We start from the raw sequence: 54,532 nt of genomic DNA, 5'->3' as shown, positions 1-54,532 counted from the left end.
CGGTTCGTGAGAATGCCGACGAGCTTGCCCTTCCCGCTTGTCGCGCCGCGCTCGACAACCGGAATGCCGGAAATACCGTTTTGCGCCATCAAATACAGCGCGTCGGCGAGCGTCGCATCGGGGAAGATGGTAATCGGATCGACCACCATGCCGCTCTCGTAGCGCTTGACCTTGCGCACTTCGGCGGCCTGATCCGAGGGCGTGAGATTTTGGTGGATGACGCCGATGCCGCCGGCCTGGGCCATGGCGATGGCGAGCCGCGCCTCAGTCACCGTATCCATGGCGGCGGAGACGATCGGCAGGTTGAGCGTGATCTCGCGGGTGAGGCGCGTCGTGATGTCGACGGTCGAGGGCATCACGCGGGAGTGACCGGGCCGCAACAACACGTCGTCGAAAGTAAGCGCTTCGGTCAACGTGATGGGCAGACGGGCCATGGGCCAACTCCTTCATGGGCTGCGATGGGGCGGCGTAAACGAGCGCGCCGCCTGAGAGGGTTGGCGGGTGCTCATAGCATTTATCCTTGCAAAGGCAAATGGCGCCGCCGCGACACCAAACCATTCACTCGGGCAGCCAACCCTCGGAAAGAACCTCGGCCAGCGGCCATGAGCAGGCGGAAGGGAATTGAGCGCGCTCCAAACCGGTTTCCTTCTCGGCGAGCGAAAGGGCGTCGGACCAAGCGTCCGCCTGCCAGTCGGGGTCTCGAAGCGATTCCTTCAGGCTTGGCGTGCGCCTGAGCCGGCGCTCTATCGCAGCGCGCTGATCCCTTATCGTCAGCTCCCAGCTCCGGCTGCGGCGCTCCGGCTGAAAGCGCCATTTCAGCAAATGGGCCAAGAGAACCGCCATCCGGATGGCCAGCTCCCGCTGCTCGCTTTTGCCCACGTCCTCGATCTCGTCAGCGATATGTTGGGCGTCGAGAAGGTCGAATCGACCAGCGCGCAAGAGGCGCGCCTGCTCGCGCGCCCATGCGACGACATCGGCCTCATAGGCCGCGCTCGTGCGCTGTCCTGCCGCCTTCTCTAGGTCACTCGCCTGCGCCATGGCTGGGATATAGGATCGGCTCGGCGTCGAGTCCAAAGGCCAATCCCGCTAGCTCAGCGTTCGTTTCTGTCGCCGCGCGTAGTTGGCTGAGAAACGACCAGAAATTCTGCGACATCGGCGCCGGCGTTGACGACGCGATGCGGCGCGCCCGGGGCGATCTCAAGGCCCTGGCCAGCCGCGACCACGCAGACAGTCCCTGCGACCTCGATCGAGAGTTCCCCGCTCAAAACAAAGAAGAACTGCCGCGCCTTCTGGTGGAAATGCCGGGTCTCGGCGCTCCCGCGCGGCATGCGCTCGTGGATGACGCTCAGATCGGCGCGATCAACGAGGCGCCAGCCATCACAGCTCGCGCCCCAGACATAATGCTCGGCGTTTTCCTTGCTGACGACGGTCGTCACAGAAGGGCGTCCACCGTATGGGCGCGCTCCGTATCGAACTGCAGCTTCGCCAGCCGCGCATAAAGCCCGCCGGCGGCCGTGAGGGTTGCGTGGGTCCCCTCCTCCACGATGCGGCCCTGGTCCAGAACCACGATGCGGTCGGCTTCCAGCACGGTCGCCAGACGATGTGCGATGACGATGCTGGTCCGCCCGGCCATCACGTCGTGCAGCGCCTCCTGCACGGCGGCTTCATTCTCGGCGTCGAGTGCGGAGGTGGCTTCATCGAGTAGCAGCACCGGCGCGTCCGCCAGAATGGCGCGGGCGATGGCCAATCTTTGCCGCTGGCCGCCGGAAAGCGTCACGCCGCGTTCGCCCAGAAGCGTGTCGTAGCCCTGCGGCAGCGCCTCGATGAACTCATGCGCCTGGGCGCGCTTCGCCGCGGCCACGATCGCCTCGCGGGCAGCGCCCTCGCGGCCGTAAGCGATATTCTCCGCGACCGACAGCCCGAAGATCACCGGGTCTTGCGGAGCCAGCGCCATCGCCGCGCGCAAATCGAGTGGATCGAGGGCGCGCAGTTCCACGCCGTCGAGCGAGATCGCGCCCGCATCGGCGTCATAGAAACGCAGAAGCAGCGCGAAGAGCGTGGATTTCCCCGCGCCTGAGGGACCGACCAGCGCCACCCGCTCGCCGGGCTCGATGGTCAGCGACAAATCGTGCAGCGCCGAACGGTCGGGCGCGGTCGGATAAGCAAAGCTCACATTGCTGAAGGCAATGCGCCCCTGCCAGCGGGCCGGCGCCGGCGTGGGATGCGCGGGCGCGACAATCTTCGGCTTCACGGCGAGAATTTCAGCGATGCGCGAGGCGGCGCCAGCCGCCGCGCTCACCTCGCCCCAGACGGACGAAAGCTCGCCGAGCGAACTCGCGCCGAGCACGGCATAGAGCACAAATTGCGACAGCAGGCCCGATGTCATCCGCCCAGAGAGCACATCCTGCGCGCCGAGCCAAAGCACCGCGACAACGCTCGTGAACACAATGAGAATCACGCCCGCCGTCATGAAGGCGCGCAGCAGCGTCGCCGCCTGCGCGGCGTCATAGGCGGCCTCCACGGCGCGCTTGAAACGCGCCACGGTGGAAGCCTGCGCGCCATTGGCCTGCATGGCGCGGACGGCCGCCAAATTCTCGCCGGCGTAAGCCGCGGCATGGGCCAGCGTATCCTGTGCATGCTTCGAGCGACGGCGTACGCCGCGACCCGATGCGATGAGCGGCAGGACGATGATGGGGATCGCCGCAAGCGCGAGCCCCGCGAGTTTCGGGCTCGTCGCAAACATCATCACGACCGCGCCGATGAACATGAAGATGTTGCGCAACGCGATCGAGGCCGAGGAGCCGAAGGCCGATTTGAGCTGCGTCGTATCGGCGGTGAGGCGCGAAAGAAGCTCGCCGGTTTTCGCCGTGTCGTAGAAGGAAGCGTCGAGGGTCGCGAGATGCTTGAAGAGATCGGCGCGCAGATCGGCGACCACGCGCTCACCGAGCGTCATCACGAAATAATAGCGCGTGGCGGAAGCGAGCGCGAGCGTCGCGGCGACGGCGATCATGGCGCCGAAATAGGCGTTCACCGTTCCCGCGCTATCGGCCGAGAAGCCGTGATCGATCATGCCGCGCACCGCCGCCGGCAGCGTCAGCGTCGCGCCCGAGGCCAGAAGCAGAGCGGCGAAAGCGAAGGCGATCGTTTGCTTGTAGCGCAGCGCATAGGGCAGCAGCGGCCGCAAGGGCGCGAGCGTCGCGCCGAAACGGCGCTTCGATTCGCCCGCGGGAGGCGGAAGGGGAGCCGCATCTTCGATTCCGGTCATAAACGTGACCCTCTCCTGCGCCGGCCAAGCCGAAAATGCCGCGCAGCCTGCTCCTACGCCTCGAATCGCTGCGACGCAGCAAAAATATTTTACGGCCAAGCCTGAGACAAATCCTTGGAAAAGAATGTCTTTTCGATTTCTTTTCAGATATGTATGCCCTGCGACAGGATGTCGCAATTTGATGCATCCAACGCTGGACAGGCCCGAAACTTGTGCTACCTTTTCCCTGCGTCGAAATGACGCGCCCGCCAAACAACCGGGGGGCCACGCGCCACAAAAACAAAAAGACTTGGCGTGCAATGGGAACGAAAGAGGAGTGAAGGTTATGGCTGACAAAGAACTCGAGATCACCACCAACACTTACATCTTCGCTGGCGTCGGCGCCGTGATTCTCGGCGGCCTCGCGGCTGCTGCGCTCGGCGGCCTGCCGAACACCATCGCGGCTGGCGTCGTGGGCGCGCTCGCGGGCGGCTGCCTCGGCCTGTTCTTCTAACCGACGCCTTCGACGCGGCGCTGGTCTGGCCGCCAGCGCAGCGCCAAAACGTCGACAGCCAGCATTCGGGAGACGAATGCTGGCTGCGTTTTTTTGTAGATTGTTCTTTTTCGAGAGGCAGCCCGAAACCGGCTGCTCAAATTGCTGACAAAGTGGCGAACGCCCCTCGTGCTTCGAGACGCCTGCTGCGCAGGCTCCTCAGCATGAGGAGCTTCTGCAACTTAGTCGAACACTTAGGCCTCATCCTGAGGAGCGAGCGACGCTCGCGTCTCGAAGGGCGAGGCCGCCTCGGAGGTTTGTTAACAACTGGGCAGCCGAAACCGACTCCTGGCAGTCGCTCGACGACGCCCTGATCAGAGCGTCGCCGCCGTCGCCCCGCCCGGCCACATCTCCCGCGCCTTCGCGCGCAGAACATATTTCTGGACCTTGCCTGTCGAAGTCTTCGGCAACGCGCCGAAGACCACGTGGCGCGGGCATTTGAAATGCGCCAGATGCTTGCGCGACCAGGCGATGATCTCCTCCGCCGACGCCAGCTCGCCGTCCTTCAGCTCGATGAAGGCGCAAGGCGTCTCGCCCCACTTGTCGTCGGGCGCGGCGACCACCGCCGCCGCGGCCACTTTCGGATGTTTGAAGAGAACGTCCTCGACCTCGATCGACGAAATATTCTCGCCGCCGGAGATGATGATGTCCTTGGAGCGGTCCTTGAGCTGGATATAGCCGTCGTGATGGATCACGCCGAGATCGCCAGTGTGAAACCAGCCGCCATGGAAGGATTTCTCGGTCGCCGAAGCGTTCTTGAGATAGCCCTTCATCACGACATTGCCGCGAAACATCACCTCGCCCATTGTCGCGCCGTCGCGGGGCACGGGTTGCATGGTCTCGGGGTCGATCACGTCGAGATCGTCCAGGACGACATAGCGCACGCCCTGGCGCGCCTTCATATGCGCCTGCTCCTTGTCGTCGAGCGCGTCCCAGCTCTCCTGCCATTCATTGACGGCGGCCGGCCCATAGGTCTCGGTCAATCCATAGAGATGCGTCACCTCGAAACCGGCTTCCTTCATGGCCGCGAGCACGGCCTGAGGCGGCGGCGCGGCGGCGGTGAAGAATCGCACCGTCTCCCTCAGCGGCTTCTTTTCCGACTCTTTGGCGTTGAGCAGCGTCGACATGACGATCGGCGCGCCGCAGAGATGCGTGACGCCATGCTCGGCCATGAGCTCATACATATGTCCCGCCCGCACCTGCCGCAGGCAGACATGCGTGCCGGCTGCGACCGAGATCGACCAGGGGAAGCACCAGCCGTTGCAGTGGAACATCGGCAAGGTCCACAGATAGACCGGATGCCTGCCCATATCGCCGGTGAGGATGTTGCCGAGCGCCAAGAGATAGGCGCCGCGATGGTGGTAGACGACGCCCTTGGGATCGCCCGTCGTCCCCGAGGTGTAATTGAGCGAGATCGCGTCCCATTCGTCCTGCGGCGGCGCCCAGGCGAAGTCGGGGTCGCCGGAGAGCACGAAATCCTCATAGTCGATCGAGCCCAGCCGCTCGCCCGGCCCCGTATATTCGGGATCGTCGTAATCGATGATGAGAGGCTTGGATTTGCAGAGCGCCAGCGCCTCGCGGATCAGGCCCGAATATTCGCGATCGACGATCAGCGCCTTGGCTTCGGCGTGATCGAGGGTGAAGGCGAGGACCGAGGCGTCGAGCCTCGTGTTCAGCGTATTGAGGACGGCGCCCATCATCGGCGCGCCATAATGGCATTCGAGCATCGCCGGCGTATTGCCGAGCATGACGGAAACCGTGTCGTTGCGTCCGAGCCCGGCTTTGGCCAGCGCGCTCGCGAGGCGCCGGCTGCGCGAATAAAAGTCACGATAGCTGCGCCGCAAGTCGCCGTGAATGATCGCAACGCGGTTGGGGAAGACCGCCGCCGCGCGCGCGAGAAACGTCAGCGGCGTCAGCGGCTGGTAATTCGCCGGATTGCGGTCGAGATCGCGGTCATAGGCGGATGCGGTCATGAAGGACTCCGAAACGGGGCCGCGAAGGCCGGCCACGCAGTATGCAAGTTCTGGAGAAGGCGGCGAACCTTTTCGTCCATGCGTTTCCGCCTGCAAGACCGCCAGCCGGAAGGACCGCGAGCCTTCAGGCTCGCCTTGTGATGCGAGCCTGAAGGCTCGCGGTCCATTCGGCCTGTCGCGTTCCGACAAACGCACAGCAGGCGCGCCTGCCCCATGAGGATAGGTGCGCCCGCCAGGCAAATCAATTGCGCTCGCCGGTCTCGGCGTGACCGGTCACTCGCCGAAATCGAGGTCTTTCAGCTTGCCGAAGACGCGATCGGCGTCGAAATTATCTTCCTCTTCCTCCACCGGACGCGCGGCGGGCTTACCGAACACATCCTCGGTGGTCACCGGCTCGCGCACGCTGGTCGTCACGGCGGCCGGCACGAGAGTCTGGCCCTGATCCTCGACGACGGCGGGCCTGTCCTTGGCGGCGCGATTGACCTCGAAGTCGAGATCGATCTGCGAGCAAAGGCCGAGCGTGACCGGGTCCATCGGAGTCAACGAGGCTGAATTCCAATGCGTGCGTTCGCGGATCGCCTTCAGCGTCGCCTTGGTGGTGCCGACGAGGCGCATGATTTGCGCGTCCTTGAGTTCCGGATGGTTGCGCACGAGCCAGAGAATGGCGTTGGGGCGGTCCTGGCGGCGCGACAGCGGCGTATAGCGCGGACCGCGCGCCTTCTTGACCTCCGGCACGACGACCTTCGACACCGATAGCCTGAGGTGATGCTTGTTGTCGCGCTCGCCGCGCGCGATCTCGTCGCGCGTGAGCTGGCCCGAGGTGATGGGATCGTGGCCGCGAATGCCCGCTGCGACTTCGCCGTCGGCGATGCCCTTCACTTCCAGCGGGTGAAGCTTACAGAATTCGGCGATCTGATCGAAGGTCAGCGAGGTGTTTTCGACGAGCCAGACTGCCGTCGCCTTCGGCATCAAGGGGGCGTTGCTCATCTCGAAGAATCTCCTTGGGTCGGGACATGGCGGGAGCGTCCGGCGCCGCGCTTCTCCTGCGCTGGCGACCCATTAGGCTCGACCGTCCATGATGGGAATGAGGGCACATATACGCCGCCATGAGCAAAAGCGCAATGATTCAACCCGCCCACGCAGGGCTCCGAATTCCGGTCAACGAGCGGACGCGTTCCCGCGTCATGGCCGCGCTTGTCGCGGCCATCCACGCCGCGCCGACGCAGAAAGCTGCGAACATGAGCGGGAGCAACGCCGCTTCTTCTCCCCGCGTGTCGTCATGTCCCGGCGTGGATGCCCGCGACAAGCGCGGGCATGACGGTGGCGGCGTAAGGTTTGTTCACCTGGATCGGAGCCCTGCCCGCCCACGAGTGAACGCCGCTGCGCCCCCCGGACCTGCTAACGGGCCCTCCCCCGCGCATGGGCCGGCCGCAGACCGGAAAGATGCTCGGGCAGCAAGTCGCCCAAAGCCGCCCCGATCGCCGCGCCATATTTGTGGAAGAAGAGGCCGAAGGCGATGAGCAGCACGCCGATCCCCGACAGGGCGAAGGGGAAAAAGATCGAATTCTTGAAGACCTCGCTGGCCAAATAGCCAAGATACATCGTCACGCCAATGGCTCCGAAGACCGCATAGACGCGCCGCATCATGAAGAGGGAGAGAAATACGAGGCCCGCGTTGACGGCGCAATAAATCGCCTTGCCGAATTCGTCGCCAGCGTGCTGCGCCGTCAGGCCGCCCCAGAAAGCCAGAAGGCCGCCGAGATGCAGCCAAAAGGCGAAATCGCCGTTTCGCCAGCGCTTGAGATCGATGAGCCAGGCCACGGCGATGACGGCGAGGCCGAAATACATGCTCACCGACGCGCGCTGTTCCCAATCGAAGGTCTCAGTTCCCATGAGCCAGGGCGTCAGATCCATGGACATGAACCACAGGCAGAAGGCGATGACCATGGTGAGGAAGGGGAAGGGAAAGAAAGCCATCGCCGCGAGCGCCGAAACAATGGTCCCGACCTCCATCGGCAGCCAGCTCGATTTGATCCAGATATAGAAATCGCGATAGCCGCCGGGCGCGTCGACGGGGCTGTGGCCCCAGAGCGATTGCAGCGCGAAAATCGCGAGCGGCGCCATGCCCACCGCGCAGGTGACAAGCAACCCGCCAGGCGTGCGCAGATCGCGCCGCCACAGATAGGCGCCGGCGTAAAGAAAGCCCCCCGCATAAGCGAGCGCCGTCGTCAGCAGCGCCTTCTCGCCCCAAAGGCCGAAAGCGGTCGTCGAAAAAAGCCCCATGGCCGACAGCACGATCAGCGCGCCGGCATACCAGAGCACATGCACGAAATCGTAACGCGGCGGCTGGGAGGCCGGCGCGGGCGCGGCAATTCGCGCCGCGAAAAACGCCGCGAGTGTTTCGAACGTGGCGGCGTCGATGACGCCGGCGTCCCGCGCGGCGGCAATTTCGTCGATGATCGAGCGTGGCTTCATGATCTGACTCCTTCCATCGACCCGAATTCATAAGATTGCGTCGCAAAAAGCGCGATGCGCGGGCGCACGCCTCCGGGCGCGCCCGTCTGGTGGATCGTATATGAATCTTGCTCAGGCTTCGATTCCGCCGCCTCGAAGGCGCGCGAGGATACATGAAAGAAAGAAACGCGAATGAGGCGCTTGAAATGAATTCGCTCGGCCGTCTTGTCGTCCTCGTGCCGGATTACGATGAAGCAATCCAGTTCTATGTCGGCGTTCTCGGAATGCGGATCATCGCCGACATACCGGCGGGTGCGCTACGCTTCGTTCACCTGGGTTTTGCCGCCGAGCCGTCCATCGGCCTGTGGCTGCTGAAAGCCACGACAGCCGAGCAAAAGGCGCGCGTCGGAAATCAAACCGGCGGGCAACCTCTCGCGGTGATCTATACGGCGGACCTCCACGCCGAGAGCGATCGTCTGGCCGCCAAAGGCGTCCAATTCGTCTTACGCCCAACGGAGGAAGCCGATTCGATTTACGCGCAATTCCGCGACATTTACGGCAACATCTTCGTGCTGGTGCAGTTGAAAGCCTGACGGCGGCTCATTTGACAGCCGGGGGCGCATTGCCCATACCGCCTATGGGCGGGAGGCCCGACGGGACAAGGCCATGCAACAGAAAGCCAAAGGGCTCACCTATTCCGATGCGGGCGTCGACATCGATGCGGGAAACCGACTCGTCGATATGATCCGGCCGGCCGTGCGCGCGACGCGGCGCTCGGGCGCCGATGGCGAGATCGGCGGCTTCGGCGGCGTCTTCGATCTCAAGGCTGCAGGCTATGCCGACCCGCTGCTTGTCGCGGCCAATGACGGGGTGGGCACCAAGGTCAAGATCGCCATCGAATCCGGCCTGCATGGCACGATCGGCATCGACCTCGTCGCCATGTGCGTCAACGACCTCATTGTCCAGGGCGCCGAGCCGCTGTTCTTTCTCGACTATTACGCCACCGGCAAGCTCGACCCCGCGGTCGCCGCTTCCGTTGTGAAGGGAATTGCCGACGGCTGCGTCAAAGCGGGCTGCGCGCTGCTCGGCGGCGAGACGGCGGAAATGCCCGGCCTCTATTCGCGCAGCGACTATGATCTCGCCGGCTTCGCCGTGGGCGCCGTCGACCGCCGGCGCTTGCTGCCGCGCGAGGTCCATGTTGGCGACGTCGCCTTCGGCCTGCCCTCGTCGGGCGTGCATTCCAACGGCTTTTCGCTCGTGCGCCGCATCGTCAAGGACACGGGCCTCTCCTGGAACGCCACCGCGCCTTTCGCCCCCGAAATGACGCTGGCGCGGGCCCTGCTCGAGCCGACGCGTATTTATGTGAAGCCGCTGCTGGCCGCGCTGAAGCGCACGAACCACATTCGCGCGCTCGCCCATATCACCGGCGGCGGCTTCCCGGACAATTTGCCGCGCGTGCTGCCCAAGGGGCTGGGCGTATCGTTGGATCTGAGCGCCTTCGACGTGCCACGCGTGTTCAAATGGCTCGCCAAGACCGGCGATGTGGCGGAATCCGAGATGCTGCGCACCTTCAACTGCGGGATCGGCCTGGTGATCTTCGCCACGAAGGAAGGGGCGGATGAGGTCGAGACGATCTTGCGCGACATCGGCGAAAAGCCCGTGCGGATCGGCGCGGCGATCGACGCCGAGGGCGATGCGCGGGTCGTGATGAAGGGTCAGCTCGGGCTGTAAGAGCCCCCTCCCCCGCTCGCGCGGGAGGGCGAGTAGAACGCGGCCTTCATCCGGAGCGCTGATCGTGAGTATCCCCTCTCTCGCGTGCGGGAGAGGGTGGCCCTCGCGTTAGCGAGGGTCGGGTGAGGGCCCGCCCTCATCCGTCACCGCTTCGCGCGACACCTTCTCCCGCAAGCGGGAGAAGGAACTTAAACTACCAAGGTCGGAGACTATGACCCGCCTGCGCACCGCCATTCTCGTTTCCGGCCGCGGCTCCAATATGGACGCGCTGATCGCCGCCGCGCGCGCGCCGGATTTCCCAGCCGAGATCGCTCTCGTCCTCTCCAACCGCCCCGACGCTCCCGGCCTCGCAAAAGCCAAGGCCGCCGGCATCGCCGTCGCCGCGGTCGACCATAAGATCTACGCAGGCCGAGAGGAGTTCGAGCGCTCGCTAGAACTCGTTCTCGAAACCTACCGCGTCGACTTCATCTGCCTCGCCGGCTTCATGCGGCTCTTCACGCCCTGGTTCATCGGCCAATGGACAGGACGGATGCTCAACATCCACCCTGCTTTGCTGCCGTCCTACCGCGGCCTGCACACGCATGAGCGCGCGCTCGCTGACGGCGTGAAAATTCACGGCTGCACAGTGCATTTCGTCGTGCCGGAGATGGACGAGGGCCCGATCGTCGCCCAGGCCGCCGTGCCAGTGCTCGACGGCGACACGCCCGACACGCTCGGCGCGCGCGTGCTATCGCAGGAGCATGTCATTTATCCTTTGGCGTTGCGGCTCGTCGCGTCGGGCGCCGTGCGGATCGAGGGCAATCGCGTGTTGGGCGCGATGGCGGAAAGCCGGGAAAGGCTTGTCGCGCCGAAACCTTTTTAGGGAATCGAGATAGCGCCCGTCATTGCGAGGAGCGAAGCGACGAAGCAATCCAGGGCCGCAATCGCCGCTCTGGATTGCTTCGCTTCGCTCGCAATGACGGGAAGCGCTGGGTGTCTATGTCCTCCCGACGCGCGAAGCGATCGGGAATCCAGAACCATTCGCCCGAAAGTCTTAGCCGACGATCTCGTTGCCGGCGAAGAACTGGGCGATTTCGACGGCGGCCGTCTCGGGAGCGTCGGAGCCGTGCACCGAGTTCTCGCCGACCGACAGCGCATGCTCCTTGCGGATGGTGCCCGGCGCGGCGTTGGCCGGATTGGTGGCGCCCATCACTTCGCGATAGCGGGCGATGGCGTTCTCGCCCTCGAGCACCTGCACGACGACCGGCTCGGAGATCATGAAATCGACGAGCTCGCCGAAGAAGGGACGCTCCTTATGCACCGCATAGAAGGTCTCGGCCTGCTCGCGGGTCATGCGGATGCGCTTCTGCGCGACGATGCGCAGGCCCGCGCCCTCGATCAGGGCATTGATGGCGCCGGTGAGGTTGCGCTTGGTCGCGTCGGGCTTGAGAATGGAAAAGGTGCGTTCGATCGCCATGAGAGCGCATCGCCTCGTTGTTGGAGTGCTGAAAGGGTAAGCGCCGCGCTTATACCGGCGGCGCCGCGACGCGGCAAGCCTGACGCGGCGACGGCTCTCGGGCAGTAAGGGCTACCGATTGCGCTATGCCCCAGTGGAGGTATGCCGAAGGAGAACTCGTCGATGTCGGAAATCTTGAAGCAGGCAAAGAATGGTTGCCGCAGCGACATGGCCGAGGCCCTGCACGAGACGGCGAGCGGCCTTCACAGAATCGGCCTTTTGGACGCGAGAACGATGCGCGAATTCGACGTCGCGTGCCTCACCCCGGTGGAGCCGATGAGCGGGAAGGAAATCCTTGCCCTGCGCGAACGTGAGGGCGTCAGCCAAGGGATATTTGCGCGCGCCTTGAACGTCCGGCCGAAGCTCGTCAGCGAATGGGAGCGCGGCGAGAAAAAACCAAGCGGCCCGTCCCTCAAGCTGCTGTCGCTTGTCAAGGCTCATGGCCTGGTGGCGATTATTTAGCCGTTACCGATACGCCTCGGCGATCGCCATGAAATCCCGCGCCGTCAGGCTCGCCCCGCCAACCAGCGCGCCGTCGACATTCGGCACGCCCATCAGCTCCCGCGCATTCGCGGGCTTCACCGAGCCGCCGTAAAGTACGCGCACATCCTCGCTCTTACCGCCGCCGAGCCGCGCCTCGATCCGCTCCCGCGCGAAAGCGTGCATTTGCGCGACATCTTCCAGCGTCGGGGTGAGCCCCGTGCCGATCGCCCAGACCGGCTCATAGGCGACGACGATCGTTCCCGGCGCGTCTTCGGGAAGCGACGCCTCGATCTGCCGGCCCACGACCGACAGCGCTTCCCCCGCCTCCCGCTCGTGGCGCGTCTCGCCGACGCAGATGATGGGCTTCAACCCGGCGCGCAGCGCCGCCGTGGCCTTCACCCGCACGACATTGTCGGTCTCGCCGTGATCGGCCCGGCGTTCGCTGTGCCCAAGGATGACATAAGTAGCGCCGGCGTCCTTCAGCATCTCGGCGGAAATATCGCCGGTATGGGCGCCGCTTTCGGCGGCGTGGCAATCCTGCCCGCCGAGCCCGATCCCGTTGAGCAGGGCGACATCGAGCGCAAGCCCGATCAGCGTCGCGGGCGGGCAGATGATCAGCTCGACCTTTTTCTTCAGCGCGAGATCATACCCCGTCCCCATCGACGCGATTTCCGCAAGCGAGGCGATGAGCCCGTTCATTTTCCAGTTTCCGGCGACGAGCGGGCAGCGATCCATGCAGGAGAATCCTTCGAGCTTAAAAATGTTACGTAACAGAAGCTGACAGACTCGCAATATGGCGCATGTGGCGGCGCCATCGACTTGTCACAATAAATCGATATATCCAGAATCATGGAAACAGAAACCGCCCTCGCCTGCCTCGCCGCGCTCTCGCAGCAGACCCGGCTCGAGGCTTTTCGAGCTCTCGTTTGCGCCGAGCCCAAGGGCCTGCCGGCCGGCGAGCTGGCGCGCTTCCTCAGCGTGCCGCAAAATACGCTTTCGGCCCATCTCAACGTCCTCTCCCACGCAAAGCTGGTCACCAGCGCCCGCAACGGACGCAGCGTCGTCTATCGCGCCGATCTTTCGCAACTGAACGCGCTCAGTCGCTTCCTCGTCGAAGACTGCTGCGGCGGAGCCGGATGCGCGCCGGCTCAAATACTCTCCCTCTCGAAATGTGAATCCGGACAATGACAGAGAAGATCTACAACGTATTGTTCCTGTGCACGGGCAACAGCGCCCGCTCGATCATGGCCGAGAGCATACTGCGCCAGCTCGGCGCCGGCCGATTCAAGGCATTTTCCGCCGGCAGCCATCCGAAGGGCGAGGTCAACCCCTACGCCCTGCTGACGCTGGAGAAGATGGGCTTTCCGCATGACGGCTTTCGCTCCAAGAACTGGGACGAATTCGCAGTCCCCGGCGCGCCGCAGATGGATTTCGTCTTCACCGTCTGCGACAACGCCGCGGGCGAAGCCTGCCCGCTCTGGCCGGGCCAGCCGATGACCGCGCATTGGGGCATCGAAGACCCCGCCGCCGAGGACGGCGCGGACATAGAGAAGCAGCGCGCCTTCGCCCTCGCCTTTCGCTACCTCAAGAATCGCATCGAGCAGTTCTGCGCGATCCCTCTGCATCGTCTCGATCGCCTGGCGGTCGGCGCGCGCCTGCGCGAAATCGGCGAGACCGAGGGCGTGACCGCTCGAGAAGCGGAGCAAACGCCGTGACGATTTTCGAACGCTATCTGACGCTTTGGGTCGCCCTCTGCATCGTCGCGGGCGTCGGGCTCGGGCACTTTCTGCCGGGCTTCTTCCACGCGCTCGGCGCGCTCGAAATCGCGAAGGTCAATCTGCCTGTCGCGGCGCTCATCTGGTTGATGATCGTGCCGATGCTCATGAAGATCGACTTCGCCGCGCTGAAAGAAGTGGGGCGCCATTGGCGCGGCATCGGCGTGACGCTTTTCGTCAATTGGGCGGTGAAGCCCTTCTCGATGGCGCTGCTCGGCTGGCTCTTCATCGGCCATCTGTTTCGGCCCTATCTGCCCGCCGAGCAGATCGACTCCTACATCGCCGGGCTCATCCTGCTCGCGGCGGCGCCCTGCACGGCGATGGTCTTCGTCTGGTCGAGCCTCACCAAGGGCGAGCCGCATTTCACGCTAAGCCAAGTGGCGCTCAACGACGCCATTATGATCGTCGCCTTTGCGCCGATCGTCGGGCTGCTGCTCGGGCTCTCGTCGATCACCGTGCCTTGGGACACGCTGTTGCTCTCGGTGGCTCTTTACATCATCGTCCCGGTGATCGCGGCGCAGATTGCGCGCAGCCGCCTCATCGCCTCTGGCGGCGAGACGCGCCTCTCCCAGGCGCTTGCCAAGATTGGCCCGCTGTCGCTCGTCGCGCTGCTGGCGACGCTGGTCCTGCTGTTCGGCTTTCAGGGCGAACAGATCATCCGCCAGCCGGCGATCATCGGCTTGCTCGCGGTTCCGATCCTCATCCAGGTCTATTTCAATTCCGCGCTCGCCTATGCGCTCAATCGTCTTTTCGGAGAAGCGCATTGCGTTGCCGGCCCCTCGGCGCTCATCGGGGCCAGCAATTTCTTCGAGCTCGCCGTGGCGGCGGCGATCAGCCTCTTTGGTTTCGACTCCGGCGCCGCGCTGGCGACTGTCGTCGGCGTGCTGATCGAAGTGCCGGTGATGCTCAGCGTCTGCTCCATCGTAAACCGCAGCAAGGGCTGGTACGAGCGCGGCGCGATACGCGAGACCCAGGTCGCGCCGGCCGATTAGCCCTCGCTGCCGCTTATTCGGCGCAGAGACGGTAGCCGAGGCTGGCGAGCTGCGCGCCGCTGATCTTCAGCAGCGGCCCCGGCACCGCGCCGCGCGAATTGCGCACGTGATTGAGGAAGATGCGCCGCAGCGGCGGCTTATAGGCGGAGGCGAAAACCGCCGTCATCTGCGGATCGACGACGCCGCTGGTCGGCCCGCCGACCCATGGCGCATGGAAACCGAAGACAGCGCCCGGCGACACGCAGGAGCGCTTGGCGGCAAGATAAAGCGTGCAGGACGAATCGCATTCGACCGCCCCGATGCGCACCGGCTCCCCGCGCGCCTGCGCTTCCTGAACGCGCGCCACATAGGGCTCCACGCGTCCGCCGTAATCATGATCCACCACATCGAAAGCCTTTGCGGGGACAGAAAAGAGTACGAGCGTCATCATTCCTGCAAGACCGAAAGATCGCAGCATAGCTGTTCCTTTTGAGGCGCTTGGGCGTTGCGTTAATCGCCGCACATTTTTTCGTCGAGCTCCGTGGGCCAAGCGCTCGCCCCGGAGCCGTTGCCCGGGCGAATTCGGCCCCGTCAGCTTCAGCGTCTCAACCGTTACGCGAGCGCTTGCCTGCCGGCAAGTAGGCCGCTGTTTTTGAACGAAGTTTCAGAGAAAAAATTTGCGTGAGGGCCTTGAAGCGCGCGAATCGCGCTCTTTATCGGGCGAGACTTGGGCGACGCGGCGCCAAAAGGCGCGCAAGGATGGGGCGCAGACGCCGTCGCAGGGGAACGGCGTCTGCTGCGAGCGGAAAGCGCGCTATTGGAGCGCCGCGCCGATCGCCAAAGCCGCTCTCACGACCCCTGCGATCAGGATCACGCCAAGCGCATTGCGCAGAACAACGCGCAGCCGCGCCGACGGCGTGTTGCAGTAGAATTTGGGAGCCACTCCGCCCTCAGTCCTCGATTCCATCAGCAGCCGTAGGGCCCGCAGTCGGGCGACTGATAATAGTAGCCTCTCGAACGGCGGTAGCCGCCATAAGCTGGCGGCGGGGCGTCATAATAGTATTCGGGTGGCGGCGGGGGCGGCGGCGGCGCGGTCAAGGCCCCGGCGGCGGCGCCAGTCGCGCCGCCGATCAGGGAGCCGGCAAGCGCGCCACGGCCGCCGCCGGCCAACCCGCCGATTCCGGCGCCGGCCAGCGCCCCGATGGCGCCGCCGCCCACCGCCCGGCTCTCGGGCGTGTAGCAGCCCGCAAGCGGCGCAGCGACAGCAACGACGGCGACGAGGGCGAATGTCTTTTTCATTTTGAGTTCCAGGTCGGTTCCAAAAGGTCGGGCGAAAGGGCCGCCCGGAGAACCTCGGGCGACTGCGGCTCACGGGAGCCATCTCCAATTGTCCTGTGTGGAACCTTAACGCTGCATGTATGAGCGCCGGGGCGCGTGTCGTTCGCGCTTGTCATTGCCACGGCCCGCGCCCCTCCCTATAGTCCGCGCCAAAATGGGAGCAGAAAGCTCCCGAAAACACGAACGGGGAACCGGAATATGCTCGAGGGCCTGCGCGTCGCTTCGCAGAACTGGATCGGCCGCGCCATCATGGCGGTTGTGATGGGCGTTATCGTCATCAGTTTCGCGATCTGGGGCGTCGGCGACGTCTTTCGCGGCATGACCTCCCAGCGCCTCGCCAAGGTGGGCTCGGGCGAGGTCACGGTGGACCAGTTCCGCACCGCCTTTCAGAACGATCTGCGCCGCATCCAGCAGCGCCTGCGCCACGCCGTCACCGCCGAAGAGGCGCATAAGGCAGGCATGGACCTTCAGGTGCTCGAACGCCTCGTCACCGACGTCGCGCTCGACCAGAAAGCCCGTAACCTTGGCCTCGCCGCCAGCGACGACACCGTCCAGCGGCTGATCTCCAATGAGAAGGCCTTCCAGACCAACGGCAAATTCGACGCCGAGAAGTTCAAGGCCATCGCCCGCGACAATGGCTATACGGAGCGCAGCTTCGTCGCCGACCAGAAGGGCGCCTATCTGCGCAAGACGCTCACCGACCTCGTCATCAACGGCGTCGAGCCGCCCAGGCTGATGATCGAGGCGATCCATCGCTTCCGCAACGAGGCGCGCTCGGTCGATTATGTCATCCTGCCGGTCTCCGCCGCCGGCGAGGCGAAGGCGCCCAGCGACGAAGAGCTGAAGAAATATTTCGACGATCGCGAGCAGAGCTTCCGCGCCAAGGAATATCGCAAGATCACGACGCTGGAAGTGAGCCCGGCGACCGTCGCCAAGCCCGCCGATATTTCCGACGCGGACGCCCGCAAGCTCTATGACGACGTGAAAACCAAGCGCTTCGGCGCGCCGGAGAAGCGCGAGGTCCGTCAGCTCGTCTTCAAAACCGAGAAGGAAGCCGAGGAGGCGCTCGCCAAGCTCAAAGGCGGCATGGACGTCGACGCCCTCGCGGTCGAACTCAAGCGTAATCCGAAGGACGTGGACCTCGGCTTCGTCGAGCAGCGCGACTTCGGCGACGCCAAGGTGGGCGCGGCCGTCTTCGCTTTGCCCCAGCCTGGCGTGGCCGAGCCTGTGACCACCGCTTTCGGCACGGTCGTCTCGGTCGTGAAGAAGATTTCGCCGGCCGTCGTCACCAAGACCTATGAACAGGTTGCGGACCAGCTCAAGGCCGAGGTCGCCCAGCAGAGGGCCGCGCCGGAAGTGCGCCGTCTGCACGAGGCGGTGGAGGATCAGCGCGCCTCCGGCAAAACGCTCGCCGAAGCCGCCGCCGCCGTCGGCCTGAAGACCCGCACGATCGACGCCGTGGACGACGCCGGCAATGGCAAGGACGGCAAATCAGTCGACGCCCCGGCAGGCGCCGATCTGCTCAAGGCCGCCTTCGCCTCCGACGTCGGCGTCGACAACGAAACGGTCGGGACGCGTGACGGCGGCTATGTCTGGTTCGAGATCAATGCAATCGAGCCCGCTCGCCAGAAGACCTTCGACGAAGTGAAGAGCGCTGTCGCCGAAGCCATGCGCGCCGAGAGCGCCCAGAAGGCGCTCACCGCCAAGGCCGACGACATCGTCGCCAAGATCAAGGGCGGCCAGCCGATCGACGCCGTCGCCAAGGAGCTGAACCTCGACGTACAGCGCGCAACCGACGTGAAGCGCGCCCAGCGCCCGGACTTCAACACCAATACGATCGTGCAGTTCTTCGAGGTCGCGCCGGGCGGCGCCGGCTCGGTCTCCGTCGATGGCGGCCGGCTGATCTTCGTCGTCAAGGACGCGCAGACGCCGCCCTTCGATCCGAACTCGATCGAATCGAAGACGATCGCCGAGCAGTTGAAGCCCGCACTGCAAAACGACCTGCTCGAGCAATATGTCGGCGGCCTCGAAAAGGCGCTCAACGTCGAGATCAACGAAAAAGCCCTGCAGATGGCGACGGGCGCCGAAAAGGAATGACCGGCGCTACATTCGAGCCGGACGTCGAGGCCTTTGCCGCCGATTACGACGCGGGCCGGCCGCGGCTCGTCGTCACGCGCCTTGTCGGCGATCTGGAGACGCCCGTCTCCGCCTATCTGAAGCTGTCGGGTGCGCGCGACGGCGCGGCCTTCCTGCTGGAATCAGTGGAAGGCGGCGCGGCGCGGGGCCGCTATTCGATGATCGGCCTCGACCCGGATGTGATCTTCCGGGCCGTGGGCGACAAGGCCGAGATCAACCGCAACGCGCTCGGCAATAAGAACGCCTTCGTTCCCTGCGATGCGCCCCCTCTCATGGCGCTGCGCCAGCTCATCGCCGAATCCGCGATTCCCGCGGCCACGCAGCTTCCGCCCATGGCGGCGGGCGTCTTCGGCTATCTGGGCTATGACATGGTGCGCCAGATGGAACGTCTGGCGCCCGCCAAGGAAGACAAGATCGGCGTCCCCGACGCGCTGCTGCTGCGCCCGACGGTGATGGTCGTCTTCGATACGGTGAAGGACGAAATCTCAATCGTCACGCCGGTGCGCCCGCGCGAAGGCGTGACGGCGAAGGCGGCCTATGAAGCGGCGCTGACGCGTCTCGACAAGGTCGTCGCAACGCTGGAGGCGCCGCTCGACCACCGCGACGCTGGCTGCGATCCGCAGCTTTTGGCGCAGGAGTCCGTCTCCAATACGCCCAAGTCGCGCTTTCTCGAAATGGTCGAGCGCGCCAAGGAATATATCCGCGCCGGCGACATCTTTCAGGTCGTGCTGTCGCAGCGCTTCACGGCGCCTTTTGCCCTCCCCGCCTTCGCGCTCTATCGCGCCCTTCGCCGCGTCAATCCGGCGCCGTTCCTGTGTTTCCTCGACTTTGGCGATTTCCAGATCGTCTGCTCGAGCCCCGAGATTCTCGTGCGCGTCGCGGACGGCAAGGTGACGATCCGCCCCATCGCCGGCACGCGCTGGCGCGCCGAGACCAAAGTCGAGGACGAGCGCCTTGCCGCAGAGCTTCTCGCCGACGAGAAGGAGCGCGCGGAACATCTGATGCTGCTCGACCTCGGCCGCAACGACGTCGGCCGCGTGGCAAAGACGGGCACTGTGCGCGTGACCGATAGTTTCACGATCGAACGCTACAGCCACGTCATGCATATCGTCTCGAATGTCGAAGGCGAGCTGGATGACGCGCGCTTCGACTGCATCGACGCGCTCGCAGCGGGCTTTCCGGCCGGCACGGTCTCCGGCGCGCCCAAGGTGCGCGCCATGGAGATCATCGACGAGCTGGAAACCGACAAGCGCGGCATCTACGGCGGCTGCATCGGCTATTTCGGCTCGGGCGGGCAGATGGACACCTGCATCGTGCTGCGCACGGCGATCGTCAAGGACGGCAAGATGCATGTTCAGGCCGGCGCGGGCGTCGTCTACGACAGCGAGCCGGAATATGAAAACCGCGAATGCGTGAACAAGGCCAAGGCGCTGTTCCGCGCTGCGGAGGAAGCCGTGCGCTTCGCCTCCCGCGCGCGCCGCGGCCAATAGAAAGACAAGCGAGCGGGCCTCTTTCTAAAGGCCCGCTCAGCCGTTAAGGACCGTTGATGGCCGACCCCACCATTTACGACGACGGCGACGATCCTTACCGACCGATCCGCGTCGGCGATCCCGGCCCTGCGGGCGAAGCGGCGAAATGGGGCATGCTGCTATCGCGCTTCATGCGCATTGTGGCGCTCTTCTGGCTCCTGCAGGGACTGATGCATTGGCGCATCGTGCTGACCGCGCAGCAGTCGATCTTCGACGCCATGCCGCTGAACGCCGCCCTCTCGATCGTCTTCTTCGCAGTGCTCGACCTCGTCGCGGGCGTCGGCCTGTGGCTTGCGACCCCTTGGGGCGGCGTGCTCTGGCTTCTCATCGCCAGCGCGCAGATTTTCATGACGCTGAGCACGCCGGGCTTCTTCATCGGCGGCTATTGGCTCATCGGCGTCAACGCCATCCTCATTCTGATGTATTTCGCGCTGACCTTCGAGGCTGGCCGTGACGTCGAAGCCCAGCGTCTGCGCGAGCGGCGCCGGCGCAAAGCGCAAGCGCGCGCCTCGGCCGGGGAAAAACCTGCGCAAGAAAGCTGAGGCGCTTTCCGCTCAGCCTGTTTCGGGCGCGGGGCTGCGGCGCCCGTTAGCCGCCAAGGCCCAACCGCCGTGATGCACGCCAAGGAGAATGTGGTCGACAAGACCCTCGATAATGTTGAAAGCGTCCCACCCCGGATCAGTATGGCTCCGATAAATCGCGCTCCGGACCGCGCAAAATAAACGTCATTGCGAGCCGAAGGCGAAGAAATCCAGAGCCGCAACACGCGTGCTGGATTGCTTCGTCGCTTCGCTCCTCGCAATGACGACCGGAGTCGAAGGGGACGCGCTACCAAGCTGCTCCGAGAAAATGTTCGAGGATGAAAAAATGATCCTCGAACAGGCATGCGCGCATGTTCTGAAGCTCCGAGACGGGAACCCAGCGCGCCCGCGCCGCGTCGTCTGCGCCGCGCACGCTCGGCAATTCCCCGGCAGGAAAATCGAAATAGAAGGCGTGGGTGATCGTGCGGCCGCGCAGCGAGCGGTCGGGATGATCGAAAACCCTCTGCCCGCGCAGGCTGCCGCGCAGCACGGGCGCCGGAATTTTGAGCCGCGTCTCCTCGCGCAGCTCGCGAATGGCGGCGTCGCGCAGCGTTTCGTCCTCGTTTACGAAGCCGCCCGGCAAGGCCCATAGTCCCCGCCCCGGCTGCGCCTTGCGCTTGATGAGCAGCACATGGCCGGAATGCGCGACGACCGAATCCACGGTCACGAAGACAGGCGGATAAGGCGCATCGACCCAGGCGGCGCGATAGCTCTCCACATGGCGAAATTCGTCGAGCGTTTGCCGATAGGCGTCCGTCTTGCGGAAGGCGTCGATGATCTCGAAGACCGGCGCCGGCACATTGGCTTCGATCAGGCGCAGCGCGCCGGGCTCTTGCGAAAAGAGCCGACGCCGCAGCTCAGTCGTGGACAAGAGCGGGACAGACGCGGCGTCGACCAGCTCCCATTGCGGAAACGCCTTCAGATAATAACTGGACGCGTCTTTGCTGGAGCCGAAAAGCGCGATGCATTTGACGTCGCCAGCGACGCGCGCCACTTGCGCCTGCGCTTCCGCAAGCCAGGCGTTTTCATTGTAGAGATGGTCACGCAAAGGCAAAGCCGTCACACGGGCGGCGTCGGCGCCCAGCGCCGCCTCGATCATGACGACGCGCTCCGTGAAGCTCCAGGGGTTCTTTGCCGTGCGCGGCGCTTCCGCCGAGCCGACAAGCGCGACGACGCGGCTGGAGAGCGCGAGCGCGCGCTGCAAAATCGTAAGATGTCCGAGGTGAAATGGCTCGAAACGGCCGATGAAGACCGCAAGATCGTAGCGCATCATGAGGCTCCCTCATGGCATGAGAGCGGTCGGTCCTCCCGGCCGCATGGCGCGCCGCCAATATGGGAAAGTTAATCTCGCCGACCGTCTCTATCAAGAACGCGAGGGGTTTTCCTCGAACGCCGGTCGCTCTACGTTAAGATTCTCCATAAAACCTTATACAATCCACGAAATGTTTAAGACAGATTCAGCTTAAATCGACTGTTAGAATTTAGCCCCTGTTCACCGAAAGCCGCCTTTAGTCGGTAAACAAGGGATTCAGTCTGTTATTTAAACTCAAGTTCATTCGTATCGGTCTAATTTGAGTGCATCAAAGATCAACATGCTATCGAACGATGGAGGAGAAGATGAACGTCGCAACGAAGTCAGCACCCCAGCCGACCCGCGCGGAACGCATCGGCGAGGTCCGCCCGGTATATCTCGAGGCGCTCACGCTCGTCGAACGTCTTCACCGTCGCCTTCTCGACGTGATCAAGGATGAATTCGACCGCCGCGACCGCGGCGACGTCAATTCCGTTCAGGCCCTGTTGCTCTACAATATCGGCGACAAGGAGCTGACCGCCAGCGAGCTGCGCACGCGCGGCTATTATCTCGGCTCCAACGTCTCCTACAACGTCAAGAAGCTCGTCGAGATGGGCTATCTGCATCACGCCCGCTCGCGCCTCGACCGCCGTTCGGTGCGCATCAGCCTCACGCCCAAGGGCAAGGAAGTTCACGACATCGTTGCGCAGCTCTACGACAAGCACGCCACGACCATCGAACACATTGGCGGCGTCTCGGTCGACGAGTTCCGCAATCTCAACCAGTCGCTGACCCGGCTGGAGCGCTTCTGGACCGACCAGATTCGCTATCGCCTCTGATTTTTCTGCTCATCCTTCCATCGTCGACTTCGCCGGCGCGGCCCGCTCAGGGCTTCGCCGGCGCTTTTGGCTTTCTGGGGGGCAAAGCTCTGGCCTGCTCTGGCGAAAAGCCCCGGCGCGCCCTATGTTTCAGCGGATCGTTTACGCTTCGGGGGCGTTGATATGCGCTGGTCGATTACGCTCGGCACGTTCAAGGGAACGGCTGTGCGCGTTCACGTTACCCTGCTGCTTTTCCTGGCCTGGATCGGGATCGCCGCTTATCAGCGCGGCGGCGCGCATGCGGCCGGCGAAAGCGTGCTGTTCATCTCCGCCATCTTTCTTTGCGTGGTGCTGCACGAATTCGGGCATATTCTCACCGCCCGGAAGTTCGGCGTCGTCTCGCATGAAGTCACGTTGCTGCCCATCGGCGGCGTGGCCGATATGGAATCCATGCCGAAGCGGCCGTATCAGGAGCTTCTGGTCGCGATCGCCGGCCCCTTCGTCAATGTCGTCATCGCCGCACTTCTCTTCGCGATCTCCGGCGCCTTCAATCTCGGCCAGGCGGCCCATATCAGCGACCCGAATATCGGCGTTCTGGAGCGGTTGGCGGCGACCAATATTTTTCTCGCGATCTTCAATCTGATTCCGGCCTTTCCCATGGACGGCGGGCGGGTGCTGCGCGCGGCGCTCGCCATGTGGCTCGGCCAGGGTCAGGCGACCCGCATCGCCGCTCAGATCGGCCAGGGCTTCGCTTTTTTCCTGGGCTTTGCCGGGCTTTTCGGCCATCCGATGCTGATCTTCATCGCCATCTTCGTCTATATGGCGGCGGCGGGCGAGGCGCAGATGATGTCCCTCACGGAGGCCGCGCGGGGATTGCCGGCGGTCGACGCCATGGAGACAAGGATCGCCGCCATCGGACGCGGAACGACGGTGGGCGAAGCGATCGAGGTGCTCCTCGCCACCTCACAGGATGATTTTCCGATGGTGGATCAGGCCGGGCGGCTCGTCGGCCTGCTGTCGCGGGGGGAGATCGTCGAAGCCCTTCGGGCCGCCGATCCCGGCGCGCCGGTCGCGCCTTTCGCCCGGAAAGAAGTGGAGACCATCGGATCGGACGAGATGGTCGACGCGGCCATCCCCAAGCTCAACGCCGGCGACCCTGTAGGCGTCATCGACCCCGACGGGAGGCTCGTCGGCCTCCTCACCCGCCAGTCAATTGCAGAAATTATGATGATCCGAGACGCGCGGCCGGACTGGCGCTTCGGACGGCGCGGGTTGCAGCCTCAGTAAAAGCAGTCACACGAGATCCGCTCGATTGGTTCGGCGCCATCCCCGACGCTCGCGCCGTTTGGCACCCGTCATTGCGAGGAGGCCGAGCCGACGAAGCAATCCAGGGCCGCATCGCCGCCCTGGATTGCTTCGCTTCGCTCGCAATGACGGGCTCCGAGTAAAACCAGCGCTCTTGTGGCTCTGGATTCCCGATCGGACCTTTGGCTCGTCGGGAATGACAAGTCCCCACGCGAGCTATTCAACCGGAAATAGTATAAAGCCTCCGAGGCGGCCTCCTCCTTCGAGACGCGAGCTTCGCTCGCTCCTCAGGATGAGGGCCTAAGTGTTTGGCGCAGACAGCAGAAGCCCCTCATGCTGAGGAGCCTGCGCAGCAGGCGTCTCGAAGCATGAGGGGCGTCAGCCACTTTATCAAAAAAGCAACGGTCAGCTTTTACCCCCTCAGCGCTCCCGTCATGGCCGCGCTTGTCGCGGCCATCCACGCCGCGCCGACGCGGAAAAGCTGGGAACATGAGCGCAACGACGCAAGCTCCCCCGCGTGTCGTAACGTCTTGGCGTGGATGCCCGCGACAAGCGCGGGCATGACGCGGCTGAGTAGAGTTCGTTAAACCTGGATTCGGAGCCCTGTTTTTACCCCTGCGTCTCCGCCTTCTCCGCCTCCGCTTTCGCCAGCGCATTGAAGCGCTTCACGCTGAACGGGATGGCGGCCAAAAAGGCGACGCTGACCACGGCGAGCAGCTCCATCGGATAGATCGCCAGGAGCAGCGCCGTCACGCCCACGCCGAAGAGCACCGGTATGAGGAGGTCGCGGGGAATGCGGCCCATGCGCTTGCCCGAGAAATGCGGAATGCGGCTCGCCATCAGGAAGGCGATGGCCAGCACATAGAGAATGTAAAAGGGCACGAGCGCCTTGGACGCCGGCAGCTCCAGCGCCGAGAAATGCAGATAGAGCGGCAGCAGCACAGTGACCGCGCCGGCGGGGGCCGGCATGCCGACGAAGAATTCCGCGTGCCAGGCCGGCTTGGCCGGGTCGTCGATCATCACATTGAAGCGCGCGAGACGCAGCGCCCCGGCGATAGCGAAAGCGAGAACCGCAAACCAGCCGAGCCCTTTGATCTCGTGCAGGCTCCACAGATAGAGCAGCAGCCCCGGCGCTACGCCGAAATCCACGAAATCGGCGAGCGAATCCAGCTCGGCGCCGAAGCGCGACGTGCCCTTGAGCGCGCGCGCCAGCCGGCCGTCGAGACCGTCGAGCACCGCCGCCGCCATGACGGCCGTCACGGCTTTCACGAAATCCTCCTCGATCGCATAGCGGATCGCGGTGAGGCCCATGCAGAGCGCGAGCAGCGTCACGAGATTGGGCAGCACCACCCGGATCGGGATCCTGCGGAAGCGCAGGCGGCGCAGCTCGAGTGGCGAAAGCTCGAGGTTCTGAGGATCGTCGCTCATATTTTTCTGCCTCAGCCGGTCTTGAAGGTCAGCGCCGGCGCCTGCGCCGTCATGTCGGCGAGCACGGTCTCGCCGGCGACGGTCCGCGTGCCGATCGCCACCATGGCGCGGGCCGATGACGGCATATAGACATCGACGCGCGAGCCGAAGCGAATAAGGCCGAAACGGTCGCCGACGCCGAGATTTTCGCCTTCCTTGACGAAGCAGACGATGCGGCGCGCGACGAGGCCGGCGATCTGCACGACGCCGAAGCGGCCGCGCGGCGTCTCGATGATCAGGCCGTTGCGCTCATTATCCTCGCTCGCCTTGTCGAGATCGGCATTGACGAAAATGCCGGGCTTGTAGGCGATCTTGGCGATGCGGCCCGTGACCGGCATGCGATTCACATGGCAATCGAAGACGCTCATGAACACCGATATGCGCTGCAAAGGCTCGGCGCCCATGCCGAGTTCCGGCGGCGGCAGGAAGAAGCCGATGGAGCAGACGACGCCGTCGGCCGGCGACACGACAATCCCTTCGCGCAGCGGCGTGACCCGCGGCGGATCGCGAAAGAAATAGACGCACCAGGCGGTGGCGATGAAGCCGATCCAGCCGAGCGTCGGGGAAATCCAGTCGAGCACGAAAGCCACGACGGCAAAGCCCGCGATGAAGACATAGCCCTCTGGATGGATGGGAACGAGGACCTTGCGAACGGAGTCGATGACGGACATTTAGGGCTCCCGCAGCGCGATTCCTGAGCAGAGACGCGACGGGGCCTCTTTGCCATGTTGCGCCGCCAAAGTCACGGGCGAGCGTTCGGTTTCGGGGGATCGGTATAATAGCGAGGCGATGCAGTTAGCCTCCGAATACCTCCCCTTGGTGGGGCTCACGCCGCAACGGCTGTGATGGGGCTTTACCCACTCGACCCCGCTCTCGCGGCGCACCCTCCCCGTAAAGGGGAGGGATTCGCTGACGCCCAGCGATCACGTGACTGTCCGATCCGAAAGCCGTTGACCATAATTCGCCCTCGGCCCACCCACGCGACCTCTTGTGGGATAGGCTTGCGCGTTGCGATCCGCTATTCAGTTATTGAATCAACGGCGGGGCGCGGCGCCTCCCGCTTTGGGCAAAAGACATGACCGATATTCTCGACCGCATTGAAGCCTATAAGCGCACCGAAATCTCCGAGGCCAAGGTGCGCATGCCGCTCGCGACGCTGGAGCGCAATGTGCGCGACCATGATCCGCCGCGCGGCTTCGTGCACGCAATCGAGACGAAGCTGAACGAGCGCCGCATCGCGCTCATCGCCGAAATAAAGAAGGCGTCCCCTTCCAAAGGCCTCATCCGCGCCGACTTCGACCCGCCGAAACTCGCCAGGGCCTATGAGAAGGCCGGCGCCGCTTGCATGTCCGTCCTCACCGACGGGCCGTCCTTCCAGGGCAGGCTCGAGGATCTGGAGGCCGCGCGCAAGGCCGCGCATCTGCCGGCGATCCGCAAGGATTTTCTCTACGATCCCTATCAGGTGTTCGAGGCCCGCGCCTATGGCGCGGACTGCATCCTCATCATCATGGCGGCCGTCAGCGATGAAGAGGCGAAGGCGCTCAACACCGCCGCCCATGATCTGCGCATGGACGTTCTGGTCGAGGTGCACGATGAGCGCGAGCTCGATCGCGCCTTGGCGCTGGAGACCCGGTTGATCGGCATCAACAACCGCAATCTCCACGATTTCTCGGTGTCGCTCGAAACCAGCGAGCGCCTCGCTGAGAAAATTCCGCTCGACAAGATCATCGTCGCCGAGAGCGGCATCGAAACGCACGACGACTGCCTGCGTCTCGAAACGTCCCGCATCTTTACCTTCCTCGTCGGCGAAAGCCTGATGCGGCAGAACGATGTGGAGGCGGCGGCGCGGAAGTTGCTGAACGGCTAAGCCAACCCTTCTCGGACGCATGACCAAGCTCACCCATCTCTCCGCGACCGGCGACGCCCATATGGTCGACGTCTCCGCCAAGGCGGACACGAAACGCCTCGCGCGGGCGCGAGGGCGCGTGGTCATGGCGCCGGAGACATTGGCGCTCGCTGTTGCGGGGCAGGCCAAGAAGGGCGATGTCTTCGGCGTCGCGCGCATCGCCGGCATTATGGCGGCAAAAAAGGCGAGCGAGCTTATTCCGCTCTGCCATCCCCTGCCCCTCACCAGCGTCTTCGTGGAGATCACGCCCGACGAATCTCTTCCCGGCCTGCGCGTCGACGTCGCGGCAGGCGTCACCGGCAAGACCGGCGTCGAAATGGAGGCGCTGACCGCGGTCTCTGTCGCCTGCCTCACCATCTACGACATGCTGAAAGCCGTCGATCGCGCCATGCGCATCGAGGGGGTGGAGCTTGTTTCAAAAGAGGGCGGCAAGAGCGGCGATTGGCGGCGGGAATGACGGTCTGGCGTTGTGAGCCTCTCATACCTCCCCTTTACGGGGAGGTCGGCGGCCAAAGGCCGCCGGGTGGGGCTCACGCCGCAACGGCGGTGGTGGGGCCTTACCCCACCCGACCCCGCTTTCGCGGGGCCACCCTCCCCGTAAAGGGGAGGGATGAGTTCACGCCCAGCATTCACGCAAGGCCCGTCATTGCGAGCGAAGCGGCTCTGGATTGCTTCGCTCCTCGCAATGACGGCAGACAGCAGCGCTTCGTCGAGCAAAAGAGAATCCTATGGCCGATAACAAGCTCCTCTCCGTCGACGACGCTCTCGCGCGCGTTCTCTCCGACGCCGCCCTTCTCGGCGAGGAAGAAGCGCCGCTCGCCGCCGCGCGCGGCCGCACGCTCGCGCGCGACCTCGTCGCCAAGCGCACCCAGCCGCCGGTCGATGTCTCGGCCATGGATGGCTATGCGCTGCGGAGCGCCGACCTCGCCGCAGGACCGCTGAAGCTCGTCGGCGAAAGCGCCGCCGGGCATGGCTATGCCGCGGCATTGAACCCCGGCGAAACCGTTCGCATCTTCACGGGCGCGCCCGTGCCGGCCGGCGCCAACGCCATCCTCTTGCAGGAAGACGCCGACGTTGCTGAGGGCGCCATTCGCGCCAAATCGGGCGCAGCGCCGGGCCATCACATCCGTGTGGCGGGTCTCGACTTCCGCGCCGGAGCCGCCGGGCTCTTCGTCGGAACCCGTCTCGGTCCCGCGGAACTGGCGCTCGCCGCCGCCATGAATCACGCCGCTCTCCCCGTCGCCCGTCGGCCGCGCGTGGCGCTGCTCGCTTCAGGCGACGAACTCGTGCCGCCCGGCGCCGAGCCCGGCCCTTCGCAGATCATCGCCTGCAATAGTTTTGCCGTTGGCGCGATCGCCGAAGGCGCAGGCGCTGAGGTGAGTGATCTGGGCCTCTTCCGCGATGATCTCGCCGATCTGGAGCGCGGCATCGGCCTCGCCCGCGCGGCCAAGGCTGATATTCTCGTGACGCTCGGGGGCGCCTCGGTTGGCGATCACGATCTTCTGCGCCCGGCGCTCGCCCGCCAGGGAATGACGCTCGATTTCTGGAAGATCGCCATGCGCCCGGGGAAGCCGCTCATCTCCGGCCGTCTGGGCGAGGCGCATATTCTCGGCCTGCCGGGTAATCCGGTGGCCTCGATCGTCTGCGCTTTGGTGTTTCTGGCGCCTTTGGTCCGCGCGCTGCAGGGCGATCCCAAAGCCGGAGCCGACCAGACGGAATCCGCCATCGCCGGCGCGAACCTGCCCGCCAACAAGGGGCGGCGCGATTATATGCGCGCGCGGCTGTCCCGCGACGCCGAGGGGCGCCTCGTCGCCACGCCGCAGCCGATGCAGGATTCCTCTCTACTCACCGAGTTGGCGCAGTCGCAGGCGCTGCTCATCCGCGAACCGGGCGACGCCCCTTTGCCGGCGGGCGCCCCCTGCCGGATTTGGCGCCTGCCCGGCTAAGGCGCGCGTTTACGCGTTGGAGTGCTTGACCAGCGCTTCGAGCTTCGCCGCCGCCGCGCCCGTATCGAGCGCTTTCGCCGCCAGCGCCGCGCCTTCGCGAAGGTCGGCGGCGCGCTCGGCCACCACCAGGGCGACGGCCGTATTCAGCACAGCGATGTCGCGATAGGCGTTCCGCGCGCCGGCCAGCACCGCGCGCAACGCCTTGGCGTTATGGGCGGGATCGCCCCCCACGAGCTCCTGTGTCGTGGCGCGCGGCAGGCCCGCATCCTCGGGCGTGATATCGAAGGCGCGGATGGCGCCATCCTCCAGCGCGACCACATGGGTGACGCCGGTGGTCGTCGCTTCGTCGAGGCCGTCGCTCCCATGAAGCAGCCAGACCCGCCGCGAGCCCATCTCGCGCAGCACGCGCGCCAGCGGCTCGAGCCAATCGCGGGAATAGACGCCGAGCGCCTGCCGCTCGACACGAGCCGGGTTGCACAGCGGCCCGAGCAGATTGAAAACCGTGCGCACGCCAAGCTCGGCGCGCACCGGACCCGCATGGCGCAGCGCCGGATGATGCGTCGGTGCGGCCATGAAACAGATGCCCGCGTTACGCAGGCAGGCGGCCGCAGCGGCGGGCGGAATGCCGACTTTCACCGAAAGCTCGCCGAGCACGTCCGAAGCGCCGGAGCGCGATGAGGACGCCTTGCCGCCATGCTTAGCCACCACCGCGCCGCAGGCGGCGGCGATAATGGCGGCGAGGGTCGAGATGTTGAAAGTGCCGGCGCCGTCGCCGCCAGTGCCGACGATGTCGATCGCGCCGGGCGGCGCCTCGACCGGGGTCATGGCGGCGCGCATCGCCTGCGCCGCGCCGATGATCTCCTCCACGGTCTCACCGCGCATGCGCAGGCCCATGAGGAAGGCGCCGAGCTGCGCCGGAGTCGCAGCGCCTTCGAAAATGAGAGAGAAAGCGGCGCGCGCCTCCTCGCGAGCGAGCGGCTCGCCTTCGGCGATGGCGGCGATATAGGGTTTGAAGTCTTGCATAGAGGGTCTGCCCGAGGGGCTGCCCCCTCCCTGTCCCTCCCCCGCAAGCGGGAGAGGGGACGCTCGCGATCCGCGTTCTGGATTAAGGCGACGGTCTGCCCCCTCTCCCGCGAAGCGGGGGAGGGTTGGGGAGGGGGCCCTACGCCACCTTCGCCCGACCGCGCTGCGCCACATTCCACTCCGCGGCAATGTCCAAGAAATTCTGCAAGATCTTATGGCCGTGCTGCGAGGTGATGCTCTCGGGGTGGAACTGCACGCCATGGGTCGGCAGCGTATTGTGCGAGAGCGCCATGATCAGCCCGTCGGGCGTCTCGGCGGTGACGCGCAGGCACGACGGCAGAGTCTCGCGTTTGACGACGAGCGAATGATAGCGCGTCGCCTGGAACGGCCCGTCGATGCCACGAAACACGGCGTCGCCGTGGTGCAGGATCGTCGCCATCTTGCCGTGGATCGGCAGCGGCGCGCGGATCACCTCGCCGCCGAAAACCTCGCCGATAGACTGATGGCCAAGGCACACGCCGAAGATCGGCACGGTCTCGGCGGCGGCTCTGATCAGATCCATGCAGATGCCCGCTTCATGCGGCGTGCAGGGGCCGGGCGAGAGCACGATGGCGTCGGGCGCGCCGGCCAGCACTTCCGCGACCGAAACCGCGTCGTTGCGATGCACCGTGACATTCGCCCCGAGCTGGCCGAAGTAGTGGACCAGATTGAAGGTGAAGCTGTCGTAATTGTCGATCAGCGTGACATTGGACATGGCTTTTCCGGCGCCTTGGCGTTTCGCGGCGAGAAGTTGAATTTCCCAATAGGCCGCGGGGGCGCGTTAGGCAACCTTTCCAGCCGTCAGCGCGGGGCTCCGCATCCAGGTTAACAAAGCCTACGCAGCCGCGTCATGCCCGCGCTTGTCGCGGGCATCCACGCCGGGACGTTACGACACGCAGGCAGAAGAAGCGGCGTTTGTTCCGCTCATGTTCTCAGCTCGCCGCGTCGGCGCGGCGTGGATGGCCGCGACAAGCGCGGCCATGACGGTAGAACACATCCGCTCGTTAACCCGAATTCGGAGCCCCTGCCGTCAGCGCCCCGCAACCGGCGGCAGCGGCGATGTCTCGACTTTCTGGACGGCCCCCGGAGGCGGCGGGGTCTGCGGAACGGTGGCGGTTCCTGTATCCTCGCCCCTGAAATCCGGGATCGCCTGCTTGTCCGAGTCCTGCGCGCGCGGCGCGGCGATATGCGCGCCGATCTTTCGCACGACATCGGGCGCCTCGGCGAAGGCGCCATGGCCGATGAAGTCCGTCGAGAAGGACGAAATATCATGCACGGCCACGCCGAGCCGGTCGATCTCCGCCTTATCCTGCGGCTTCGAGGGGTCCATGGCGCCGAGCCGCGGCCGATCGCCGGCGATCCGCGAGGAGAGCGACAAGGCGCGGTCGTTGTTGGCGACGAAGATCGAGACGCGATGCGGGTCGAGCCGCGCGACCTGCTGGCGGAAGACGTTGAGGTCGATGTCGGGATTGGCGAGCATCACCTCGCCGAGCTTGCCGTCGAGATCGGGATGGCCGGAAAGCGCGATGCCGCGCAGCGTCTCCATGGTGAGCCAGGAGCCCATGGAATGGGCGAGGATGTGAATGCGCCCTACCCCAGGCGTCCTGGCGAGCGAGAGCACCACCTTCTCGAGCGCGTCGCGCGAGACGGTCGCGGCTTCCTTGTCGGACTCGTAGTTGAAGAGGCCGCCGCGTGAATTCCACGAGAAAAGCGTCGGCACGCCGGAAAAGCCGCCATCGGCCACGACCTGGGCAAGGCGGAACCGCGCCTCGTCATGGCTGGTGTTGAAGCCGTGCACATAGAGCAGAATGTCGCGCGAGACGCCGATGCGGCCCGACACATGGGCGGCAAGCTCGCCGTAGAACTCCTCCTCGTCCATGTTACGCTTGGAAAGCACGGTGAAATGGCGGCTCTTGTCCGCGCCGCCGAAGCTCGGCCGCTCCACCGCGCCGGGGCGATGGTTTTGCGGCACGCCAATGGCGGTGAGAGAGAAATGCGCACGCCCGTCGTCCGTCGCGCCCTCCCCGCGCCGCGTCGAAGCGACAAAGAGCGGGATGCGATTGGGCTCGCCCTGCGGCCCCGAGACCATGGAGACGGCATTGGTCCAATGGCCGTCGACAGCGCGCATGCCGTCGGAGACGCAGCCGGAAAGCAGCGTCGCGGCGAGGAGGGTCGAAAGCGGAAGCGTGATGCGCAAAGTGGTTCGATCCGGCGCAGCCGGGAAAGTTTCCCGTAAGTGAGGTGGTGCGATGCGAAGCCTTGGCCCGGCGCTTTCCTTCTTACGCGAGAAAGCGACGAAAGCGGGGCGAGTCGGCCCGCGGTCCCGAGGCAAAGTTGCGAAGATAGGTTAAACAAAGGCGAACATATGCCGCACTTGCGCGGCCGCGCCGAGGGTGCATAGTGCGCGCCCAAAAGAAGACTGGGCAATTGGCTGAACGCCGGGCGCGATCCCATCCCTCCCCTGTACGGGTCGGGTGGGGCAAGCCCCAACCACTGTCATCGCGGAGAGAACCCCACCCGGCGGTCTACGACCGCCGACCTCCCCGTAAAGGGGAGGTATTGGGCGCCCGAGCGAGACAGATTGCGTTCGCCCGATTGCTCTCACAAGGGAGAACGGCGCTCGTTAGGAAGCGCTGTAGACGCGATGCGGATCAGAATCCTGGGCTCGGGCGCCGGCGGCGGTTTCCCGCAGTGGAACTGCAATTGCGCCAATTGCCGCGCGGTGCGCGCTCGCGCGCCGGGCTTTACGCCGCGCACGCAATCTTCGCTCGCCGTAAGCGCCGACGGCGCCAATTGGGTTTTGCTCAACGCCTCGCCCGATCTGCGTGAGCAGATCGCCGCCGCCCCGGCGCTCGCGCCGGCCGAAGGCGATCCCGTGCGCGCGAGTCCGATCAAAGCGGTGGCGCTCACCAATGGCGACGTCGATCACGTCGCCGGCCTGTTGAACCTGCGCGAAGCGCAGCCCTTCAGCATCTATGCAGCGGACCGCGTTTTGCAGGCGCTCGCAGCCAATCAGATCTTCACGATCCTGCAGGCGCAACTCGTGCCGCGCAATGAATTGCATATGGATGAGGCGACCCCGCTCACAGGCGCCGGCGTCGATCTCGGCCTTTCCGTCCGCGCCTTTCCCGTGCCGGGCAAGATCGCGCTCTATCTCGAAGACCAGAACGCGCCGAATTTCGGCACCTCGGCGGGCGACACGCTGGGCCTGGAAGTCATCGAGACGAAGACGGGCAAATCCTTCTTCTACATCCCGGGGTGCGCCAAGATCGATGCGCCGCTCGCCAACCGTCTGCGCGGCGCCGCGCTCGTCTTCTTCGACGGCACGCTGTTCCACGAGAACGAGATGATCGAGCAAGGTCTCATGGGAAAGACCGGCTCGCGCATGGGCCACGTCAACATGAGCGGCGAGGACGGCTCGATGGCCGGTTTCGCGCCGCTCAACGTCGCGCGCAAAATCTACGTGCACATCAACAATTCAAATCCGGTCCTCGACGCAAACTCGACACAGCGCGCCGTCGTGCAGGCGGCAGGCTGGGAGGTCGGCGCGGACGGCATGGAGGTGACGCTTTGAACGAGATCGCTACCGATTGGCGCGACGCCGCGCCGCTGCCCAGGACCGATTTCGAGGCCGCGATCCGCAATGTCGGCGTCGAGCGCTATCACGACAAGCACGAGTTCCATAAGCTTCTGCACGGCGGCAAGCTGCAAAAAGCTCAGGTCGCCGCCTGGGCCTTGAACCGCTATTGCTATCAGGAGGCCGTGCCGCGCAAGGACGCCGCCTTCATGAGCCGCGTCCATGACCGCGAATTGCGCCGCGAATGGATTCACCGCATCCATGACCACGACGGGCTCGGCGAGGAAGCCGGCGGCATCGAGCGTTGGCTGGTGTTGACCGACGCGCTGGGCTTTACGCGTGAATATGTCACCTCGCGCCGCGGCGCCCTGCCCGCGACGAAATTCGCGGTGGAAGCCTATGTGCGCTTCGTCGTGGAGCAGCCGCTCGTCGTGGCGGTGGCCTCGTCGCTGACCGAGCTTTTCGCGCCCTCCATCCATCGCGAGCGCATCGTGGGGATGCTGGAGAATTACGACTTCGTCGACGACCATGTGATGGCCTATTTCAAGCGCCGTCTCTCACAGGCGCCGCGCGACTCCGAATTTGCGCTGGGCTATGTGCTCGACAATGCGAAAACCCGCGCAGAGCAGGAAGCCTGCGTCGGCGCCGTGCGGTTCAAATGCAATGTGCTGTGGGCGCAGCTCGACGCGCTGCATCACGCCTATGTGACGCCGGGGCTGATCCCCCCGGGGGCCTGGCGGCCGGGGGAATAACCCCCTCCCCAACCCTCCCCCGCTACGCGGGAGAGGGAGTTGGCGGTGGCCTTCATCGAGTACGCTGATCGTGAGCGTCCCCTCTCCCGTGAAGCGGGGGAGGGACAGGGAGGGGGCGCCGCCCCGACGTAACCGGGTAACAAATGACCACACGCTACATCATCGGCCCGGACTCCCGCCCCGGCTTCACGCGCTATTCGCGTCTGCACGAAGATCGCCCACGCGCGCGCACCGTTATCCTCGCGCCCGAACGCGCCTATGAGCTCGACCCGATCGGCCTCATCGTGCTCAAAGCCATCGACGGCAAAACGCGCCTCGCCGATCTTTGCGCCAGCCTCGCGCAGCAATACGCGGCCCCGCTCGACGTCATCACGCGCGACGTAACAAATCTGCTGCAGGGCCTCGCCGACAAGCGCCTCCTGCGCGACGGCGTCGATCCTTTCGCGCCGCCGAAGCTCTCCGATTTCGCCTCATCCATTTCGCCCTTCACAGGCGGGCCCGCGGGCCTTCTCGCCGAGCTGACGCATCGCTGCCCGCTGCAATGCCCCTATTGCTCCAACCCGCTGGAGCTCGAGCGCTCGAATGTCGAGATGACGGCCGAGCAATGGGGCGAGACCTTCCGTCAGGCGGCGTCTATCGGCGCGCTGCAATTGCACCTCTCCGGCGGCGAGCCCACGGCGCGGCGCGATCTCGAAGAGATATTGGCCTATGCGGTCGAGGCCGGCCTCTACACCAATCTCGTCACCTCCGCCGTGCTGATCACGCGTGAGCGGCTGGCGCGGCTGGCCGAGATCGGCCTCGATCATGTGCAGGTCTCGATCCAGGACATCGTGCCCGAAAGCGCCGATCGCATCTCGGCCTTTGAAGGCGGCGTGCCGAAGAAGCGCGACGTCGCGCGCTGGGTGCGCGAGCTTGGCATGGGGCTCACGATCAATGCGCCCATGCACCGGCAGAACATCGCGCATTTGCCGCAGATCATCGACTTCGCCGTCGAGGTCGACGCCCAGCGCATCGAGATCGCGCATATCCAATATTACGCCTGGGCGCAGCTCAACCGCGCGGCTTTAATCCCGACGCGCGAGACCTTCATGGAGACGGTTGGCGTCGTCGAGGACGCAAAGAAGCGCCTGCAGGGCGTGCTCAACTTCGACTTCGTCATCCACGACCATTACGCGACGCGTCCGAAGCAATGTACCGGCGGCTGGGGCCGTTCGATCCTGGCGGTGACGCCTTCCGGCAAGGCCCTGCCCTGCCATGCCGCGCAGACGCTGCCGGGCCTTTCTTTCGACGACGTTCGCGAGCGCAAGCTCGCCGATATCTGGCTGAACGGCGCGGCCTTCAACGCCTATCGCGGCACGGACTGGATGAAGGAGCCGTGCACGTCCTGCGACCGGCGCGAGATCGATCTGGGCGGCTGCCGGTGCCAGGCTTTCGCCGTCACCGGCGATCCCACGGCGACCGATCCGGCTTGTCATCTCTCGCCGGAACATGCGCGTTTTGCGGCCTATGCCGAAACGGAGTCGCACGCGCCACCGCCGGACTTCATCTACCGGCGCGTCGGCGGCGCGCCGCAGAACTCTTAAACCAGAGCGCGGAATAGCGAGCCTGCGACGCGTGTCATTCCCGACGCTCGCTAGCGAGCGATCGGGAATCCAGAGCAAAACCGGCGCTTTTGGGCTCTGGATTCCCGGTCGGGCTTTCAGCCCGCCGGGAATGACACGTCCCCATGTGAGCTATTCAAACGGAAATGATATGATTGGCAGCCGCCAAAAGCGGCTGCCTTGGCTCAGTCGCGCATCGCGCCTTTCTGCCGGGGATCGTCGCGCGGATCGAGATATTCGATCTTCCATGGCCCCGTGCCCGACACCTGCACCACCGCGTCCTCATTGACCGTGAACCAGTGCCCCATGCCGGGGGTCGCGACGATGAAATCTCCTGCGTGCAGGAATTTCTCCGCGCGTGGGTCCAGACGCGGGCCTTCGCCGAACCGCAGCGTTCCCGAGATCACCGTCGCCGTTTCCATATCGGAATGCTTGTGCGCCGGCACCTGATAGCCCGCCGGCGCGCGCAGGCGCATGACGAAAGGCCCAGACTCCTGCGGATCGCCGAAGAGCACAGCAACGTCTGCGCCACGGGGAAGATCGGCGGGCGCCGGCTTCCACTCCAGCTCGTCTGCGAAACGCAAGCCGCTCGTCTGTGCAGCGGCGCCGTAAACCCCGAAGGCGCAGAGCGCGCCAAAGGCAAGAACAACAGACCGCATAGGCTCCGCCTCCCTTATCGCCCCCCGGGCGGAACATAGGGCGGCTCTCGACATCCGCGCTGGATACCCCTCGGATTCTTCGAACCCGGTAACCAAGGAGCAACCTACAGCGTGCATAGTTAAATTGTCTCGCGGAGTTAACGATTTGTTTTGCATGAGCGTCGCGTCAACGGAGTTCGAGGAATGAAATCGCGGGATACACTTGTCCGCCTGAAACGCTTTCAAGCTGAAGAGAAGCGCCGGCGCGTCCTTCAGCTCAACACGATGATTTCGGAGTTCACGCGCATGTCGAATGAACTCGACCGCGAGATTTCGACCGAAGAGCAGCGCGCAAACATCTCCGACCCGAACCACTTCGCATATCCGACCTATGCGCGCGCGGCGCGCGGTCGCCGCGACAATATCATGGCCTCGATCAATGAATTGCGCGGCCAGCTTGCGGATGCGGAAGCGCAGCTCAAGGACGCCAATGACGAACTCGCCAAGGCGCAGAGCCAGGAAGCGCGCGATCGCGGCGCCGAGCGCATGATCGACGTCGTCGCCGAGCGTCGCCACGCCGAGCACGCTTTCCGGCGCGGAGCCTAGAATAAGCGAAAGAACAATCTGCCGCGCGGCGCCCGCAGCCAAAGCCCGACGCGCTGGCGGGAAGTGACATCGACGCGCGCGCCAGTCAAAAGCTGGCGCGCGATCTCGTCTATGGGATAGGCGAAGCGCCGCATGAGAAAAAAGGCGCCGGGCCGCGCGGCGGCGACGAAGCCCATCTCATAGCGCGCCAGATCGCCGATCCATGGCGGGTCCATTGGCCGCGAGACCAGAAGCCTCGTCAGCGCAGCGGCGTCCGCGCGGTGGCGCTGTGGCTGTGGCGGGCCATCGATCGCCTCGAAAAGCAGCCGGTCGAACTCTTGTCCCAGGGCTTTCGCCGTCAGCGGCAAGGTTTTGCGCGCATCGAGCGCACGCTTGCCGAGGAGGCTGCGCGCGAAAGACTCAACCTCGCGTTTATCGAGCGCGGCAATCGCTTCCGTTTCGGCTTCGCTGAGCCCGAAGGCGTGGGCTACCCGATCACGATCTTCGAAAAATTCTCGGCGCGCCCCGGCGTCGGTGAAGATGCGCGCAAGCAGCGCTTGCGTCTCCCTTAAGGCCATCTTCCGCAGTCCTGCAACGGCGCGCGGGCGCGCGCGACCTCGTCAAGCAACTCGGCGAAGACCGGCAGACGCTCGTCGCGCTCCAAGATAACGCCCTTCACAGGCGCACGCGCCACGATGCAGTCGTAGAGCGCCCAAACGGCTTCGCTCGTCGCCGAGTCGTGGCTATCGATCAAGACTCCATCCCGCCAACGCCCGCCCGCGTAATGAATCTGCACGAGCCGGTCCCAGGGCCAGCGCTCGAAAGTCGCGTCGATGTCGACCTGCTGGTTGACGGCGTTGGTGTAGAGATTGGCCACATCGCAGAGCCACCCGCAGCCGGTGGCGTCGAGCGTGCGGGTGAGAAACTCGGGCTCGTCCATCTCGCCGCCGGGCACGCGCACGACGGTCGTGATGTTTTCGAGCAGGAGCGGCGCGCGGATGCGCTTGCGCACAGTGTCGACATTGCGCGCGACAACGTCGATCGCCTCTTGCGTATAGGGCAAAGCGGCGAGATGGCCGATGTCGACCCCGCCGGCGCGGGTGAAGCACAAATGCTCGCTCCACCAGGGCGGATCGATGCGCTCGATCAGGCGCGCGAATTTTTCGAGATAAGCGCTGTCGATCCCCTCCGCGCTGCCGATCGAAAGATCGAGCCCATGCGCGACAATCGGGAAATGCGCGCGAAGGAGATCAAGCTCCGCGAGCTTCTCGGCTGACGCGTCGAAATAATGGTCGGCGATGATCTCAAGGAAATCGACACGCGAGCGATTGGCGAAGAGATCGGCGCGAAACGGCGGCCGATAGCCGATCCCCGAGCCGAGCGCCGGCGCCTCAATCCCCGCCGCCGCCACAGCCGCCACACCCACTGCCGCCATCGCCGTTTCCGCAGGAGCCGCTGCAGCTCGAGCCGCAACTGCCGCCGCTCTCGCTGGAGGCGCGCTTGAAATGCCGCGCGAAGGCGGCGTCCGCCGTGCCCCTCAGCGCCGAGAAGCCATAGAGCCCAAGGAGAAAGAGCGACGCGCCCTCGAAAGCTTTTCTCTCTGTCGGCGCGCCGACGGCGAGGAGCGCCGCATCGAGCCGCGGGCGATAGGCAAGCTCCATCGCCTCGAGATAAGCGCGTCCGCGCCGGCTCGCATGGCTGCGCGTCGTCACATAAGCCAGCGCGAAAAGCGCGGCGACCGAAGCGATGCTGAGGAAGATGAGATAGGAGACGTTCGTGTGCCCCGTGCTCAGCGCGACATAGATTTTGGCGCCGGCGAAACCGAGAAGCGTGAGCGTGCCGAAGAGCTGCGCGCGCGTGCGCCACGCCTTCACGGACTCGGGCTTCACGAGGCCTTGCGCGGCAAGCCTTGCGTGCACAGGGTCCAGCAATTGGAGCAGCTCCTTGCGCGCCGCGCGGTTGCTGAACAGCTCATGCGCCTTGGGGCTCGCCTGAATCATTTGCAAAACGCGCGTCTGCAAAGGATCGAGCGCGCCGGGCTCCGGCTTCTTGCCGGTCGGGACGATACGGTCGTCTTTCGCCAGCGCCGCATAGCCATGCTGCACGAGATCATAGCAGAGGGTGCGGATGACCTGATTCACCCCGCCCTGCAGGAAGGCCACGTCCACAGCGTCGGGGCTCTGCGGCACGGGCGGCGGATGATCGCCCGTCCGATCGGCAAAGCGGATGACAAGCCATGCGGCGGCAAGCGTCAGAATGACCACCACGCCGTAGACGTTGAGAAAATCAGGGCCGGGAAGAGAGAGGACGTTCTCCAAGGCGCTTTGCTCCGTCAGACGATCTCCAGATCATTCGCCAGTCGACGCGCCTGCAATGTCGCCACGGCAAGCACGCCCAGGCCCACTGCCTGATGCGCCAGCGCAACAAGGAGATGCGGCGTGCCCGCATAGGGCGGCTCGACCAGCAGCAGCGTCGCAACGCCCAGCGCAATCTGTCCGACGACATGGCCGAAGACGATGACCGCGCCGCTGCGCGCCCGCCCGCCGGCGTTCATCAGCGCATCGCCGAGATGCAGCGCCGCGAGGATGAAGATCAGATAAGCGATCATGCGGTGGAAGAATTGCGCCGTGAGCGGCGTCTCGAAAATATTCGCCCACCAGGGGTCTTTGGGGAAGAGAACATCAGCCGCCGGAATGAAGGCGCCGGCGATAAGCGGCCATGTGTTTTCCACGAGCCCGGCGCGCAGCCCCGCGACAATGCCGCCCATGAAGAGCTGCACGAAGACCAGCGCCAAAATAACGAAAGCCAGCCCGCGCAGCCGCCCCGGATGGTCATGCGCGCTCGACGGCCTGCGCCGCCCGAGCCCGCCGGCGACCCATAGGCAGGCCGAGAAGATGAAAGCCGCGATGATGAGATGAATGGCAAGCCGCTCCTGCGCCACTTCCGTGCGATGCACGAGGCCGGACGAGACCATCCACCAGCCGACGCCGCCCTGCAGCGCGCCCAAAGCGAGTATGCCGATAAGCTTCGGCTTGACGGCGGATGGGAGGCGCCCCTTCACCCAGAACCAGATCAGCGGAACCACGAAGACCACGCCGATGAGACGCCCGAGCAAGCGATGCGCCCACTCCCAGGCGTAGATGTATTGGAATCCGGCGAGGTCCATGTCCGGGAAGAGTTCCCGGTACTGCGGGATCTTCTTATAGTCCTCGAAGGCCGCGACCCATTCCTGCTGTGTCAGCGGCGGGATGGCGCCGGTCACAGGCTTCCACTCGACGATGGAGAGGCCCGATTCGGTCAAGCGCGTCGCGCCGCCGACGATGACCATCAGAAAGACGAGGCCCGCGACGATCCAGAGCCAGTTGCGCACCGCGACAGCGTTTTCCTCTGTCGCGCGATGCCTCACCTCGGGCACGGGATGCGGAAAGAGAAGCCAGTCTTCCATGTCGCTCGCCTCAAGGGTTCCTCTGCCTCGGCACTTAAGGGATGCCGAAGACGCTTGTCCACACCTAGCAGCGCGCGGCGCCCGCGAAGCGCCGGATTTTAGGCTGATAGGACGCGCATCGAGTGTAAGAATGAACGCTCTTTCGATCGGGGGAGCAAAGGTGGCCGGCAGAGGCGCGTTGACACGGGAAGAGATGGCCTCGCTGCGCACGATCGGCGAGGTGGCGGAATATCTCGACCTCCCCCAACACGTGCTGCGCTTCTGGGAAACGCGCTTCAAGGAGATCGACCCGGTGAAGCGCGCCGGCGGACGGCGATTCTACCGCCCGCGCGATATCGAGCTCGTCGAAGCGATCCGGCATTTGCTGTATCGCGAAGGCTATACGATCAAGGGCGTTCAGCGCATTCTCGCCGAGCAAGGCGTCGAGGGCGTTCTCGCCGACGCGCGCCGCCGCGAGAGCGGCGAATCGGTCACGCCCGCGCCGCCAGCTCGGGAGCCTGCCGCCGCCCGCGCCGAACCTGCGCCGCCGGAGATGGCGCCAGCCTCGCCGCCGGTCACGATTCAGGAGACGCTCGACCTCCCGGAGCCGGAGCCTTCAGCAGCGACGGCGAGCGCCCTGCCCGAGGCGGCCTCTGTCGAAGCGCATGGCTCCGAGGCGATCATTGAAATTCTTCCCCCGGGCTCCCCGTTTACCGACGCCTTCACCGCGCCGGCGCCGCGCCCCGTCTTCCATGCTCCGGTACTCGTCACCCGCCGTGAAGACCAAGAACAGGCGCAAAATTTGCGCAAAGCGCTCGCGCAGATCGAGGAATGCAAGCGGCTGCTCAATCTGACCCGCCGCTGAACAGCCCGGAAAATATAGGCCCGTGCGGTCGATCGATCTTCCCGGGGGCAAAATGTCATATCTCGTTGCAACCGGGCCGTCGCCTCTCTATAAGGGCGGCCAGTCGGAGTGTAGCGCAGCCCGGTTAGCGCACTTGTCTGGGGGACAAGGGGTCGTGGGTTCGAATCCCGCCACTCCGACCATTCGCGCCGTGACGCCCCCGACCCGTCCCGACGCCAGTTCCGCCCTGATTTCTCGCCAACCAACATCCACAGCTCGACTGAGCGCTGTCCGCTAGGCGTCGAGCCAAAGCGACTAAGGTCTTCGTCTTACCCGATTGCGGCATAAGGCGAGAACTTAGCGTCTTGCCGTTATGATGGCCGCAACGCAGCGTTGCATGCGGCTAGATGGCGAATCTGCGCATTCGAGATTTAAAGCGGTGTTGGGATTGATACGGAAGACGAAGACTCGGCCCCTACAAGCCGAGAAGATGGATCAACCGCCGACGAGCAAAAAAAACGGGCTCGCGACAGCTCTTCTGGCCGTGTCGCTCGTCGCCCTCGGAGCGCTGCTTTACGCCGTGGCGGTCGGGATCATCGGCGACATCGGCCAATGGGCCCTACGATCATTGTCGGGAGAGGAGAGCGCCGGCGCGCTCGTGACCTGGGCCAATGGCAAGACCATCCTCGCGGTTCTCGTCTTTCTCGGCACTTACCTCGTCATCGCCATCGGCAGATTTCCCGGCCTGCGGCTCGACCGCGCCGGCGCGGCTCTGGTGGGGGCCAGCCTCATGGTGGGTATAGGCGTCCTGCCGCTGGAGGAGGCCTATCGCGCCGTCGACTTCGACACGATCACGCTTCTCCTCGGCATGATGATCGTAGTGGCCAATCTTCGCCTCTCGGGCTTCTTCCGGCTGGTCAGCGACTGGGTCGTGGCGCGCGCCGGCCATCCGCTGCTGCTGCTGATCGCGATCGTCCTGGTCTCCGGCTCCTTCTCGGCCTTCCTGGTCAATGACACGATCTGCCTCGTCATGACGCCGCTCGTCGTGGAGCTCGTGAAGCGACTCAAGCGCGACCCTGTCCCTTATGTTTTGGCGATCCCTCTGGCCTCCAACATCGGCAGCGCGGCGACGATCACCGGCAATCCGCAGAACATGATGATCGGCGCGTTCTCGCGCATTCCCTACGGGACTTTCGCCGGCGCACTGTGGCCCGTGGCGCTCTTCGGCTTGATGCTGTGCGTGTTGTTCCTCACGCTGGCCTATCGGCGCGAATTTCTGACACGCGAGCGCCTGCCGAGCTTGCCCTCCCCACCGACGCGCTACCACGGAGCCCTGATCGCCAAATCTGTCGTGGTGACGCTCGTCATGATGGTTCTGTTCTTTGCCGGGCAGCCCGTCGCCAAGGTCGCAATCGTCGGCGGCGCGATCCTGCTGCTCACGCGCAAGGTCAAGGCGGATAAAGTCTACCAGGAGATCGACTGGCCATTGCTGCTCATGTTCGTCGGTCTTTTCATCGTCGTGGCCGGCTTAGAGAAGACCGTGGTGACGCCCGAGGTGGTGGCTGCGGTCGGGCGTTTCGATGTCGGCGCGCCATTCGTCCTTTCGGCGATCACCGCCGGTCTCTCGAATATCGTGAGCAATGTCCCGGCGGTCCTTGTCCTGAAGCCCTTCATCGCCGGCGCAGGCGATCCGGAAAGGTCCTGGCTGATTGTCGCCATGGCCTCGACCCTTGCCGGGAATTTCACTTTGCTCGGCTCTGTCGCCAATCTGATCGTCGCGCAAAGGGCCCGCACGCAAGGCGTCGAGATCGGCTTTTGGACCTATTTCAAGATCGGCGCGCCTCTGACTGTCGCGACGATCATCTTTGGCGCATGGTGGCTCTGATTTTACGGCGTGGCGGCGACCAGTGAGCGGATATTAAACTGAAAACAAAAGACTTTCTCCAGCCATCCACAGGCTTGTAATTTTCATGACGTCGCCTGTTGCAAAGCCAGATCGTTTGTTGCATAAGACCCCTGCGACGGCGACGCGACGCGCGAGACCGAAGCAACGGATGCGGGTGTAGCTCAGGGGTAGAGCACAACCTTGCCAAGGTTGGGGTCGAGGGTTCGAATCCCTTCGCCCGCTCCAAAGAAGCTCCGCGATAACCCTAAAGCGGAGGTCGGGGTACGATGCTGGTGACGCGCGCCCCCGCGAAGATCAATCTCACACTTCATATTCTCGGCCGCAGGGACGGCGGCTATCACGAGCTCGAAAGCCTCGTCGTGTTTAGCGGCGCAGGCGATACGCTGTCTTTGTCTCCCGGCGGCGCTCTCTCGCTCGACGTTTCCGGACCCACCGCCCCGGCCGCCGGCGCGGGCGACGATAATCTTGTGCTGCGCGCCGCGCGCAATCTCGCCGAGCGAGTCGAAGGGCTGACCCTCGGCGCCTTCCGTTTGGAGAAGCGCCTCCCCGTCGCGGCGGGAATCGGCGGCGGCTCCTCGGATGCGGCGGCGGCGCTGCGGCTCCTGGCCCGCGCCAATGGGCTCGCAGCCGACGATCCGCGGCTTTACGACGCCGCCCGCGCCACGGGCTCGGACGTGCCGGTCTGCCTTGCCGGCCAGGCCCGAATGATGCGCGGCGCCGGCGAATCGCTTGGCCCGCTGCTGCGCTTGCCGCTGCTGCCGGCCGTGCTGGTCAATCCGGGCGTGCCGGTGGAGACGCGCCCGGTCTTCGCACGCCTCGGCCTTCAGCCCGGCGAGCGCGTGGAGGCCCCCGCCCACCCGATCGTCGGCGACGGCGCCCCTGCTTTGGAGCTTCTCGCTTTGCTATCGCGGGGCCGCAACGATCTCGAAGACCCGGCCTGCCTTCAGGCGCCGGTCATTGTCGATACGCTGGCTGTGCTGCGCGCCGCCCGCGGCTGCAAGCTCGCGCGCATGTCCGGCTCGGGCGCCACGTGCTTCGCGATCTTTTCGACGCCCAATGCAGCCGCCAGAGCGGCCCGCGCCATTCGGACGCAACATCCCGAATGGTGGGTGAAGACGGCGGCGCTGCGATGAGCCGCCGCCCGCCGCCAAAGGAGCGCGCAAGAGGCGAACCAAGAGAGCGCGCAAGAGGAGAGCGGCCGAAGGACGAACGCCCGAGAGGCGAACGGACTGCCCCGCGCCCGCGGCCCGAGCCGCAACGCGGCCCGTTTCGCGCGGCCTCGCCAGACCTCGTGACGCTCTACGGCGCCCATGCCGTGCGCGAGGCGCTCAAAGGCGGGCGCCGCAAGCTGCTCGCTCTTTACGCAACCGAGACCACCCTGCCCCGGATCGCCGATCTCGCCAAAGCGGCGGGCCTGGAGCCGCGCCTCGTGGACGCGCGCGACCTCTCCCGTCATCTTGGCGAAGAGGCCGTCCATCAGGGACTATTGCTGGAGGCCCGGCCGCTACCGGAGGCCGACATCGCCGATATCGTATCGACAAGCGGCGTGGTGCTGGCCCTCGACCAGATCACGGATCCGCATAATGTCGGCGCCATCCTGCGCACGGCCTGCGCCTTCGGCGTCGATGGGCTGATCGTCACCGAGCGTCATAGCCCGGAATTCACCGGCGTGCTGGCCAAGGCCGCCTCCGGCGCGCTGGAGCATGTGACGATCGTCTCGGTGGTCAATCTCGCGCGCGCCTTGGACCAGTTGCAGGAGCGCGGCTACAGCGTTGTCGGCCTCGATTCGGAAGGCGCCGCGCCCATCGAAACCATCCCGCTTTCGAAACCTCTGGCGCTGGTGCTCGGCGCCGAGGGCAAGGGCCTGCGCCGCCTCACGCGCGAGCGCTGCGACCTCATCGCCAGGCTCGATCTTCCCGGCCCCATCAAGAGCCTCAACGTCTCCAACGCCTGCGCCGCCGCGCTGAGCGTCGCGCATTTACGCCTGCGCGACGCGGCGCGGGATTGACCTTACGGCGGGGTTGGGGGATTAAATGCGGCAGGGAACGCCGGTTTAGCTCAGCTGGTAGAGCAACTGATTTGTAATCAGTAGGTCGGGGGTTCGAATCCCTCAACCGGCACCAGCTTCTGAGCACGAGACAATCGCGCTTCACGAAAGGTCCCTTCGAGAATTATTCGATAAACACAAGATGAGAGGCTGATGAAAGTCAGCGCGACGCGCTCCTGTTACGGATGCCCTCGCCCTCTTCATCCCTCAAGTCCGCCGGGGCCTTGTTTTCGAGCGTGTTTCCGGTAGGAGAGACGCCTTCAAAGCACATCCCGGAGGTCATGGAATGCGCGACGAGTTCGCCAACTTGTCGGATTTGGAGCTTTTGTCTCTGATCCACCGAGCCCAAGAAGAGGTGGCTCGGCGCAAGGAGGCAGTTAAAGAGCGCCTGAGAGCCAAAATCGAAGAAGAGCTCAGACAGGCCGGATTGGGTCTAGGCGACATATTCCCGGAGTTCGAGGCGGACGGCCCACGAGATGATGCGCCGACCGAATCTCCAAAGCCACGCTTGGCGAAATTCAAGAATCACGTAAGCGGCGACGCCTGGTCAGGAAGGGGCCCGCACCCACCGCAATGGGTGAGGTCTGTTATGGCCGAGCGCGGATGGACCCTCGAGGAGTTCAAAGCCTCGGATGAATTCCTGGCTCAGAACTAGGCGCATACTTGCGCTGAACCCGCCCCGCGGTCTGCGTCGTCGTCGGAATGCACAGAGCGCGGCCTGCGAGTCTGGTGAAAAGTTTCCAACACCTCGGGGCCGCCTCTACGTATTTCTCACGACTTGATAAGGAGCCCATTACCCGTCATCCTGACAGGCTGTCTCCTTTTGCATGAAGCGGATTCCGACATGGACGAGCGCAGTCCGAAGCCGTTGATCGTGGCGATTGCCGGCCTCATCTCAGCAATCATGAGCTTCTATACGCCCCACGAAGGTCTGAGCGTCTCCCTGCTCGGCGTCGGGCTGATAACGGCGGGTTTCTGCGCCCTCTATTGGCTCGCCGATCCCGACCAGAATCTGGATTGACGCGCGCACGGTCCTGAATGCACGGCGCCCGATACAACAGACGCTTCAGCGCTGAGCGAGACACGCCGTCTCTTCGAGCGCCTCCCCGAGCGCCTCCAGGCTGGCCGGCTTGGTAATCTGCAGATCGAATCCCGCGGCGCGCGCGCGTTGAAAGACCTGCTCGCGCCCCCATCCGGTCAGCGCGACGAGCTTGACGCTGCGTCCCTCCGGCAGCGCGCGGATGCGTTGCGCCGTCTCGTAGCCGTCCATCTCGGGCATGCCGAGATCGAGCAGGACCAAATCCGGTTTGAACAGGGACAAGGCCGCGACTCCCGCAGCGCCGCTGTAAGCGACGCGCACGCTCGCGCCGGATATTTCCAGCAACGCCTTCTGGCTGTCGGCGACGTCGCGATCGTCGTCGATGACGAGAATGCGCAGACTCGTGCGCATCGTGTCGAAAGCCGCCCCCTGCTCGCGCGCTTCTGCGGCGGGCGCTGAAAGCGCGGGCAGGCGCACGATGAAGGCGCTGCCCTGCCCCAGCCCCTCGCTCTGCGCCTCGATCGAGCCGCCGTGAAGCAGGATCAGATGCTTGACGAGCGCCAGACCAATGCCGAGGCCGCCCTGCGCGCGTCCCAAGGTCCGGTCGATCTGCGTGAAGAGATCGAAAACGCGCGGCAGCATTTCAGCCGGAATGCCCACGCCATTGTCCTTGACGACGATGCGCGCCTCGGCGCCCGACCGCTCGGCCGCAAGGCTGATCCACCCGCCATGCTCGGTATATTTGGCGGCGTTGTTGAGAAGATTGGCGAAGACCTGCGTGAGGCGCACACAATCGCCTTCGACAATGAGCGGCGCATCCGGAATGTCGGCTTCGAAGACATGACCTCCGGCGTCGATCATCGGCTTCGACATGTCGATCGCCTGCCGCAGAATGTCGGCCAGATCGACGCGCTGTTTCCGCAGATCGATTTTGCCGCGGGTGACTCGCGAGACTTCCAGCAAATCGTCGACGAGGCGCACAAGATGCGTCACCTGCCGTTCGACCATCGACAACAGAGCCGCGTCCCGATCTCTCTTGCTCGAAGTGGAAAGCGCGTCATGACGCAGGACGTGCACGGCGTTGCGGATCGGCGCGAGCGGATTGCGCAGCTCATGCGCGAGCGTCGCCAGAAACTCGTCCTTGTAAGCGTCCGCCTCGCGCAGCTTTTCGGTCGCCTCACGCAGACGCTTCTCCGCTTCCTCGCGTTCGGTGACGTCGATCGCGACGCCGCCTGTGCCTTTGGCGGCGCCTTCGGAATCCGCGATAGCGAATTTGCTGACGAGAAAGTGATGGACGACGCCGTCGGTCTCCTTCAGCGTCTCAATCGCCGTAATGCCGGATTTGCTCTCGCGTGCTTCTCCGTCATGGCAGCGAAATTGGCGCGCTGCGTCGGCGTCGAAAATCTCCTCGTCCGTCTTGCCGTAGACCTGCTCGCGCGGGACCGGAAAGACGCGAAAGGCGGCGCAATTGGCGTAAGTGTAGCGCCCCTCGTGGTCTTTGATCCATGCAAGCCCCGGCAGGTGCCGCATGAAGCTCGCAAACCGTTCCTCGCTCTCGCGCAATCCCTCCTCGGCGCGTTTGCGCTCGGTGATGTCGGTGTGGCTGACCACGGCGGCGGCGGCGCCTCCGCCATCGGCGCGCGCGGCGTTCATGACGAACCACAACACCCCTTCCGGCGTCTGGCAGGGATATTCCATCGTAAAGGCGCGCCGCTCACCGGCGAGCAGCGCCCGAAGCCCCTCGAAAGCTTTGCTGGCGAAGCGGTCCCCCGCCGCCGCAGCGCCGCGGATAGCTTCCAGATAATTCATGCCCAGGAAGGTTGCGCTTGGCGTAAAACCATTCTCGCGGGCGAAGCGCTTCCAGGGTTCGTTGACAGCCAAAATCACGCCCGCCTGGTCGATCACCGCAATCTGGTGCGGCAAAGAGTCGAGAATCCCGCCGAGCAATGTGGCGCCTTCCCGCCGAGCCGCTTGGGCGATTTCATCGGCCTGCGCCTGCGCGAGCTGAATTTGAGCCGCGACCTCCCTCTTGCGCGCTCTGGTCTTGGCCTGTGTCAACGCCACGATGCCGAGCCCGATCACAATGAAAATCGCCAGGCGCAAGTGATCGCCCGGGAGCGCGATCATGAAGGAGCCGACCGGCTCCATGAAAAAAAATGCGACGATCGCCGCCGACAGCGCAGTGGCGAGCAACGCGGGGCCCGCCTCGGAAGCCGCTGCGGCGAAGAGGACGGCAAGAAAGAAAGGCGCCATTGGCTGAGACTGAAGCTGATCGCTGAGCTTTACGCGCACCGCCGCCGCGATCCCTACCGCCAAAATCGCAATGCCGTAATCCAAGGCGCGCTGTGCGACGCGCTTCTCCGCATCCTGGTTCAACCGTCCGCTCCGGGCAAACTTTCGCAATCCTGATCGCTAAAGTAAGGGAAACTGTTTGAAAAGCTTAGCTTTATGAACCAGCGCGCGACGCGCTGGGCCGCCGCGAGGTCTCGCGCCGCCAAGGCCTGGCCAGAAAGCGTCAGCCGCGCGCGCAAACGCCGCCAGCGTCGATCTCCTCGTTCAATCTTTCGGCTTCGTCCCCAACCAAGGGGAGCGTGAAGCTGAAGATCGCGCCGCGGCCTTCGGGGTTCCCCTCGGCCCAGATGCGTCCGTGATGCGCCTCGATGATTTCGCGGGAGATCGACAGCCCCACGCCCATGCCGCTCGGCTTGGTCGTGGCGAAGGGCACGAACAAGTCGCTGCGCCTTTTTTCGGTCAGCCCGACGCCCGTGTCGGCGATGTCCACCCTGATGTCGGCGTCGGTCGAGCGCGTCGAAATCACGAGCCGCCGCTCGGAGACCGGCTCCATCGCCTCTTTCGCGTTGCGCATGAGATTGATCAAGACCTGCACGATTTGGACCCTGTCGGCGAGCACCTCATCTGACGCGGCGCAGAGGTCGAGCGTGACGGCGATCTTCTTCTCTTTGGCGACGGACAGGATCGTCTCCATCGCTTCGAGGATCAGTCCGTGCATATTCGCCCGCACCTTGTCGGGCTCGCCATGCGCGATAAAAGACCGCAAGCGCGAGACGATCTCCCCCGCCCGCATCACTTGAGCGACAGTGTTGTTCACTGTGTCCAACACGCTCGCCGGCCGCTTTTCGGGCTCGAGCTCGAGCAATCGCGGCAGCACGCGCAGATAGGCCACCGTCGCGGCGAGCGGTTGGTTGATTTCGTGAGCAATGCCCAACGCCATGGAGCGCATCATGGCAAGCTGTCCCCGATGCGCCTCCCGCAATCTGGCCTCTTTCTCCTTCAGCTCGGAGATGTCCAAAATAAACGCCACGCCATCGAGCGTGTTTCGATCAAGAAGGGCCCGTGCGACGAGGACCGGCAGGCGGCTCCCGTCCTTGCGGAAATATTCCTTTTCGGTTGGCCGCTCGTTCTTTCCCGTCTCGATCAACTCCACGATCGCCGCGTCATTCATGACGCGATACTCGGGCGGCGTGAGATCGCGCCAATTGATGCGGCCGGCGTTCAAATCCTCGCGCGTGTAGCCGAGCATTTGGAGATACCGATCATTCGCCTCGACGATCGTGGCGTCCCTGGCGTTGGCGTAGCAGACGCCGATCAGATTGGCGTCGAAGAAGGCGCGATGCCGCGCTTCGCTGAGGCGAAGCTCTTCTTCGGCGCGTTTTCTCGCCGTGATGTCGCAGACGTAGCCATGCCATATGATCGAGCCGTCCGGCTCGCGGTTCGGCATGGAGTGAACTTCGATCCATATCGCGCCCCTGACAGGGTGCAGGAAGCGATATTCCTCGTGATATTTCGTCAAATGCTCGGCTGACGCTGCGATCGCCGCGTCTATGCGCGCCACGTCGTCGGGATGGATACGCGCGCGCATCGTCGCGAGATCCGCTTTGCTCTCCTCGGGAGAAAAGCCGAAGATGTCCTCGAAATTCGCCGACCCATAGGGAAAGCACCCTGTTCCATCCGGGCTGAAGCGGAAGGACGCAATCGCACCCGGCATGGCGTCGACGCAGGCGGCCATCATGGCAGGCGCGCTCAGCTCGGCTGTTGAAGCGGCGCGCGACGTTTCCCCCTTATTCTGCCGCGCCCCTCGATGATCCGGGACCGGTCCAGCCTGGCCCGGCCGGAAGATTGTGTGAGGCATCGACACTCCATGCTCTATCCGCGCAACCCGGCGCAAGTGTGCGCCGGATTCAGCTTTGTTGTCCAATATTTAGTGTGACAGCGCAGGGGCGCCTCCGGCTCCGACGCCCCTCGCGTGTCGGCGCCATGCGGCCAGGCAAGACGATGGCCCAAAGCAGCAGGGAACCCTGTCCAGCCGATGGAAGTTAGCGCCCTGAAAGCTGGGTATGACCTCCTGACATGCCCGGCGTCCTGAAGCGCCTGCAGCCGGGTAATCACACGGGTAATCACATGGTCGAGGCCCTGACAACTGAACTGACGGATTACGCGCTCGCGGTATCCTATATGACGGTTCTCACAATATCCGTGACGGCCACGCTGATGGTGCGAGCCGCGACATTCCCTCTCGTTCGAGGTTGAGTCCGTCGGCTCGCTTTAAGCCGCTCGCAACCCTCTCTGGGCACGCGCGTCGCAAACCGGCGGATCGCGAGGTCGCGCCATGGACGCCGTCGCCAGCAGGCTCAGGCCGGAACAGAGGCGTGTGGCAACTGTTCCCTGATGACAGGAAGCCTTCACCATGAGGAAAACCGCCATTCTACTATCCGTCTCTTTGTTTGCTTGGCTGCCGCAGCAGCCGGCCTACGCCAAGGGCTGCATCAAAGGCGCTCTGGTCGGTGGCGTTGTGGGGCACTATGCCGGCCACCATGGCGTTCTGGGCGCAGTCGCCGGGTGTCTCTACGGCCGGCATGAAGCGCATAAATACGGAAGGCGTCCACAACCAAACGGCGGGTGGATGGCGCAGACGAACCATGCGCCGAAATCGTGGAAGACAGGTAGCTGAGCCGCACCCACGCGCGCGGCAATGGCTGACAAGCGCTTCGCGCCAACACTCGAACAAATGACGTGGTTCGCTATACAGTCACCAGGGCCTGCAAAGGCCCTGGGCTCACGCGCGTCGTGACGACGTCGTTCTCAGTAGTAGGGATAGCCCCAGCCGCCCAACGCCCAAAACGGCGCCGTCGCCAATCCCACCGCCGCGCCCGCGACAGCGCCGGCCGGGTTGTACCAAGGGTAATAGCCGTAATGGCGGTAATAGCGGTAATAGCGGTAATGCCTGTGCCGCCAGTAATGATGATGATAATGGTGGTGACGCCAACGGCGGTAATGGACCTGCTCCAGCGACGAAGACGTCCCGATGATCTCCGCCCTGGGGATGCTCATGACGCCCGCCTGAGCCTGGGGCGCGGGTTGAGCGAATCCGGCGACGACGCAAGCTGCCGCGAGGGTACAAGTTTTGATCGAGCCACGCATAACGGCCTCCTTGGGGTCGCGACGCGCGAAACTCGATTGAAGTCTTTGTGCAGCGTTCGTGAACCCTGCCGCCTAGCTAGATCGTCGATCACTTGGGGCAAGGGCAGGAGCGCATCTTCGTGATGCTCTCAGCGCCGGTCGAACTACCGCAGGCACGCGCCGCGCCGCGCCCATTCCGCTTCCTGAGCGTCGGCCGGACTGGCGGGCTCCGCATCGCAGGCCTTGAACACTTTGCCCCGCTCGCCCATCGACACGCCGGCCGGAAACTGCTCCTGCGCGACATAGAAGCCCGCCTCGAGGTCTTGGCCGACCTTGGCGCGCGCCGCCTTGATCGCGGGGCTGCTTCCCCCAGGCTGCGGCGACGGAAGGTGATACCAGCGGCTGGCCGTCGTCAGATTGCACTCGCTTTGCGCGAGGCTTTTCGCGCAGACGAGAATCCAGGTCTGCATCCCGCCTTTGGCCGCGGCCGGGGCGATCATCGTCGCCGCGAAAATCCCGGCGAGAACATATTTCTTCATTGCGCCTTCCCTGAACTGTCGAATCGCCGCGCGATCATAGGATGAGAAAACCGGCCAGAAAGTGAAGCCGCGGGTCAGAAACGCTGATCTTTCTTCGCCGCGGCGACAGCGGCGCGCGCCTTGTCGACCGCCTCCGGGTGAGTTTTCTCCAGCATGTTCAGCACCGCCTCGAGCATTTCGATGTGCTCAACGGCCTCCTCGAGCGCGTCGGCGAGCGTCTGCAGCCGCTCGACAAGCTTGCTTTGCACCTTGCAACTCCTGTTCACCAATCTACAAACCGGCTGGGTACAGCGCGATCGGCCCAAAGCGCAAGCGCGCGTTCCGGCGACGTAGTGCGCTCGCCGGGCGCCCTGGAGGAGACGGACGCACGGCGGTTGCCGAGATTATGCGCCCGCACTATCCTCCCCGCGCCCCGCGCATTCACGGAAAGCGCTTCTCGATAAGGAACTTCAGATGTCCAAGAGCCCAGAATCGGCAGGCGGCCACGCAGCCGGGCCTCATGCGGGAGAGCCGCAGGAGAACGTGCAAGAGCAGACCTGGGTAACGGCGCTCGAGGAAGGAATCGAGGAGATCAAGACGCAGCCGCCGGAAGTGCTGTTCGTCGACGTGCTGAAGATCGACCTGCCCTATATCGTCATGCTGGCCATGGCGGTGATCGGCGTCGGTCTCGTCACTTTCACCGGCCAGTCCGTCGCCTGGTATTGGGAGCTGCTCACGCCGGTCTATTGCGGCATCTGCATATATATCGGCTGGCGACATGCGGAGACCAAGCACGAGCGCGTCAAGCTGGTCTGGACGCAAATCCTGCACTGGGCCGCCTTCCTCGCGGCGATGGCGCTGATTTATTCGCCGGCCATGCGCGCGCTGGTCGACGTCAACGCCACCGGCCTCAATCTGATGGTGATCCTGGCGCTCGCAACCTTCGTCGCCGGCGTTCACGCCGAGGCCTGGCAGATTTGCGTCGTCGGCCTGATCCTCGCGCTTTTCGTGCCGGGGATGGCGCTCATCCAACGCGGCTCGCTTTTCATCATGGTCGCGATAATCGGCGTCATCTTCGTCGGCGCCAGCCTGTGGTTCACGATGCACGCGCATCGGCGCGCGGCGAAGGAAGCCGCGTAGCCCCGTCATTGCGAGGAGCGCAGCGACGAAGCAATCCAGAGCCGCTGTAGCTGCTTTGGATTGCTTCGCTCCGCTCGCAATGACGGCAAGAGGGGTTGCTCTGGCTTCCCGGCCGAGCCTTTGGCCCACCGGGAAATGACAGGCGCCTCAGATTTTCGAGGTCTGCGCCGCGAGCGTGGCGCGAATGGCCTCGTCCATGGATTTTTCGAAAGAGGTGCGCAGCACCGTTCCGCCGACGCCCTTGAGGCCTTCCAGCACCTTGTCCGAGGTCATCTTGCGCACGAGGACGAAGAGCGCCGCGCCGCCCGGCGGAATCGCTTCCGCGACGTCCTTCATGAATTTGTCGTCGATTCCAAAATCGGTGAGCGCTCCGGAAACGGCGCCGGAGGCCGCGCCGAGCGCAGCGCCGGCCAAGGGCATCATGAAGATCAAGCCGATGAGTGCGCCCCAGAACATGCCGGACACGCCGCCGATCGCCGTCGTATTGAAGAGCTGGTTGAGCTTGATGTGGCCTTCGGCGTCCTTCACGGCGACGACCGCGTCGCCCATCTCGATCAAATATTCCTTCTGCATCTGAAATAGCTTCTGCCTCACTTCCTCGGCCTTTTGCTCCGAGGAGAAAGCGATGACGAGCAGATCATTCATGAGAACTCTCCCGATAGGGCGGCGGCCTTCGACGGCGCGCCCGTTCCCGATCTAGTCGAGCACCGTTAAATTACAATGCAGGCCGGGAGCCCGGGACAAACAAAGCCATAGCTCGGCCACAACCGGCCAAAGCTGAGCTTACGCGCTTTAGGAATCTTTTACCTTGCGGCGCGGCGCGTGGCTGGCGCGGGAACCCGACGCGGCGCGGCGAGCCAAAAGGCCAATGGCGACAGCAGCGACGCCAACATCAGCAGATTGAACATCATTGGGCTTGCCTCCCTTGTGCTTCCGCCCGCGCCCTTAAAGGGCGCGAGCGGGTCGTCACATTTTACTCGGTGAG

The 54,532-nt window shown here is 64.6% G+C and carries 57 protein-coding genes and 3 tRNA genes (1 of these 60 cut by a window edge); 31 read left to right on the top strand and 29 right to left on the bottom strand.

The annotated features are described in order from the left end of the window. From guaB to JJT62_RS18480, 4 genes are all read right to left on the bottom strand, one after another. Positions 1–434: the 5' end (the start) of an IMP dehydrogenase gene (guaB, locus tag JJT62_RS18495; protein ID WP_202074266.1), read on the bottom strand. It extends 1,054 nt beyond the left edge of the window; only the first 434 of its 1,488 coding nucleotides appear in the window; it begins with the start codon at positions 432–434; the stop codon falls past the left edge of the window. A gap of 124 nt (positions 435–558) precedes the next feature. Further along, positions 559–1,038, bottom strand: coding sequence for a DUF29 domain-containing protein (locus JJT62_RS18490; protein WP_202074265.1), 480 nt, complete (start codon positions 1,036–1,038; stop codon positions 559–561). 53 nt (positions 1,039–1,091) lie between these two features. Next, on the bottom strand, positions 1,092–1,436 hold the full coding sequence (locus JJT62_RS18485) for a cupin domain-containing protein (RefSeq protein WP_202074264.1): 345 nt from the start codon (positions 1,434–1,436) through the stop codon (positions 1,092–1,094). Further along, on the bottom strand, positions 1,433–3,265 hold the full coding sequence (locus tag JJT62_RS18480) for an ABC transporter transmembrane domain-containing protein (protein ID WP_202074263.1): 1,833 nt from the start codon (positions 3,263–3,265) through the stop codon (positions 1,433–1,435). Before JJT62_RS18480 ends, JJT62_RS18485 begins: the two co-directional genes overlap by 4 nt. 325 nt (positions 3,266–3,590) lie before the next feature. Here JJT62_RS18480 and JJT62_RS18475 point away from each other — a divergent pair, with 325 nt between their 5' ends. Beyond that, the gene (locus JJT62_RS18475) at positions 3,591–3,758 is read left to right on the top strand and encodes a hypothetical protein (RefSeq protein WP_165055642.1); all 168 of its coding nucleotides are present in this window, start codon (positions 3,591–3,593) and stop codon (positions 3,756–3,758) included. 353 nt (positions 3,759–4,111) lie between these two features. On the opposite strand, the gene JJT62_RS18470 is transcribed toward JJT62_RS18475, so the two are convergent. The 3 genes from JJT62_RS18470 to JJT62_RS18460 all read right to left on the bottom strand — a co-directional run bounded on the left by JJT62_RS18470 (position 4,112) and on the right by JJT62_RS18460 (position 8,245). Then, complete coding sequence (locus JJT62_RS18470) at positions 4,112–5,770, bottom strand: acyl-CoA synthetase (protein WP_202074262.1); 1,659 nt, start codon at positions 5,768–5,770, stop codon at positions 4,112–4,114. Between the two features lie 273 nt (positions 5,771–6,043). Beyond that, on the bottom strand, positions 6,044–6,757 hold the full coding sequence (locus tag JJT62_RS18465; protein ID WP_202074261.1) for a DUF1013 domain-containing protein: 714 nt from the start codon (positions 6,755–6,757) through the stop codon (positions 6,044–6,046). Between the two features lie 411 nt (positions 6,758–7,168). Beyond that, entirely contained in the window at positions 7,169–8,245 is a 1,077-nt protein-coding gene (locus JJT62_RS18460; protein WP_202074260.1) for a hypothetical protein, read from the bottom strand. A 152-nt stretch (positions 8,246–8,397) separates the two neighbouring features. Between JJT62_RS18460 and JJT62_RS18455 the strand changes: the two genes are divergently transcribed. The 3 genes from JJT62_RS18455 to purN all read left to right on the top strand — a co-directional run bounded on the left by JJT62_RS18455 (position 8,398) and on the right by purN (position 10,817). Then, complete coding sequence (locus JJT62_RS18455) at positions 8,398–8,817, top strand: VOC family protein (protein ID WP_202074259.1); 420 nt, start codon at positions 8,398–8,400, stop codon at positions 8,815–8,817. A 73-nt stretch (positions 8,818–8,890) separates the two neighbouring features. Next, positions 8,891–9,955, top strand: coding sequence for a phosphoribosylformylglycinamidine cyclo-ligase (purM, locus tag JJT62_RS18450; RefSeq protein WP_202074258.1), 1,065 nt, complete (start codon positions 8,891–8,893; stop codon positions 9,953–9,955). 211 nt (positions 9,956–10,166) lie between these two features. Beyond that, positions 10,167–10,817 (top strand): phosphoribosylglycinamide formyltransferase, encoded by a 651-nt coding sequence (gene purN / locus JJT62_RS18445; protein ID WP_202074257.1) that lies wholly within the window; start codon positions 10,167–10,169, stop codon positions 10,815–10,817. Positions 10,818–10,988: 171 nt separating this feature from the next. Here the strand turns inward: purN and ndk are convergent, their stop codons facing one another. Further along, a complete protein-coding gene (ndk, locus tag JJT62_RS18440; RefSeq protein ID WP_202074256.1) occupies positions 10,989–11,411 on the bottom strand; it encodes a nucleoside-diphosphate kinase in 423 nt (140 codons plus the stop codon). A 273-nt stretch (positions 11,412–11,684) separates the two neighbouring features. Between ndk and JJT62_RS18435 the strand changes: the two genes are divergently transcribed. Then, positions 11,685–11,912, top strand: a complete 228-nt coding sequence (locus JJT62_RS18435) for a helix-turn-helix domain-containing protein (RefSeq protein ID WP_370568588.1) — start codon at positions 11,685–11,687, stop codon at positions 11,910–11,912. A gap of 3 nt (positions 11,913–11,915) precedes the next feature. On the opposite strand, the gene tpiA is transcribed toward JJT62_RS18435, so the two are convergent. Beyond that, on the bottom strand, positions 11,916–12,668 hold the full coding sequence (gene tpiA, locus JJT62_RS18430; protein WP_202074254.1) for a triose-phosphate isomerase: 753 nt from the start codon (positions 12,666–12,668) through the stop codon (positions 11,916–11,918). A gap of 114 nt (positions 12,669–12,782) precedes the next feature. Here tpiA and JJT62_RS18425 point away from each other — a divergent pair, with 114 nt between their 5' ends. From JJT62_RS18425 to arsB, 3 genes are read left to right on the top strand one after another with little or no spacing between them, the layout of a single operon-like run. Continuing rightward, a complete protein-coding gene (locus JJT62_RS18425) occupies positions 12,783–13,121 on the top strand; it encodes a helix-turn-helix transcriptional regulator (RefSeq protein WP_202074253.1) in 339 nt (112 codons plus the stop codon). Next, complete coding sequence (locus JJT62_RS18420; RefSeq protein ID WP_202074252.1) at positions 13,118–13,648, top strand: arsenate reductase ArsC; 531 nt, start codon at positions 13,118–13,120, stop codon at positions 13,646–13,648. Before JJT62_RS18425 ends, JJT62_RS18420 begins: the two co-directional genes overlap by 4 nt. Further along, positions 13,645–14,700 (top strand): ACR3 family arsenite efflux transporter, encoded by a 1,056-nt coding sequence (arsB, locus tag JJT62_RS18415; protein WP_202074251.1) that lies wholly within the window; start codon positions 13,645–13,647, stop codon positions 14,698–14,700. Before JJT62_RS18420 ends, arsB begins: the two co-directional genes overlap by 4 nt. 13 nt (positions 14,701–14,713) lie before the next feature. On the opposite strand, the gene JJT62_RS18410 is transcribed toward arsB, so the two are convergent. The 3 genes from JJT62_RS18410 to JJT62_RS19275 form a co-directional block, all read right to left on the bottom strand. Then, positions 14,714–15,157, bottom strand: a complete 444-nt coding sequence (locus JJT62_RS18410; protein ID WP_246729853.1) for a hypothetical protein — start codon at positions 15,155–15,157, stop codon at positions 14,714–14,716. Positions 15,158–15,493: 336 nt separating this feature from the next. Beyond that, positions 15,494–15,622, bottom strand: coding sequence for a hypothetical protein (locus tag JJT62_RS19400; protein WP_255537342.1), 129 nt, complete (start codon positions 15,620–15,622; stop codon positions 15,494–15,496). 23 nt (positions 15,623–15,645) lie between these two features. Continuing rightward, positions 15,646–15,978, bottom strand: a complete 333-nt coding sequence (locus JJT62_RS19275; RefSeq protein ID WP_246744995.1) for a hypothetical protein — start codon at positions 15,976–15,978, stop codon at positions 15,646–15,648. A gap of 237 nt (positions 15,979–16,215) precedes the next feature. Here JJT62_RS19275 and JJT62_RS18400 point away from each other — a divergent pair, with 237 nt between their 5' ends. The 3 genes from JJT62_RS18400 to JJT62_RS18390 are packed head-to-tail and all read left to right on the top strand — an operon-like array spanning position 16,216 to position 20,224. Then, entirely contained in the window at positions 16,216–18,114 is a 1,899-nt protein-coding gene (locus tag JJT62_RS18400; RefSeq protein ID WP_202074250.1) for a SurA N-terminal domain-containing protein, read from the top strand. Then, positions 18,111–19,643, top strand: coding sequence for an anthranilate synthase component I (gene trpE, locus JJT62_RS18395; protein ID WP_202074249.1), 1,533 nt, complete (start codon positions 18,111–18,113; stop codon positions 19,641–19,643). The genes JJT62_RS18400 and trpE overlap by 4 nt, the downstream gene beginning before the upstream one ends. Before the next feature lie 56 nt (positions 19,644–19,699). Then, positions 19,700–20,224 carry a DUF6163 family protein gene (locus tag JJT62_RS18390; protein WP_202074248.1) on the top strand — a complete coding sequence of 175 codons (525 nt, stop codon included), beginning with the start codon at positions 19,700–19,702 and terminating at the stop codon, positions 20,222–20,224. A 286-nt stretch (positions 20,225–20,510) separates the two neighbouring features. On the opposite strand, the gene JJT62_RS18385 is transcribed toward JJT62_RS18390, so the two are convergent. Then, positions 20,511–21,536 carry a bifunctional nicotinamide-nucleotide adenylyltransferase/Nudix hydroxylase gene (locus JJT62_RS18385; RefSeq protein ID WP_202074247.1) on the bottom strand — a complete coding sequence of 342 codons (1,026 nt, stop codon included), beginning with the start codon at positions 21,534–21,536 and terminating at the stop codon, positions 20,511–20,513. A 344-nt stretch (positions 21,537–21,880) separates the two neighbouring features. Here JJT62_RS18385 and ldtR point away from each other — a divergent pair, with 344 nt between their 5' ends. Next, entirely contained in the window at positions 21,881–22,393 is a 513-nt protein-coding gene (ldtR, locus tag JJT62_RS18380) for a transcriptional regulator LdtR (RefSeq protein ID WP_202074246.1), read from the top strand. Between the two features lie 162 nt (positions 22,394–22,555). Next, entirely contained in the window at positions 22,556–23,659 is a 1,104-nt protein-coding gene (locus JJT62_RS18375; RefSeq protein WP_202074245.1) for a site-2 protease family protein, read from the top strand. Positions 23,660–24,286: 627 nt separating this feature from the next. On the opposite strand, the gene pssA is transcribed toward JJT62_RS18375, so the two are convergent. Continuing rightward, entirely contained in the window at positions 24,287–25,105 is an 819-nt protein-coding gene (gene pssA / locus JJT62_RS18370) for a CDP-diacylglycerol--serine O-phosphatidyltransferase (RefSeq protein WP_202074244.1), read from the bottom strand. A gap of 11 nt (positions 25,106–25,116) precedes the next feature. Continuing rightward, entirely contained in the window at positions 25,117–25,815 is a 699-nt protein-coding gene (locus JJT62_RS18365; RefSeq protein WP_202074243.1) for a phosphatidylserine decarboxylase, read from the bottom strand. A gap of 404 nt (positions 25,816–26,219) precedes the next feature. On the opposite strand from JJT62_RS18365, the gene trpC reads away from it, so the two are divergent. The 3 genes from trpC (at position 26,220) to glp (ending at position 28,996) form a co-directional block, all read left to right on the top strand. Beyond that, a complete protein-coding gene (gene trpC / locus JJT62_RS18360) occupies positions 26,220–27,011 on the top strand; it encodes an indole-3-glycerol phosphate synthase TrpC (protein WP_202074242.1) in 792 nt (263 codons plus the stop codon). Between the two features lie 19 nt (positions 27,012–27,030). Continuing rightward, positions 27,031–27,507 carry a cyclic pyranopterin monophosphate synthase MoaC gene (gene moaC / locus JJT62_RS18355; protein ID WP_202074241.1) on the top strand — a complete coding sequence of 159 codons (477 nt, stop codon included), beginning with the start codon at positions 27,031–27,033 and terminating at the stop codon, positions 27,505–27,507. Positions 27,508–27,778: 271 nt separating this feature from the next. Continuing rightward, positions 27,779–28,996 carry a gephyrin-like molybdotransferase Glp gene (gene glp / locus JJT62_RS18350; RefSeq protein WP_202074240.1) on the top strand — a complete coding sequence of 406 codons (1,218 nt, stop codon included), beginning with the start codon at positions 27,779–27,781 and terminating at the stop codon, positions 28,994–28,996. Positions 28,997–29,005: 9 nt separating this feature from the next. Here glp and trpD read toward each other — a convergent pair whose 3' ends face one another. The 3 genes from trpD to JJT62_RS18335 all read right to left on the bottom strand — a co-directional run bounded on the left by trpD (position 29,006) and on the right by JJT62_RS18335 (position 32,255). Continuing rightward, positions 29,006–30,019, bottom strand: coding sequence for an anthranilate phosphoribosyltransferase (trpD, locus tag JJT62_RS18345; RefSeq protein WP_202074239.1), 1,014 nt, complete (start codon positions 30,017–30,019; stop codon positions 29,006–29,008). Positions 30,020–30,158: 139 nt separating this feature from the next. Beyond that, on the bottom strand, positions 30,159–30,773 hold the full coding sequence (locus JJT62_RS18340) for an aminodeoxychorismate/anthranilate synthase component II (RefSeq protein ID WP_202074238.1): 615 nt from the start codon (positions 30,771–30,773) through the stop codon (positions 30,159–30,161). A 315-nt stretch (positions 30,774–31,088) separates the two neighbouring features. Then, positions 31,089–32,255 (bottom strand): alpha/beta hydrolase, encoded by a 1,167-nt coding sequence (locus JJT62_RS18335; protein WP_210340723.1) that lies wholly within the window; start codon positions 32,253–32,255, stop codon positions 31,089–31,091. A 447-nt stretch (positions 32,256–32,702) separates the two neighbouring features. On the opposite strand from JJT62_RS18335, the gene pqqB reads away from it, so the two are divergent. The 3 genes from pqqB (at position 32,703) to pqqE (ending at position 35,970) form a co-directional block, all read left to right on the top strand. Then, the gene (gene pqqB, locus JJT62_RS18330; protein WP_202074237.1) at positions 32,703–33,632 is read left to right on the top strand and encodes a pyrroloquinoline quinone biosynthesis protein PqqB; all 930 of its coding nucleotides are present in this window, start codon (positions 32,703–32,705) and stop codon (positions 33,630–33,632) included. Then, on the top strand, positions 33,629–34,387 hold the full coding sequence (gene pqqC, locus JJT62_RS18325) for a pyrroloquinoline-quinone synthase PqqC (protein WP_202074236.1): 759 nt from the start codon (positions 33,629–33,631) through the stop codon (positions 34,385–34,387). Before pqqB ends, pqqC begins: the two co-directional genes overlap by 4 nt. A 143-nt stretch (positions 34,388–34,530) precedes the next feature. Then, positions 34,531–35,970 (top strand): pyrroloquinoline quinone biosynthesis protein PqqE, encoded by a 1,440-nt coding sequence (gene pqqE, locus JJT62_RS18320; protein WP_202074235.1) that lies wholly within the window; start codon positions 34,531–34,533, stop codon positions 35,968–35,970. A gap of 203 nt (positions 35,971–36,173) precedes the next feature. On the opposite strand, the gene JJT62_RS18315 is transcribed toward pqqE, so the two are convergent. After that, complete coding sequence (locus JJT62_RS18315; RefSeq protein ID WP_202074234.1) at positions 36,174–36,647, bottom strand: cupin domain-containing protein; 474 nt, start codon at positions 36,645–36,647, stop codon at positions 36,174–36,176. Positions 36,648–36,830: 183 nt separating this feature from the next. On the opposite strand from JJT62_RS18315, the gene JJT62_RS18310 reads away from it, so the two are divergent. Continuing rightward, positions 36,831–37,232, top strand: coding sequence for a flagellar export protein FliJ (locus JJT62_RS18310; protein WP_202074233.1), 402 nt, complete (start codon positions 36,831–36,833; stop codon positions 37,230–37,232). On the opposite strand, the gene JJT62_RS18305 is transcribed toward JJT62_RS18310, so the two are convergent. The 4 genes from JJT62_RS18305 to JJT62_RS18290 are packed head-to-tail and all read right to left on the bottom strand — an operon-like array spanning position 37,229 to position 40,656. Next, positions 37,229–37,789 (bottom strand): hypothetical protein, encoded by a 561-nt coding sequence (locus JJT62_RS18305; protein ID WP_202074232.1) that lies wholly within the window; start codon positions 37,787–37,789, stop codon positions 37,229–37,231. The genes JJT62_RS18310 and JJT62_RS18305 overlap by 4 nt on opposite strands. Then, on the bottom strand, positions 37,780–38,646 hold the full coding sequence (locus JJT62_RS18300; RefSeq protein WP_210340722.1) for a DUF692 domain-containing protein: 867 nt from the start codon (positions 38,644–38,646) through the stop codon (positions 37,780–37,782). The genes JJT62_RS18305 and JJT62_RS18300 overlap by 10 nt, the downstream gene beginning before the upstream one ends. Beyond that, entirely contained in the window at positions 38,603–39,529 is a 927-nt protein-coding gene (locus JJT62_RS18295; RefSeq protein ID WP_202074231.1) for a TIGR04222 domain-containing membrane protein, read from the bottom strand. The genes JJT62_RS18300 and JJT62_RS18295 overlap by 44 nt, the downstream gene beginning before the upstream one ends. 14 nt (positions 39,530–39,543) lie before the next feature. Next, a complete protein-coding gene (locus JJT62_RS18290; RefSeq protein WP_202074230.1) occupies positions 39,544–40,656 on the bottom strand; it encodes a COX15/CtaA family protein in 1,113 nt (370 codons plus the stop codon). 193 nt (positions 40,657–40,849) lie between these two features. On the opposite strand from JJT62_RS18290, the gene JJT62_RS18285 reads away from it, so the two are divergent. The 9 genes from JJT62_RS18285 to JJT62_RS18245 all read left to right on the top strand — a co-directional run bounded on the left by JJT62_RS18285 (position 40,850) and on the right by JJT62_RS18245 (position 46,453). Continuing rightward, positions 40,850–41,500 carry a MerR family transcriptional regulator gene (locus JJT62_RS18285; protein WP_202074271.1) on the top strand — a complete coding sequence of 217 codons (651 nt, stop codon included), beginning with the start codon at positions 40,850–40,852 and terminating at the stop codon, positions 41,498–41,500. A gap of 104 nt (positions 41,501–41,604) precedes the next feature. Then, positions 41,605–41,682, top strand: a tRNA-Pro gene (locus JJT62_RS18280). Between the two features lie 287 nt (positions 41,683–41,969). Continuing rightward, positions 41,970–43,364 (top strand): anion transporter, encoded by a 1,395-nt coding sequence (locus JJT62_RS18275; RefSeq protein WP_202074229.1) that lies wholly within the window; start codon positions 41,970–41,972, stop codon positions 43,362–43,364. Positions 43,365–43,535: 171 nt separating this feature from the next. Then, a tRNA-Gly gene (locus tag JJT62_RS18270) sits at positions 43,536–43,610 on the top strand. Positions 43,611–43,651: 41 nt separating this feature from the next. After that, positions 43,652–44,518 (top strand): 4-(cytidine 5'-diphospho)-2-C-methyl-D-erythritol kinase, encoded by an 867-nt coding sequence (locus tag JJT62_RS18265; protein WP_202074228.1) that lies wholly within the window; start codon positions 43,652–43,654, stop codon positions 44,516–44,518. After that, positions 44,515–45,393 (top strand): 23S rRNA (guanosine(2251)-2'-O)-methyltransferase RlmB, encoded by an 879-nt coding sequence (rlmB, locus tag JJT62_RS18260; protein ID WP_202074227.1) that lies wholly within the window; start codon positions 44,515–44,517, stop codon positions 45,391–45,393. The genes JJT62_RS18265 and rlmB overlap by 4 nt, the downstream gene beginning before the upstream one ends. A 39-nt stretch (positions 45,394–45,432) precedes the next feature. Beyond that, positions 45,433–45,508: transfer RNA gene (locus JJT62_RS18255), tRNA-Thr, on the top strand. Positions 45,509–45,718: 210 nt separating this feature from the next. Beyond that, positions 45,719–46,087, top strand: a complete 369-nt coding sequence (locus tag JJT62_RS18250) for an H-NS family nucleoid-associated regulatory protein (RefSeq protein ID WP_202074226.1) — start codon at positions 45,719–45,721, stop codon at positions 46,085–46,087. Positions 46,088–46,276: 189 nt separating this feature from the next. After that, positions 46,277–46,453: a hypothetical protein gene (locus tag JJT62_RS18245; protein WP_202074225.1), complete on the top strand. Its 177-nt coding sequence runs from the start codon at positions 46,277–46,279 to the stop codon at positions 46,451–46,453. Positions 46,454–46,498: 45 nt separating this feature from the next. On the opposite strand, the gene JJT62_RS18240 is transcribed toward JJT62_RS18245, so the two are convergent. Then, complete coding sequence (locus JJT62_RS18240) at positions 46,499–48,847, bottom strand: PAS domain-containing protein (protein ID WP_202074224.1); 2,349 nt, start codon at positions 48,845–48,847, stop codon at positions 46,499–46,501. A gap of 139 nt (positions 48,848–48,986) precedes the next feature. Next, positions 48,987–50,501, bottom strand: a complete 1,515-nt coding sequence (locus tag JJT62_RS18235; RefSeq protein WP_202074223.1) for a PAS domain-containing protein — start codon at positions 50,499–50,501, stop codon at positions 48,987–48,989. Between the two features lie 675 nt (positions 50,502–51,176). On the opposite strand from JJT62_RS18235, the gene JJT62_RS18230 reads away from it, so the two are divergent. Continuing rightward, a complete protein-coding gene (locus JJT62_RS18230; protein WP_246744994.1) occupies positions 51,177–51,440 on the top strand; it encodes a hypothetical protein in 264 nt (87 codons plus the stop codon). Between the two features lie 131 nt (positions 51,441–51,571). Here JJT62_RS18230 and JJT62_RS18225 read toward each other — a convergent pair whose 3' ends face one another. From JJT62_RS18225 to JJT62_RS18215, 3 genes are all read right to left on the bottom strand, one after another. After that, positions 51,572–51,820 carry a hypothetical protein gene (locus JJT62_RS18225; RefSeq protein ID WP_202074222.1) on the bottom strand — a complete coding sequence of 83 codons (249 nt, stop codon included), beginning with the start codon at positions 51,818–51,820 and terminating at the stop codon, positions 51,572–51,574. A gap of 233 nt (positions 51,821–52,053) precedes the next feature. Continuing rightward, positions 52,054–52,428, bottom strand: a complete 375-nt coding sequence (locus JJT62_RS18220; RefSeq protein ID WP_202074221.1) for a hypothetical protein — start codon at positions 52,426–52,428, stop codon at positions 52,054–52,056. 74 nt (positions 52,429–52,502) lie between these two features. Next, entirely contained in the window at positions 52,503–52,676 is a 174-nt protein-coding gene (locus tag JJT62_RS18215; protein WP_202074220.1) for a hypothetical protein, read from the bottom strand. A gap of 205 nt (positions 52,677–52,881) precedes the next feature. On the opposite strand from JJT62_RS18215, the gene JJT62_RS18210 reads away from it, so the two are divergent. Then, positions 52,882–53,547, top strand: a complete 666-nt coding sequence (locus JJT62_RS18210; RefSeq protein ID WP_246744993.1) for a DUF3488 domain-containing protein — start codon at positions 52,882–52,884, stop codon at positions 53,545–53,547. Positions 53,548–53,694: 147 nt separating this feature from the next. Here JJT62_RS18210 and JJT62_RS18205 read toward each other — a convergent pair whose 3' ends face one another. Further along, positions 53,695–54,192: a DUF1269 domain-containing protein gene (locus tag JJT62_RS18205; protein ID WP_202074219.1), complete on the bottom strand. Its 498-nt coding sequence runs from the start codon at positions 54,190–54,192 to the stop codon at positions 53,695–53,697. Positions 54,193–54,532 lie beyond the last annotated feature (340 nt).

It is taken from the genome of Methylocystis sp. Sn-Cys, assembly GCF_016745395.1.
In the GTDB taxonomy this organism is placed as follows: domain Bacteria; phylum Pseudomonadota; class Alphaproteobacteria; order Rhizobiales; family Beijerinckiaceae; genus Methylocystis; species Methylocystis iwaonis.
Note: the sequence above shows the minus strand (reverse complement) of the source record. Positions and strands in the feature narration are given on the sequence as shown.

Bases quoted from the DNA above. Each gene is read 5' to 3' on its own strand.
- trpD (WP_202074239.1), bottom strand. From the start codon at position 30,019: ATGCAAGACTTCAAACCCTATATCGCCGCCATCGCCGAAGGCGAGCCG.
- glp (WP_202074240.1), top strand. From the start codon at position 27,779: ATGGCCGATAACAAGCTCCTCTCCGTCGACGACGCTCTCGCGCGCGTT.
- JJT62_RS18310 (WP_202074233.1), top strand. From the start codon at position 36,831: ATGAAATCGCGGGATACACTTGTCCGCCTGAAACGCTTTCAAGCTGAA.
- JJT62_RS18460 (WP_202074260.1), bottom strand. From the start codon at position 8,245: ATGAAGCCACGCTCGATCATCGACGAAATTGCCGCCGCGCGGGACGCC.
- JJT62_RS18425 (WP_202074253.1), top strand. From the start codon at position 12,783: ATGGAAACAGAAACCGCCCTCGCCTGCCTCGCCGCGCTCTCGCAGCAG.
- JJT62_RS18205 (WP_202074219.1), bottom strand. From the start codon at position 54,192: ATGAATGATCTGCTCGTCATCGCTTTCTCCTCGGAGCAAAAGGCCGAG.
- JJT62_RS18420 (WP_202074252.1), top strand. From the start codon at position 13,118: ATGACAGAGAAGATCTACAACGTATTGTTCCTGTGCACGGGCAACAGC.
- purM (WP_202074258.1), top strand. From the start codon at position 8,891: ATGCAACAGAAAGCCAAAGGGCTCACCTATTCCGATGCGGGCGTCGAC.
- JJT62_RS18290 (WP_202074230.1), bottom strand. From the start codon at position 40,656: ATGGAAGACTGGCTTCTCTTTCCGCATCCCGTGCCCGAGGTGAGGCAT.
- trpC (WP_202074242.1), top strand. From the start codon at position 26,220: ATGACCGATATTCTCGACCGCATTGAAGCCTATAAGCGCACCGAAATC.
- JJT62_RS18340 (WP_202074238.1), bottom strand. From the start codon at position 30,773: ATGTCCAATGTCACGCTGATCGACAATTACGACAGCTTCACCTTCAAT.
- JJT62_RS18315 (WP_202074234.1), bottom strand. From the start codon at position 36,647: ATGCGGTCTGTTGTTCTTGCCTTTGGCGCGCTCTGCGCCTTCGGGGTT.
- pssA (WP_202074244.1), bottom strand. From the start codon at position 25,105: ATGAGCGACGATCCTCAGAACCTCGAGCTTTCGCCACTCGAGCTGCGC.
- JJT62_RS18470 (WP_202074262.1), bottom strand. From the start codon at position 5,770: ATGACCGCATCCGCCTATGACCGCGATCTCGACCGCAATCCGGCGAAT.
- pqqE (WP_202074235.1), top strand. From the start codon at position 34,531: ATGACCACACGCTACATCATCGGCCCGGACTCCCGCCCCGGCTTCACG.
- JJT62_RS18365 (WP_202074243.1), bottom strand. From the start codon at position 25,815: ATGTCCGTCATCGACTCCGTTCGCAAGGTCCTCGTTCCCATCCATCCA.
- pqqB (WP_202074237.1), top strand. From the start codon at position 32,703: ATGCGGATCAGAATCCTGGGCTCGGGCGCCGGCGGCGGTTTCCCGCAG.
- JJT62_RS18465 (WP_202074261.1), bottom strand. From the start codon at position 6,757: ATGAGCAACGCCCCCTTGATGCCGAAGGCGACGGCAGTCTGGCTCGTC.
- JJT62_RS18265 (WP_202074228.1), top strand. From the start codon at position 43,652: ATGCTGGTGACGCGCGCCCCCGCGAAGATCAATCTCACACTTCATATT.
- JJT62_RS18300 (WP_210340722.1), bottom strand. From the start codon at position 38,646: ATGGCGGCAGTGGGTGTGGCGGCTGTGGCGGCGGCGGGGATTGAGGCG.
- JJT62_RS18285 (WP_202074271.1), top strand. From the start codon at position 40,850: ATGGCCTCGCTGCGCACGATCGGCGAGGTGGCGGAATATCTCGACCTC.
- JJT62_RS18475 (WP_165055642.1), top strand. From the start codon at position 3,591: ATGGCTGACAAAGAACTCGAGATCACCACCAACACTTACATCTTCGCT.
- purN (WP_202074257.1), top strand. From the start codon at position 10,167: ATGACCCGCCTGCGCACCGCCATTCTCGTTTCCGGCCGCGGCTCCAAT.
- JJT62_RS18230 (WP_246744994.1), top strand. From the start codon at position 51,177: ATGAGGAAAACCGCCATTCTACTATCCGTCTCTTTGTTTGCTTGGCTG.
- JJT62_RS18305 (WP_202074232.1), bottom strand. From the start codon at position 37,789: ATGGCCTTAAGGGAGACGCAAGCGCTGCTTGCGCGCATCTTCACCGAC.
- JJT62_RS18235 (WP_202074223.1), bottom strand. From the start codon at position 50,501: ATGATGGCCGCCTGCGTCGACGCCATGCCGGGTGCGATTGCGTCCTTC.
- JJT62_RS18410 (WP_246729853.1), bottom strand. From the start codon at position 15,157: ATGCTGCGATCTTTCGGTCTTGCAGGAATGATGACGCTCGTACTCTTT.
- JJT62_RS18275 (WP_202074229.1), top strand. From the start codon at position 41,970: ATGGATCAACCGCCGACGAGCAAAAAAAACGGGCTCGCGACAGCTCTT.
- JJT62_RS18385 (WP_202074247.1), bottom strand. From the start codon at position 21,536: ATGATGCGCTACGATCTTGCGGTCTTCATCGGCCGTTTCGAGCCATTT.
- JJT62_RS18245 (WP_202074225.1), top strand. From the start codon at position 46,277: ATGGACGAGCGCAGTCCGAAGCCGTTGATCGTGGCGATTGCCGGCCTC.
- moaC (WP_202074241.1), top strand. From the start codon at position 27,031: ATGACCAAGCTCACCCATCTCTCCGCGACCGGCGACGCCCATATGGTC.
- JJT62_RS18210 (WP_246744993.1), top strand. From the start codon at position 52,882: ATGTCCAAGAGCCCAGAATCGGCAGGCGGCCACGCAGCCGGGCCTCAT.
- ldtR (WP_202074246.1), top strand. From the start codon at position 21,881: ATGAACGTCGCAACGAAGTCAGCACCCCAGCCGACCCGCGCGGAACGC.
- trpE (WP_202074249.1), top strand. From the start codon at position 18,111: ATGACCGGCGCTACATTCGAGCCGGACGTCGAGGCCTTTGCCGCCGAT.
- tpiA (WP_202074254.1), bottom strand. From the start codon at position 12,668: ATGGATCGCTGCCCGCTCGTCGCCGGAAACTGGAAAATGAACGGGCTC.
- JJT62_RS18490 (WP_202074265.1), bottom strand. From the start codon at position 1,038: ATGGCGCAGGCGAGTGACCTAGAGAAGGCGGCAGGACAGCGCACGAGC.
- JJT62_RS18250 (WP_202074226.1), top strand. From the start codon at position 45,719: ATGCGCGACGAGTTCGCCAACTTGTCGGATTTGGAGCTTTTGTCTCTG.
- JJT62_RS18435 (WP_370568588.1), top strand. From the start codon at position 11,685: ATGCGCGAATTCGACGTCGCGTGCCTCACCCCGGTGGAGCCGATGAGC.
- JJT62_RS18390 (WP_202074248.1), top strand. From the start codon at position 19,700: ATGGCCGACCCCACCATTTACGACGACGGCGACGATCCTTACCGACCG.
- JJT62_RS18220 (WP_202074221.1), bottom strand. From the start codon at position 52,428: ATGAAGAAATATGTTCTCGCCGGGATTTTCGCGGCGACGATGATCGCC.
- rlmB (WP_202074227.1), top strand. From the start codon at position 44,515: ATGAGCCGCCGCCCGCCGCCAAAGGAGCGCGCAAGAGGCGAACCAAGA.
- JJT62_RS18375 (WP_202074245.1), top strand. From the start codon at position 22,556: ATGCGCTGGTCGATTACGCTCGGCACGTTCAAGGGAACGGCTGTGCGC.
- JJT62_RS18225 (WP_202074222.1), bottom strand. From the start codon at position 51,820: ATGAGCATCCCCAGGGCGGAGATCATCGGGACGTCTTCGTCGCTGGAG.
- ndk (WP_202074256.1), bottom strand. From the start codon at position 11,411: ATGGCGATCGAACGCACCTTTTCCATTCTCAAGCCCGACGCGACCAAG.
- JJT62_RS18480 (WP_202074263.1), bottom strand. From the start codon at position 3,265: ATGACCGGAATCGAAGATGCGGCTCCCCTTCCGCCTCCCGCGGGCGAA.
- JJT62_RS19275 (WP_246744995.1), bottom strand. From the start codon at position 15,978: ATGAAAAAGACATTCGCCCTCGTCGCCGTCGTTGCTGTCGCTGCGCCG.
- JJT62_RS18400 (WP_202074250.1), top strand. From the start codon at position 16,216: ATGCTCGAGGGCCTGCGCGTCGCTTCGCAGAACTGGATCGGCCGCGCC.
- JJT62_RS18455 (WP_202074259.1), top strand. From the start codon at position 8,398: ATGAAAGAAAGAAACGCGAATGAGGCGCTTGAAATGAATTCGCTCGGC.